This window comes from Serratia sp. CY29653 (genome assembly GCF_052169255.1).
Taxonomy (GTDB): domain Bacteria; phylum Pseudomonadota; class Gammaproteobacteria; order Enterobacterales; family Enterobacteriaceae; genus Serratia; species Serratia sarumanii.
On sequence record NZ_JBJNLC010000005.1, the window covers coordinates 1 to 56013 of the forward strand.

Annotated in this window: 53 protein-coding genes (1 of these 53 only partly in view); 13 read left to right on the top strand and 40 right to left on the bottom strand. The window is 61.0% G+C overall.

Translation table 11 applies throughout. The features are described 5' to 3' along the window. Window positions 1-30 precede the first annotated feature (30 nt). The 4 genes from hemG to pepQ are packed head-to-tail and all read right to left on the bottom strand — an operon-like array spanning window position 31 to window position 4018. Window positions 31-564, bottom strand: coding sequence for a menaquinone-dependent protoporphyrinogen IX dehydrogenase (gene hemG, locus ACJ8HN_RS19765; protein ID WP_047569749.1), 534 nt, complete (start codon window positions 562-564; stop codon window positions 31-33). Between the two features lie 21 nt (window positions 565-585). After that, a complete protein-coding gene (gene trkH / locus ACJ8HN_RS19770; protein WP_004934492.1) occupies window positions 586-2037 on the bottom strand; it encodes a Trk system potassium transporter TrkH in 1452 nt (483 codons plus the stop codon). A gap of 35 nt (window positions 2038-2072) precedes the next feature. Then, entirely contained in the window at window positions 2073-2687 is a 615-nt protein-coding gene (locus tag ACJ8HN_RS19775) for an IMPACT family protein (RefSeq protein WP_033649682.1), read from the bottom strand. Beyond that, a complete protein-coding gene (gene pepQ, locus ACJ8HN_RS19780) occupies window positions 2687-4018 on the bottom strand; it encodes a Xaa-Pro dipeptidase (protein WP_033649681.1) in 1332 nt (443 codons plus the stop codon). Before pepQ ends, ACJ8HN_RS19775 begins: the two co-directional genes overlap by 1 nt. 430 nt (window positions 4019-4448) lie before the next feature. On the opposite strand from pepQ, the gene fadB reads away from it, so the two are divergent. Both fadB and fadA read left to right on the top strand, forming a co-directional pair. Continuing rightward, window positions 4449-6638, top strand: coding sequence for a fatty acid oxidation complex subunit alpha FadB (fadB, locus tag ACJ8HN_RS19785; protein ID WP_442523849.1), 2190 nt, complete (start codon window positions 4449-4451; stop codon window positions 6636-6638). 10 nt (window positions 6639-6648) lie between these two features. After that, window positions 6649-7812: an acetyl-CoA C-acyltransferase FadA gene (fadA, locus tag ACJ8HN_RS19790; protein WP_442523850.1), complete on the top strand. Its 1164-nt coding sequence runs from the start codon at window positions 6649-6651 to the stop codon at window positions 7810-7812. A 172-nt stretch (window positions 7813-7984) separates the two neighbouring features. Here fadA and fre read toward each other — a convergent pair whose 3' ends face one another. From fre to pepE, 3 genes are all read right to left on the bottom strand, one after another. Next, window positions 7985-8686 (bottom strand): NAD(P)H-flavin reductase, encoded by a 702-nt coding sequence (gene fre / locus ACJ8HN_RS19795; protein WP_004934474.1) that lies wholly within the window; start codon window positions 8684-8686, stop codon window positions 7985-7987. Between the two features lie 50 nt (window positions 8687-8736). Then, window positions 8737-10233: a 4-hydroxy-3-polyprenylbenzoate decarboxylase gene (gene ubiD, locus ACJ8HN_RS19800; RefSeq protein WP_025304926.1), complete on the bottom strand. Its 1497-nt coding sequence runs from the start codon at window positions 10231-10233 to the stop codon at window positions 8737-8739. Between the two features lie 86 nt (window positions 10234-10319). Continuing rightward, the gene (gene pepE / locus ACJ8HN_RS19805) at window positions 10320-11045 is read right to left on the bottom strand and encodes a dipeptidase PepE (RefSeq protein WP_442523851.1); all 726 of its coding nucleotides are present in this window, start codon (window positions 11043-11045) and stop codon (window positions 10320-10322) included. 246 nt (window positions 11046-11291) lie between these two features. On the opposite strand from pepE, the gene rfaH reads away from it, so the two are divergent. Next, complete coding sequence (gene rfaH / locus ACJ8HN_RS19810) at window positions 11292-11780, top strand: transcription/translation regulatory transformer protein RfaH (protein ID WP_004934466.1); 489 nt, start codon at window positions 11292-11294, stop codon at window positions 11778-11780. Between the two features lie 45 nt (window positions 11781-11825). Here the strand turns inward: rfaH and hemB are convergent, their stop codons facing one another. The 12 genes from hemB to udp all read right to left on the bottom strand — a co-directional run bounded on the left by hemB (window position 11826) and on the right by udp (window position 22446). After that, window positions 11826-12848: a porphobilinogen synthase gene (gene hemB / locus ACJ8HN_RS19815; protein ID WP_033636707.1), complete on the bottom strand. Its 1023-nt coding sequence runs from the start codon at window positions 12846-12848 to the stop codon at window positions 11826-11828. Between the two features lie 14 nt (window positions 12849-12862). Then, window positions 12863-13645 (bottom strand): 3'-5' ssDNA/RNA exonuclease TatD, encoded by a 783-nt coding sequence (gene tatD, locus ACJ8HN_RS19820; protein ID WP_060437052.1) that lies wholly within the window; start codon window positions 13643-13645, stop codon window positions 12863-12865. Window positions 13646-13698: 53 nt separating this feature from the next. Next, window positions 13699-14469, bottom strand: a complete 771-nt coding sequence (tatC, locus tag ACJ8HN_RS19825) for a Sec-independent protein translocase subunit TatC (RefSeq protein WP_033649673.1) — start codon at window positions 14467-14469, stop codon at window positions 13699-13701. Window positions 14470-14472: 3 nt separating this feature from the next. Beyond that, window positions 14473-15042 (bottom strand): Sec-independent protein translocase protein TatB, encoded by a 570-nt coding sequence (gene tatB, locus ACJ8HN_RS19830; protein WP_039568058.1) that lies wholly within the window; start codon window positions 15040-15042, stop codon window positions 14473-14475. A 3-nt stretch (window positions 15043-15045) separates the two neighbouring features. Next, on the bottom strand, window positions 15046-15309 hold the full coding sequence (gene tatA, locus ACJ8HN_RS19835) for a Sec-independent protein translocase subunit TatA (protein ID WP_033636704.1): 264 nt from the start codon (window positions 15307-15309) through the stop codon (window positions 15046-15048). Between the two features lie 80 nt (window positions 15310-15389). Continuing rightward, the gene (gene ubiB / locus ACJ8HN_RS19840) at window positions 15390-17021 is read right to left on the bottom strand and encodes a ubiquinone biosynthesis regulatory protein kinase UbiB (protein ID WP_033655130.1); all 1632 of its coding nucleotides are present in this window, start codon (window positions 17019-17021) and stop codon (window positions 15390-15392) included. After that, the gene (ubiJ, locus tag ACJ8HN_RS19845; RefSeq protein ID WP_033636702.1) at window positions 17018-17626 is read right to left on the bottom strand and encodes a ubiquinone biosynthesis protein UbiJ; all 609 of its coding nucleotides are present in this window, start codon (window positions 17624-17626) and stop codon (window positions 17018-17020) included. Before ubiJ ends, ubiB begins: the two co-directional genes overlap by 4 nt. A 13-nt stretch (window positions 17627-17639) precedes the next feature. After that, the gene (gene ubiE / locus ACJ8HN_RS19850; RefSeq protein ID WP_025304918.1) at window positions 17640-18395 is read right to left on the bottom strand and encodes a bifunctional demethylmenaquinone methyltransferase/2-methoxy-6-polyprenyl-1,4-benzoquinol methylase UbiE; all 756 of its coding nucleotides are present in this window, start codon (window positions 18393-18395) and stop codon (window positions 17640-17642) included. A gap of 78 nt (window positions 18396-18473) precedes the next feature. Then, window positions 18474-20021, bottom strand: a complete 1548-nt coding sequence (gene rmuC / locus ACJ8HN_RS19855; protein WP_033655131.1) for a DNA recombination protein RmuC — start codon at window positions 20019-20021, stop codon at window positions 18474-18476. Between the two features lie 140 nt (window positions 20022-20161). Further along, complete coding sequence (locus ACJ8HN_RS19860) at window positions 20162-20692, bottom strand: DedA family protein (RefSeq protein WP_033649669.1); 531 nt, start codon at window positions 20690-20692, stop codon at window positions 20162-20164. A gap of 79 nt (window positions 20693-20771) precedes the next feature. Then, the gene (locus ACJ8HN_RS19865; RefSeq protein ID WP_049209368.1) at window positions 20772-21554 is read right to left on the bottom strand and encodes a tyrosine-protein phosphatase; all 783 of its coding nucleotides are present in this window, start codon (window positions 21552-21554) and stop codon (window positions 20772-20774) included. A gap of 130 nt (window positions 21555-21684) precedes the next feature. Continuing rightward, the gene (gene udp / locus ACJ8HN_RS19870; protein ID WP_442523852.1) at window positions 21685-22446 is read right to left on the bottom strand and encodes a uridine phosphorylase; all 762 of its coding nucleotides are present in this window, start codon (window positions 22444-22446) and stop codon (window positions 21685-21687) included. Between the two features lie 487 nt (window positions 22447-22933). Between udp and ACJ8HN_RS19875 the strand changes: the two genes are divergently transcribed. Next, entirely contained in the window at window positions 22934-23761 is an 828-nt protein-coding gene (locus tag ACJ8HN_RS19875; RefSeq protein WP_038874174.1) for a dienelactone hydrolase family protein, read from the top strand. Between the two features lie 84 nt (window positions 23762-23845). Here the strand turns inward: ACJ8HN_RS19875 and metE are convergent, their stop codons facing one another. Further along, window positions 23846-26134, bottom strand: a complete 2289-nt coding sequence (gene metE / locus ACJ8HN_RS19880; protein WP_442523853.1) for a 5-methyltetrahydropteroyltriglutamate--homocysteine S-methyltransferase — start codon at window positions 26132-26134, stop codon at window positions 23846-23848. 90 nt (window positions 26135-26224) lie between these two features. Here metE and metR point away from each other — a divergent pair, with 90 nt between their 5' ends. After that, a complete protein-coding gene (gene metR / locus ACJ8HN_RS19885) occupies window positions 26225-27169 on the top strand; it encodes an HTH-type transcriptional regulator MetR (RefSeq protein WP_033649667.1) in 945 nt (314 codons plus the stop codon). A 22-nt stretch (window positions 27170-27191) separates the two neighbouring features. Here the strand turns inward: metR and ACJ8HN_RS19890 are convergent, their stop codons facing one another. After that, complete coding sequence (locus ACJ8HN_RS19890; RefSeq protein WP_033649666.1) at window positions 27192-28052, bottom strand: carboxylate/amino acid/amine transporter; 861 nt, start codon at window positions 28050-28052, stop codon at window positions 27192-27194. A 151-nt stretch (window positions 28053-28203) separates the two neighbouring features. On the opposite strand from ACJ8HN_RS19890, the gene ACJ8HN_RS19895 reads away from it, so the two are divergent. Continuing rightward, window positions 28204-28533 (top strand): hypothetical protein, encoded by a 330-nt coding sequence (locus ACJ8HN_RS19895; protein WP_033649665.1) that lies wholly within the window; start codon window positions 28204-28206, stop codon window positions 28531-28533. Here ACJ8HN_RS19895 and ACJ8HN_RS19900 read toward each other — a convergent pair. The 12 genes from ACJ8HN_RS19900 to ACJ8HN_RS19955 all read right to left on the bottom strand — a co-directional run bounded on the left by ACJ8HN_RS19900 (window position 28514) and on the right by ACJ8HN_RS19955 (window position 40800). Beyond that, window positions 28514-29470, bottom strand: a complete 957-nt coding sequence (locus ACJ8HN_RS19900) for an AEC family transporter (RefSeq protein ID WP_060426717.1) — start codon at window positions 29468-29470, stop codon at window positions 28514-28516. The two genes, ACJ8HN_RS19895 and ACJ8HN_RS19900, sit on opposite strands and share 20 nt — an antisense overlap. A gap of 60 nt (window positions 29471-29530) precedes the next feature. Continuing rightward, window positions 29531-30268, bottom strand: coding sequence for a glycerophosphodiester phosphodiesterase (gene ugpQ / locus ACJ8HN_RS19905; protein WP_197860058.1), 738 nt, complete (start codon window positions 30266-30268; stop codon window positions 29531-29533). Next, window positions 30268-31338: a sn-glycerol-3-phosphate import ATP-binding protein UgpC gene (locus ACJ8HN_RS19910; RefSeq protein WP_047569772.1), complete on the bottom strand. Its 1071-nt coding sequence runs from the start codon at window positions 31336-31338 to the stop codon at window positions 30268-30270. Before ACJ8HN_RS19910 ends, ugpQ begins: the two co-directional genes overlap by 1 nt. A gap of 5 nt (window positions 31339-31343) precedes the next feature. Beyond that, window positions 31344-32189 carry a sn-glycerol-3-phosphate ABC transporter permease UgpE gene (ugpE, locus tag ACJ8HN_RS19915; protein WP_254519964.1) on the bottom strand — a complete coding sequence of 282 codons (846 nt, stop codon included), beginning with the start codon at window positions 32187-32189 and terminating at the stop codon, window positions 31344-31346. Then, window positions 32186-33073: a sn-glycerol-3-phosphate ABC transporter permease UgpA gene (gene ugpA, locus ACJ8HN_RS19920; protein ID WP_015376293.1), complete on the bottom strand. Its 888-nt coding sequence runs from the start codon at window positions 33071-33073 to the stop codon at window positions 32186-32188. The genes ugpE and ugpA overlap by 4 nt, the downstream gene beginning before the upstream one ends. 78 nt (window positions 33074-33151) lie before the next feature. Next, window positions 33152-34471, bottom strand: a complete 1320-nt coding sequence (gene ugpB, locus ACJ8HN_RS19925; RefSeq protein ID WP_033636688.1) for a sn-glycerol-3-phosphate ABC transporter substrate-binding protein UgpB — start codon at window positions 34469-34471, stop codon at window positions 33152-33154. A 187-nt stretch (window positions 34472-34658) separates the two neighbouring features. Continuing rightward, window positions 34659-35846: an aminotransferase-like domain-containing protein gene (locus ACJ8HN_RS19930; protein ID WP_033655137.1), complete on the bottom strand. Its 1188-nt coding sequence runs from the start codon at window positions 35844-35846 to the stop codon at window positions 34659-34661. A gap of 44 nt (window positions 35847-35890) precedes the next feature. Further along, complete coding sequence (livF, locus tag ACJ8HN_RS19935; RefSeq protein ID WP_033649661.1) at window positions 35891-36592, bottom strand: high-affinity branched-chain amino acid ABC transporter ATP-binding protein LivF; 702 nt, start codon at window positions 36590-36592, stop codon at window positions 35891-35893. 1 nt (window position 36593) lies between these two features. Beyond that, window positions 36594-37364 (bottom strand): high-affinity branched-chain amino acid ABC transporter ATP-binding protein LivG, encoded by a 771-nt coding sequence (gene livG, locus ACJ8HN_RS19940; protein ID WP_033636686.1) that lies wholly within the window; start codon window positions 37362-37364, stop codon window positions 36594-36596. Further along, on the bottom strand, window positions 37361-38644 hold the full coding sequence (locus ACJ8HN_RS19945; protein ID WP_033649658.1) for a high-affinity branched-chain amino acid ABC transporter permease LivM: 1284 nt from the start codon (window positions 38642-38644) through the stop codon (window positions 37361-37363). Before ACJ8HN_RS19945 ends, livG begins: the two co-directional genes overlap by 4 nt. After that, the gene (gene livH / locus ACJ8HN_RS19950) at window positions 38641-39567 is read right to left on the bottom strand and encodes a high-affinity branched-chain amino acid ABC transporter permease LivH (protein ID WP_015376290.1); all 927 of its coding nucleotides are present in this window, start codon (window positions 39565-39567) and stop codon (window positions 38641-38643) included. Before livH ends, ACJ8HN_RS19945 begins: the two co-directional genes overlap by 4 nt. A 117-nt stretch (window positions 39568-39684) precedes the next feature. Beyond that, a complete protein-coding gene (locus ACJ8HN_RS19955; protein ID WP_033636684.1) occupies window positions 39685-40800 on the bottom strand; it encodes a branched-chain amino acid ABC transporter substrate-binding protein in 1116 nt (371 codons plus the stop codon). Between the two features lie 405 nt (window positions 40801-41205). Here ACJ8HN_RS19955 and panM point away from each other — a divergent pair, with 405 nt between their 5' ends. From panM to ACJ8HN_RS19970, 3 genes are read left to right on the top strand one after another with little or no spacing between them, the layout of a single operon-like run. Next, window positions 41206-41598, top strand: a complete 393-nt coding sequence (panM, locus tag ACJ8HN_RS19960; RefSeq protein ID WP_033655138.1) for an aspartate 1-decarboxylase autocleavage activator PanM — start codon at window positions 41206-41208, stop codon at window positions 41596-41598. Next, window positions 41595-42812 (top strand): DUF3142 domain-containing protein, encoded by a 1218-nt coding sequence (locus ACJ8HN_RS19965; RefSeq protein WP_442523854.1) that lies wholly within the window; start codon window positions 41595-41597, stop codon window positions 42810-42812. The genes panM and ACJ8HN_RS19965 overlap by 4 nt, the downstream gene beginning before the upstream one ends. 43 nt (window positions 42813-42855) lie before the next feature. Continuing rightward, window positions 42856-44871, top strand: coding sequence for a hypothetical protein (locus ACJ8HN_RS19970; protein WP_442523902.1), 2016 nt, complete (start codon window positions 42856-42858; stop codon window positions 44869-44871). Between the two features lie 62 nt (window positions 44872-44933). On the opposite strand, the gene rpoH is transcribed toward ACJ8HN_RS19970, so the two are convergent. From rpoH to ftsY, 4 genes are all read right to left on the bottom strand, one after another. Continuing rightward, complete coding sequence (gene rpoH / locus ACJ8HN_RS19975) at window positions 44934-45791, bottom strand: RNA polymerase sigma factor RpoH (protein ID WP_004934345.1); 858 nt, start codon at window positions 45789-45791, stop codon at window positions 44934-44936. A gap of 317 nt (window positions 45792-46108) precedes the next feature. Beyond that, on the bottom strand, window positions 46109-47062 hold the full coding sequence (gene ftsX / locus ACJ8HN_RS19980) for a permease-like cell division protein FtsX (RefSeq protein ID WP_033636680.1): 954 nt from the start codon (window positions 47060-47062) through the stop codon (window positions 46109-46111). Beyond that, window positions 47052-47723, bottom strand: coding sequence for a cell division ATP-binding protein FtsE (gene ftsE / locus ACJ8HN_RS19985; RefSeq protein WP_004934337.1), 672 nt, complete (start codon window positions 47721-47723; stop codon window positions 47052-47054). The genes ftsX and ftsE overlap by 11 nt, the downstream gene beginning before the upstream one ends. A gap of 5 nt (window positions 47724-47728) precedes the next feature. Continuing rightward, a complete protein-coding gene (gene ftsY, locus ACJ8HN_RS19990) occupies window positions 47729-49453 on the bottom strand; it encodes a signal recognition particle-docking protein FtsY (protein WP_442523855.1) in 1725 nt (574 codons plus the stop codon). 242 nt (window positions 49454-49695) lie between these two features. Here ftsY and rsmD point away from each other — a divergent pair, with 242 nt between their 5' ends. Further along, complete coding sequence (gene rsmD, locus ACJ8HN_RS19995) at window positions 49696-50316, top strand: 16S rRNA (guanine(966)-N(2))-methyltransferase (protein WP_442523856.1); 621 nt, start codon at window positions 49696-49698, stop codon at window positions 50314-50316. After that, window positions 50306-50578: a DUF1145 family protein gene (locus ACJ8HN_RS20000; protein ID WP_004934327.1), complete on the top strand. Its 273-nt coding sequence runs from the start codon at window positions 50306-50308 to the stop codon at window positions 50576-50578. Before rsmD ends, ACJ8HN_RS20000 begins: the two co-directional genes overlap by 11 nt. A gap of 3 nt (window positions 50579-50581) precedes the next feature. Here the strand turns inward: ACJ8HN_RS20000 and ACJ8HN_RS20005 are convergent, their stop codons facing one another. Next, window positions 50582-50938, bottom strand: coding sequence for a DUF2500 domain-containing protein (locus tag ACJ8HN_RS20005; protein ID WP_033649654.1), 357 nt, complete (start codon window positions 50936-50938; stop codon window positions 50582-50584). Between the two features lie 159 nt (window positions 50939-51097). On the opposite strand from ACJ8HN_RS20005, the gene ACJ8HN_RS20010 reads away from it, so the two are divergent. After that, window positions 51098-51724, top strand: coding sequence for a lysoplasmalogenase (locus tag ACJ8HN_RS20010; protein WP_033636676.1), 627 nt, complete (start codon window positions 51098-51100; stop codon window positions 51722-51724). Window positions 51725-51766: 42 nt separating this feature from the next. Here ACJ8HN_RS20010 and ACJ8HN_RS20015 read toward each other — a convergent pair whose 3' ends face one another. Then, on the bottom strand, window positions 51767-52144 hold the full coding sequence (locus ACJ8HN_RS20015) for an AprI/Inh family metalloprotease inhibitor (RefSeq protein ID WP_038874139.1): 378 nt from the start codon (window positions 52142-52144) through the stop codon (window positions 51767-51769). A gap of 55 nt (window positions 52145-52199) precedes the next feature. Next, entirely contained in the window at window positions 52200-53663 is a 1464-nt protein-coding gene (locus ACJ8HN_RS20020) for a serralysin family metalloprotease (protein WP_033636674.1), read from the bottom strand. Between the two features lie 681 nt (window positions 53664-54344). Between ACJ8HN_RS20020 and ACJ8HN_RS20025 the strand changes: the two genes are divergently transcribed. Further along, window positions 54345-56013: the 5' portion of a zinc/cadmium/mercury/lead-transporting ATPase gene (locus tag ACJ8HN_RS20025; protein WP_048321227.1), read on the top strand. 650 nt of this gene lie beyond the right edge of the window; only the first 1669 of its 2319 coding nucleotides appear in the window; the start codon lies at window positions 54345-54347; its stop codon lies beyond the right edge, outside the window.

The window sequence follows — 56013 nt, forward strand, 5'->3', positions numbered from 1 at the left end:
GGCAAAACGCTGGCCAAACCCGCGTTTTTGTCACTTTTCGTACGGGATCTGGCTAAATTCCTGGGCGAAACGATCGACCTGCTGCCAATCGGTGTACTCCACTTCCTTACTGGTATCCGTTTCACCACCCGTCATACGCATAATAAATTGAATCATGATGCGGTCGAACCAGCGATAGCGCGGATAACGCAATGCGCCGGCAAACACCGCGCACTGTTTTGGCTGCCACGGCGAGGCCAGCAGAAACTTGCGGGTATAAGCGTTGGTTTGCGGCGAGCGCTTTTCCGGTTTGCGCGCCGTCAGGTTCACGGCAAAGAACGCGCTCGGCATTCGATTCAGCTGCTCGGCATGACGTTTGACGAATTTATCCAACACCGGGTTAAAGTGCCCGTAACGGATAGAAGCACCGATCATCACCAGCTGATACTGATTAAGGTCGACCTGTTCCGCCTGCAGCAGATCGATCACCTCACAGCGCAGCGTATCCTGCAATTTGCTTGCTATATAAGAAGCGATAGCACGTGTTTGCCCGTCACGGCTCGAATAAAGTATCAATGCCTTCATGGCGTACTCCTTATATCAGGCTCACTCACGCCAGAAGGTTGGCGTAAACAGCACCAGCAATGTAAACACTTCCAGGCGCCCGAACAGCATCGTCACCACCAGGATCCACTTGGCCGCCGCCGGCATCGTGGTGAAGTTATCCGCCACTACGCCCAGGCCGGGGCCGAGGTTATTCAGCGTTGCCGTCACTGCGGCAAACGCGGAGAAATCATCAACGCCGGTAGCAATGATCGCCAGCATGCTGACGATAAACACCAGCGCATAGGCGGAGAAAAATCCCCACACCGCCTCCAGAATGCGTTCCGGCAGCGCGCGGTTGCCCAATTTGATGGTATAGACCGCGTTAGGGTGCACCAGCCTTTTCAACTCGCGCGAGCCCTGCAGGTACAACAGCAGAATACGGATCACCTTCAGGCCGCCGCCGGTCGAGCCGGCGCAGCCGCCGATGAATGCCGAACACAACAACAGCATCGGCAGGAACAGCGGCCACTTGGCGATGCTGTCGGTCGTAAAACCGGCCGTGGTCGCCATCGATACCACCTGGAAGAACGCCTGATTGAGCGTTTCCATACCGCTCTTATAGACGCCATGTCCCCAGAGCACCAACGTGCACACCACCACCAGCGTCAGCTGGACGAAGATGAACATGCGGAATTCAGGATCGCGCCCATATACCTTCAGACTGCGGCCGCTGAGCAAAGCGAAGTGCAGGCCGTAGTTACAGCCGGAAATCAGCAGGAACACGGCGATGATGGTGTTGATGGTCGGACTGGCGTAATAACCGATACTGGCGTCGTGGGTAGAAAAGCCGCCGATGGCGATGGTCGAGAAACTGTGGCCGATGGCATCGAACACCGACATTCCTGCTCCCCAGAGCGCCAGCGCACAGGCTACGGTCAGCAACACATAGATTAGCCACAGGGTTTTGGCTGTTTCGGCGATGCGCGGGCGCATTTTGTTATCTTTCAGCGGCCCGGGCATTTCTGCCCGATACAGCTGCATGCCGCCGACGCCGAGTATCGGCAGTATCGCCACCGCCAACACGATGATCCCCATGCCGCCCATCCATTGCAGCATTTGGCGATAGAACAGAATGGCCTTCGGCAGCGAATCCAGTCCCACCAGCGTCGTCGCACCGGTGGTCGTCAGCCCCGAGAAGGATTCAAAGAAGGCGTCGGTCAGCGACAAGTTGGGCCGTTCAGAAAACAGGAACGGCAATGCCCCCACGCTGCCCAGCACGGTCCAGAACAGCACGACGATCAGGAAGCCTTCGCGGGGTTTCAGTTCGTGTTTCTGTTTGCGGTTCGGCCACCACAGCATCAGACCGATGGTCAGCGCCACGAAGAAGGTTTGGCTGAACGCGCGCCCCGCCCCATCGCGGTAAATCAATGCCACCAGGCCGGGAATAAACATCGTCCCGGAGAACAGGATGACCAGCAGACCAACGATACGGGTTATGGCGCGAAAATGCATTTCAGCACGATCCTTAGCAATTCAATTGGGAGGAATTATTGCGAAATGGGGGTTAATTGCAAATTACCGCGACTAAGATCACGCAATTTATTCCCAAACAGCTCGACCTCGGTGGCCGGCAACGCCAGATGCAGCACGACAGCGGCGCCGTATTCACCCTGCAGGATCCGACCTGCGGTTTGCTGCAGCAAGTTCTCCACCAACGCCAACTGCGCATAGTCGCACTGCAAGATATATTCGGCTTCCGGCACCTTTTGAGCCAACGCCAGCTGCTTCAACGCCTGTTGAACACCGTTGCCATAGGCTTTCACCAATCCGCCGGTGCCCAGCTTGACACCGCCGTAGTAACGAACGACCACGGCGGTCACTTCCCCGATGCCGCTGCCCATGAGCTGCGCGAGGATCGGTTTGCCGGCGGTACCCGACGGCTCTCCGTCGTCGGAGAATCCCAACTGCTGCGAGTCATCGGGGCTGCCGGCGACGAAGGCCCAACAATGGTGCCGTGCCGCCGGGTGTTCATCCCGCACCTGCTGAATAAACGTCTTTGCCGCTTCTACCCCGCTGGTCGGCGCCAGCAGGGTGATAAAACGGCTCTTCTTTATTTCTTCGGTAAAGCAGGTTGCTTCCGCCGGTATCGGATACGGCCGCATCAGGCCAGGTTCAGATCGCGCGTCATGTTCTCGATGCGCTTTTCGTGGATCACGATGTTGTCTTCGATGCGGATGCCGCCATACGGCTTCAGCGCATCGATGCGATCCCAGGCGAAGTGCTGCTTGAACTCACCGCTGCGCCACGGCGCCAACAGAGACTCGATGAAGTACAGACCCGGCTCGATGGTCAATACCATGCCCGGCTGCAACACGCGGGTACAACGCAGGAACGGATACTTGGCCGGCGCCGCCAGATGGGTGCCTTGCTCGTCCTGCATAAAGCCGGCAGCGTCGTGCACCTGCAGGCCCAGCGGGTGGCCCAGCCCGTGCGGCAGGAACGGCGTGGTGATGCCCGTTTCAACCATCGCCTCTTCGCTGAGGCCGTTCACCAGCTTGTGATTCTTGAGCAGCTTGGCGATGCGCTGGTGCATCTGCACATGGTAGTCGGTATAGCGCACGCCGGTTTTGATGGTGTCGATCAGCGCCAGCTGTTCACCGTTGAGATCTTTCACCAGATGGGCGAATTCGCTGCCGCTTTGCGCCGCGTAGGTGCGGGTCAGATCGGCGGCGTAGCCGTTGTATTCCGCGCCGGCGTCGATCAGGAAACTCAGGGATTCGGCCGGCGGCTGATGATCCAGCTTGGTGTAGTGCAGTACCGAAGCGTGTTCGTTCAGCGCCACGATGTTGTCGTAAGGCACGTCGGTATCGCGGTGGCCTGTCGCCGTGAGGTAGGCCAGATTGATGTCGAACTCGCTCATGCCGGAGAGGAAGGCTTCATGCGCCGCACGATGGCCGGTTACCGCCGTCTTCTGCGCTTCGCGCATGCAGGCCAGCTCGTAGCCGGTTTTGATCGAACGGTGGAAATCCAGGTAGTTCAACACCGCTTTCGGGTTGATATTTTCCGAAGGGATGCCGAGATCGCGGGCGCGCTGTTGCGCATAACCGATATAGCCCACGCGCTCGCGCTGCGGCGGAAGCTGCTGGGCGATAGCATCGGCGTTGGCCAGCGGCATCAATTCAAGGGATTTGGTCCAGAAACTGTCCGGCAGCGGCTCTACACTGTGCCAGTAGTCGACCGGGGAGTAGAACCACAGCTTCGGCTTGTTGACGCCATCGATCCACAACCAGCAGTTCGGCACCGACGTCACCGGCACCCAGGCTTTGAAATGCGCGTTCACTTTGAACGGATAGCTATGGTCGTCCAAAAATACCTTTTGCAGTTCACCGGAGTGAATCAGCAGCGCATCCAACTTGTTGCGCTCCAGCACTTCGCGCGCGCGTTTTTGCAGCTCTGCCAGGTGGTCGTTATACAAAGAAGCCAGCGTTTCCATCACATTACCCTTATGCCTTAGCACGAAAGAAGTCATCTTAACACAGCGCTCCGGCGCACCAACCTCATCGCGTTGGGCATGCGGAGCAGCTCGCAATTCCCGGCAAATGCCGTTACATCCGCAGTTTAACCTTAGCCAGCCGAGTGTCATCTTCAGCCCCGCATCGTCGTCGCCATGACGCCAGCCGCCTTATTCATGCCTAACCTCGCCTGAATGATAAATCGCCGCTGGCAAGTGTATGAAGGCCGACAACCGCCAGCAAATGCCGATAGCACATAAAATATAACTTCGTTTTAAATCAAAACGCTAACTTGGTGAGATGTGATCCGACCAGCAAATATGCAATCTCTCATTTGCATATTTTTAACATAAAAACCACACTCCTCATCATCTGGTCATACCAGATCATACGCTGATTCAGGAGATAGACATGCTCTACCAAGGCGAAACATTACAACTGCACTGGCTCGATAACGGCATCGCCGAGCTGGTGTTCAACGCACCGGGCTCGGTCAACAAGCTGGACACCCGCACCGTAGCCAGCCTGGGCGAAGCGCTCACCGTGCTGGAAAACCAGCCTGAGCTGAAAGGGCTGCTGCTGCGTTCCTCCAAAGCTGCGTTTATCGTCGGCGCCGATATCACCGAATTCCTTTCTCTGTTCGCCGCACCGGCTGAAAAGCTGCAAGAGTGGCTGGTGTTCGCCAACAACGTCTTTAACCGGCTGGAAGATTTGCCGGTGCCGACCATTTCGGCCATTAACGGCTATGCGCTCGGCGGCGGTTGCGAATGCATTCTGGCGACCGATTTCCGCGTCGCCTCACCGGACGCGCGCATTGGCCTGCCGGAAACCAAATTGGGCATCATGCCGGGCTTCGGCGGTTCCGTCCGCCTGCCGCGCCTGCTGGGTAACGACAGCGCGCTGGAAATCATCGCCGCCGGCAAAGACGTCAGCGCCAAAGAGGCACTGAAAGTCGGCCTGGTGGATGCGGTAGTGGCTCCGGAAAAACTGGCCGAAGCGGCGCTCAACATGCTGCAACAGGCGATCGACGGCAAGCTGGACTGGCGCGCCGCGCGTCAACCTAAGCTGGAGCCGCTGAAGCTCAGCCCGATTGAAGCGGCGATGAGCTTCACCACCGCTAAAGGCATGGTGCTGCAGACCGCCGGTAAACATTACCCGGCGCCGATGACCGCGGTGAAAACCATTGAAGCCGCCGCCAAGCTGGGCCGTGATGAAGCGCTGAAACTGGAAACCGCCAGCTTCGTGCCGTTGGCGCGTTCCAACGAAGCGCGCGCGCTGGTCGGCATCTTCCTCAACGATCAGTTCGTGAAGGGCCAGGCGAAAAAGCTGGCCAAGAATGTGGATGCGCCGAAACAGGCGGCGGTGCTGGGCGCCGGCATCATGGGCGGCGGCATCGCTTACCAATCGGCGCTGAAAGGCGTGCCGGTGATCATGAAAGACATCAGCGACAAGTCGCTGACGCTGGGCATGAGCGAAGCGGCCAAGCTACTCAATAAGCAACTGGAACGCGGCAAGCTGGATGGCCTGAAAATGGCACAGGTGCTGTCGACCATTCAGCCGACGCTGGACTACGCTGGTATCGAACGCGCGCAGGTGATCGTCGAAGCGGTCGTCGAGAACCCGAAAGTCAAAGCCGCCGTGCTGTCGGAAGTGGAAACCCTGGTCGGTGAGGACACCGTGCTGGCGTCGAACACCTCGACCATTCCGATTAATCACCTGGCAAAATCGCTGAAGCGCCCGCAAAACTTCTGCGGCATGCACTTCTTTAACCCGGTACACCGCATGCCACTGGTTGAAATCATTCGCGGCGAACAGACCAGCGATGACACCATCGCCAAGGTGGTGGCCTACGCTAGCCGCATGGGCAAAACGCCGATCGTGGTGAACGACTGCCCGGGCTTCTTCGTCAACCGCGTGCTGTTCCCGTATTTCGCCGGCTTCAGCCTGCTGCTGCGCGACGGCGCCGACTTCCGTCAGATCGATAAAGTGATGGAAAAACAGTTCGGCTGGCCGATGGGCCCGGCCTACCTGCTCGACGTCGTGGGCATCGACACCGCGCATCATGCGCAGGCGGTAATGGCCGCCGGCTTCCCGGATCGCATGAGCAAAGACTACCGCGACGCCATTGACGTGATGTTCGACAACCAGCGCTTCGGTCAGAAAAATCAGCTGGGCTTCTACCGCTACAGCCAGGACAGCAAAGGCAAACCGCGCAAGGACAACGACGAGCAGACCGATGCGCTGCTGGCCGAAGTGAGCCAACCGCGCCAGACCATCAGCGACGAAGAAATCATCGCGCGCATGATGATCCCGATGATCAACGAAGTGGTTCGCTGCCTGGAAGAGAAGATCGTCGCCAGCCCGGCGGAAGCCGATATGGCGTTGGTCTACGGCATTGGCTTCCCTCCGTTCCACGGCGGCGCGTTCCGCTATCTGGATACGCTCGGCACCGCCAACTACGTTGAGCTGGCCCAGCGTTACGCACACCTCGGCGCCCTGTATCAGGTGCCGGCCGGTCTGCGCGCCAAGGCCGAACGCAATGAAAGCTACTACCCGGTGGCGACACCGCTGTCCGACGTCGCTACCCGCCAACCGGCATGAGGTCATAAAGATGGAAAACGTAGTTATTGTTGATGCCGTACGCACGCCGATGGGCCGCTCCAAGGGCGGCGCCTTCCGCCAGGTGCGCGCCGAAGATCTCTCCGCTCACCTGATGCGTGAAGTGCTGAGCCGCAACCCGGCGCTGGACGCCGCCGAGATCGATGACATTTACTGGGGCTGCGTGCAGCAGACGCTGGAACAAGGCTTCAACATCGCCCGCAACGCCGCGCTGCTGGCCGAGATCCCGCACCGCGTGCCGGCGGTGACCGTCAATCGCCTATGCGGCTCTTCGATGCAGGCGCTGCACGACGCGGCGCGCGCCATCATGATCGGCGACGCACACGTCAGCCTGATCGGCGGCGTGGAACACATGGGCCATGTGCCGATGAACCACGGTGTGGATTTCCATCCGGGGCTGAGCCGCAGCGTGGCCAAAGCCGCCGGGATGATGGGGCTGACCGCCGAAATGCTGGCCAAGATGCACAACATCAGCCGCCAGATGCAGGATGAGTTCGCCGCCCGCTCCCACCAGCGCGCGCATGCGGCGACGCTGGCGGGTTACTTCAAAAACGAGATCATACCGACCAACGGTCACGACGCCGATGGCGTGCTGACCCGTTACGATTTCGATGAAGTCATTCGCCCGGAAACCACCGTCGAAAGCCTGTCGGCCCTGCGCCCGGCGTTCGATCCGGTCAACGGCACCGTCACCGCCGGCAGTTCTTCCGCCCTGTCGGACGGCGCTTCCGCCATGCTGCTGATGAGCGAATCGCGCGCCAAAGCGCTCGGTTTGAAGGCACGCGCCCGCATCCGCTCGATGGCGGTCGTCGGCTGCGATCCTTCCATCATGGGTTACGGCCCGGTGCCGGCCAGCAAGCTGGCGCTGAAACGCGCCGGTCTGAGCGTGCAGGACATCGATCTGTTCGAGCTGAACGAAGCGTTCGCCGCCCAGTCGCTGCCGTGCATCAAGGATCTGGGGCTGATGGACAGCATCGACGACAAGATCAACCTGAACGGCGGCGCCATCGCGCTCGGCCACCCGCTGGGGTGTTCAGGCTCCCGCATCTCGACCACCCTGTTGAACAACATGGAACGTCGCGACGCGCAGTTCGGCCTGGCGACCATGTGCATCGGCCTGGGTCAGGGCATCGCCACCGTCTTTGAACGCGTTTAGCTGTGTCTATCTTGGGATGACCGCGTCACCACTTCAAATCGCGGCATCCCGCCAAGTTTAGTTGCCGTTCTTCCCGCCTGTCAGGGGCGGGTTTTTTATGCCTGACGTTTGCCGGCGCCCAAATAAAAACGGGGCGACCCTCGGCCACCCCGTTCACTGCGCATCGCATCGGTCAGATAAACGAAAACGCGTCGCCGAACATATGCGCTTCCAGCGCGCCGCGCTCGGCGCAGAAACGCTCACGGGCGATTTTCGCCATCTCGAAACGCCCGGCGATATAGATGTCGTGCTCCGCCAGCGTGCCGAAATCCTGCAGCACCGCGCTGAGCACGGTGCCGCTGCGGCCGCGCCATTCGGCTTCCGGCTGCTCGACCACCGGGATCACCTTCAGATTCGGATGCTGCAACGACAGCGCTTCCAGCTCGCTCAGATCGTACAGGTGCTTCAGCTCACGCCCGCCCCAGTAGATAGAAATATCGCGATCGGGCTGCTGCTCCAACGCGGTCAACAGGATTGAACGCGCATAAGAGAAACCGGTGCCGCCGGCGATCAGCACCAGCGGACGGCTGCCCTCTTCCCGCAGCCAGGCGTCGCCGTGCGGCACGTCGACGGTGATCGCCTGCTCTTTCAGGATGCGATCCATCACCGCCATGGCGTACAGATTCAGCTCCGAAGCGCCGATGTGCAGCTCGATGTAATCTTGCTGCGTCGGGGTAGATGCCAGCGAGAACGGGCGCTTGTCGCGCTCGTCCATCACCACCATCAGATATTGCCCTGCCTTGAAAGAAAACGGCTGCTCGGGCACCAGACGTACCCGATAAACCGTATCGGTAATGGCCTCTACCGAGGTCACTTTACAGCTCAATATTGTCATGCGTTCCCTCTGTCGGGTCATCAATGCAAAGCTGAGAACAGGGCCTGACGCTACAGCGTCGGTTCCCTGTCACTGAAGATTGCGAGCTCATCCCAGATTTCGTCGACGCGCGCACGTACCTTTTCATCCATCTGAATCGGACGGCCCCATTCGCGATCGGTTTCACCCGGCCATTTATTGGTGGCGTCCAGCCCCATCTTCGAACCCAGGCCGGAAACCGGTGAGGCGAAGTCCAGATAGTCGATCGGCGTATTCTCCACCAGAACGGTATCCCTTGCCGGATCCATTCGTGTGGTGATCGCCCAAATTACGTCGTTCCAGTCGCGCGCATTGACGTCGTCATCGCAGACGATAACAAATTTGGTGTACATAAACTGCCGCAGGAACGACCAGACACCCATCATCACGCGTTTAGCGTGGCCGGCGTACTGTTTCTTCATGGTCACTACCGCCAGGCGGTACGAGCACCCTTCCGGCGGCAGATAGAAATCGACGATTTCCGGGAACTGCTTTTGCAGGATCGGCACGAACACTTCATTCAGCGCCACGCCCAGGATCGCCGGCTCATCCGGCGGCCGGCCGGTGTAGGTCGAGTGGTAGATCGCGTTGCGGCGCTGGGTGATGTGGGTGACGGTGAACACCGGGAACTGGTCGATTTCATTGTAGTAACCGGTGTGGTCGCCGTACGGGCCTTCCGGCGCCATTTCACCCGGCTCGATATAGCCTTCCAGCACGATTTCAGCGCTGGCGGGCACTTCCAGATCGTTGGAAAGGCACTTGACCACTTCGGTTTTATTGCCGCGCAGCAGCCCGGCAAAAGCGTATTCAGACAGGGTATCCGGCACCGGCGTCACCGCGCCGAGGATGGTGGCGGGATCGGCGCCCAGCGCCACCGCAACCGGGAAACGCTCGCCGGGGTGCGCCTGGCACCACTCCTGATAATCCAGCGCGCCGCCGCGATGCGACAGCCAGCGCATGATCACTTTATTCTTGCCCAGCACCTGCTGGCGATAGATGCCGAGATTTTGCCGTTCTTTATGCGGGCCGCGGGTCACCGTCAGCCCCCAGGTGATCAGCGGCGCGGCGTCTTCCGGCCAGCAGTGCATCACCGGAATACGGCCCAGATCGACGTCCTCGCCCTGCCATACCTGCTCCTGACAAGGCGCGGATCCCAGCACCTTGGTCGGCATGTTCAGCACCTGCTTGAACTTCGGCATTTTGTCGAACAGATCGCGGAAGCCTTTCGGCGGCTCCGGCTCTTTGAGGAACGCCAGCAGTTTGCCGACTTCGCGCAGCGCGCTGATGTCTTCCTGCCCCATACCCATCGCTACGCGATTGGCGGTGCCGAACAGGTTGCACAGCACCGGCATGTCGTAGCCTTTCGGGTTTTCAAACAGCAATGCCGGGCCGCCCGCCCGCAGGGTGCGATCGGCAATCTCCGTCATTTCCAGGTAAGGATCGATCGGCTGGCTGATGCGTTTTAGTTCCCCTCTCTTCTCCAGCAACGAGAGGAAATCGCGTAAGTCACGGTATTTCATGCTGATCATTATAACGGCCAGTGGGGAGGGCATTATAAGCCCTCTTCACGGTTGTTGCTGCAATTTTGTTAACGCCGCCCGCCATCGGGTGGCCCTCAGCCACAGTTGAACGGCACCAGCGCAGCCAGCGCACGCGCATCCTGATATTCGCGCGTCTCCTCGCCGTGGCGGAACACCTTGAAGCCCTGCCCGTTGGCGCTGAAGTAACGCAGCTCGTTGCCTTCAACGTGCAGCAGGCTGCCTTCACGCAGCGCCACCACCGATTCGCTCGGGTTGATCGCGCAGAACTCCGCCAGGCGCTCGTCACGGGTTTCGCCCATGTGGCCGCTGATATGCGCGTCGATGTAATGCGGGTTGATTTGCACCGGGAACAGCCCCAGCGCCGGCAGCACTACGCTGCAGCGCACCGGCATATCATTGGTGGTGCGAATGCTCGGCGTGGCCACGTTGCAACCGGCGCTCCAGCCGACGTAAGGCACTTCACGCTCGCGCACCGCGCGCTGGATGGGCACGATCAGGCCTTGTTCGTGCAGCATTTGGTTCAGCAACCAGGTATTGCCGCCGCTGACCAAAATGCACTCCGCCTGCGCGATCGCCGCCGCCGGCGAAGCGGCGTGGTGGATGCTGGTGACTTCGATACCCAGCGTTTGCGCCAGCTCCTGCGCACGCTGGTCGTAGTCGTAACGGATCAGCGCATAAGGGATAAAGACGGCGGATTTGATGCCGCGACGCGCAATCATCGCCAGCAGTTGGCTTTTGGCATACCCCAGCAGCTCGGCTTCGCCAGACAGCTTGCCGTTGCTCAACAGAAACAGCTCCATTTATCTTTCCCTCGGTCAAAAACGATGAATAGCGTCACAGCTGGTGGCGCAACGCCTTGCCATACTGTGACGGTAACAAATTTTTAGCCCTCTGTTATACCAGCGCCGTATCGATAAGTGTGTGACCCCTCGCTAATAGCCGCATATTCATAGAGATAGGTGATGTTACACGCTGAAACTTGCATCACTATGTATCCGGAAGCGCTTTTGATATGCTTACCGGCTGGCAGAAAGGCATGTGAAATTATGGAATCCTGGTATCTACTTTATTGCAAACGCGGTCAGCTGTTGCGGGCGCAGGAACATCTGGAACGGCAGCAGGTAAACTGCCTCAGCCCGATCATCACGCTGGAAAAGATCGTGCGCGGCAAGCGTATCGCGGTCAGCGAACCCCTGTTTCCCAACTATCTGTTTGTGGAGTTCGACCCGGAGCGCATTCACACCACCACCATCAGCGCCACCCGCGGCGTCAGCCACTTCGTGCGCTTCGGCGCGCTGCCGAGCGTCATCCCGAGCAAGGTGATCGATGAGCTGCGCACGCACGCCAGCGAAACCTATGTCGATCCGGAAACCCCGCAGCCGGGGGATACCGTCCTGATCGTCGACGGCGTGTTCGAAGGGCTGCAGGCGATCTACACCGAGCCGGACGGCGAGGCCCGCTCGATGCTGTTGCTGAACCTGATCAACAAACAGGTCAGCCAAAGCATCGACAACCGACAGTTCCAGAAGATGTAATGCAAAAGGCGCCCTCAGGCGCCTTTTTGTTGGCTCATTTCACGCCTAGCGACGCATCGCGTCGTCGTGCAGCCACTGGGCGACACGCTTGGCGAAGTAGGTCAGCACGCCGTCGGCGCCGGCGCGTTTGAAGCACATCAACGACTCCATCACCGCAGGCTGCTCCTGCAGCCAGCCGTTCTGAATCGCCGCCATATGCATGGCGTACTCGCCGGACACCTGATAAGCGAAGGTTGGCACGCCGAAGGTATCCTTCACGCGGCGCACAACGTCGAGGTACGGCATGCCCGGTTTCACCATCACCATATCCGCGCCTTCCTGCAGATCCTGTGCAATCTCCTGCAGCGCTTCATCGCTGTTGGCCGGATCCATCTGATAGGTCTTCTTGTTGCCACCCTTCAGATTGCCGCTGGAACCCAACGCATCGCGGAACGGGCCGTAGTAACAGGAAGCATACTTGGCGGAGTAGGCCATAATCTGGGTATTCACCAGACCCTGCAATTCCAGACGATCGCGGATCGCCCCGATGCGGCCGTCCATCATGTCACTCGGCGCCACGATTTCCGCGCCCGCTTCGGCATGGGAAAGCGCCTGACGCACCAGGATGTCTTTGGTCACATCGTTAATCACATAACCCTGCTCATCGATTACCCCATCCTGCCCGTGCGTGGTGTAGGGATCGAGCGCTACGTCAGTCAGAATGCCCAGCTCAGGCACCGCGTCTTTCAGCGCGCGCACCGTGCGCTGCACCAGTCCTTCCGGATTATAGGCTTCTTCCGCATGCAGCGATTTCAGACCTGGCTCAATCACCGGGAACAGGGAGATCACCGGCACGCCGAGTTTGGCGATGGTTTCCGCTTCCTTGACCAGCAGATCGATCGTCATGCGCGATACGCCCGGCATCGAGGCCACTTCTTCCTGACGGTTGCTACCTTCCATGACAAACACCGGATAAATCAGGTCGTTGACCGTCAGTTGGTTCTCGGCCACCAGGCGGCGGCTGAAGTCATGACGGCGCACGCGGCGCATACGGCGACCAGGGAAGGTGCCCGGAAATGCATAGCTCATAGTTTTCTCCTAGCTCAAACCAGCCGGAATAGCCGGCGGGCGTTCTCATCGGTTTTTTGCCCCAGCCATTGCGGCTCTTCCTGTCGCCAGACGGCGACCTGATGCACGATATGGGGCAGGAAACAGGGTTCGTTGCGGCGAGATGCGGGTTTAGGCTGTAAATCCCGGGGCAACAGATAAGGGGCGTCCGTTTCCAGCAGCAGACGCTCGGCCGGGATCTGCGGCAACAGGGCGCGCAATTCCAGGCCGCGCCGCTCGTCGCAGACCCAACCGGTAATCCCGATCGACAGGCCCAGCGACAGGCAGCTAGTTAATTCTTCGGCGGTGCCGGTGAAGCAGTGCACCACGGCCGCGGGCAGTTTATCCAACCACGGCGTCAGTAGCTCGGCAAAACGTGCGTGTGCGTCGCGGCAATGAAGAAACACCGGCAGCGCCAACTCCGCCGCCAGCGCCAGCTGCGCGGTGAACGCCGCTTCCTGCTGCGCGGGCGTCGAGAAATTGCGGTTGAAATCCAGGCCGCATTCGCCGATCGCCGCCACTTCAGGGCGCGCGGCCAACGCATAAATCTGCTCGGCGGTGTGTTCATCCCAGCCGCTGGCGTAGTGCGGATGCACGCCGGCGGTAGACCAACAGTAGCCCGCATGTTGCCGCGCCAGTTCGGCGGCCTCGCGGCTCTCCGCCAGATCGGTGCCGGTAATCAACATCCCCGTCACGCCCGCGGCGCGGGCGCGTTCCACCACCGCATGGCGATCTTTGGCGAATTGGCTGCTGGTGAGATTAACGCCGATATCAAACATGGTTTTTTCCAAAGCAAAAGCCGCCCAGTGGGCGGCTTAGCAATCAATGTGGATCATGAGGCTGGGGGTTCGTCACCCTCGTCTTCTTCTTCCGCTTGCGGACGACGCTTGCCGGTATAGAAGCGAGCGAAGAATACCCCCACTTCAAACAGCAGATACATCGGTATTGCCAACAGGGTTTGCGAGAACACGTCCGGCGGCGTCAACAGCATGCCGACCACAAACGCGCCGACCAATACATACGGCCGTTTCTTCTTCAGATCTTCCGGCGAGGTGACACCACTCCAGCACAGCAGAATGATGGCGACCGGCACTTCGAAGGCGACGCCGAACGCCATAAACAGCGCCATGACGAAATCGAGGTAGTTTTTAATGTCGGTCGCAATGGTCACCCCCATCGGCGCGGTCTTGGCAAAGAAGCCAAAGGCCAGCGGGAACACGATGAAGTAGGCGAAGGCCATGCCGAGGTAGAACAACAGGCTGCTGGATACCAGCAGCGGCATCATCAGGCGGCGTTCATGCTTGTACAGCGCCGGCGCGATGAATGCCCACACCTGATACAGAATCATCGGCGCGGAGACAAACACCGAGACGATCATGGTCAGCTTGATCGGCGTAAAGAACGGTGACGCCACGTCGGTGGCGATCATGCTCGCCCCGGCCGGCAACTGCTTGAGCAGCGGTGCAGAAACCAGCTGGTAGATGTCGTTGGCGAAAAACACCAGCACTACGAACACCGCCAGCACGCAAATAATCGAGTTCAACAGCCGCTTGCGCAGCTCTATCAGATGACTGATAAGGGGTTGGGTATCTTCAACAGCCATGTATTAACGATCGCCACTAGGTTGGTGAGACGCTGGGATTTTATCCGCAACAGGTTCGACAGGTGCCGGCGCGGTTTCCACCGGTGCTTTGGCCGGTTGCGCCGCCACGGGCGCAGCCGGGGATGCAGCCGCAACGGCCTCAGGCTCCGCTGCCGGTTTTGGCACGGCGGCGGGCGCGCTGGCGCGGGTTGCCGCTTCCGCCGGCGTCACGCCGTCGTGCAAAGCTTCCGGATCGATGGCCTGCGGGTTATGAATGGTGTTCGCCAGCTCTTCTGTCTCGCCCCGGTAGGTGCGTTTCAATGATTCCGCCGCGTCTTTCAGCTCATCCATCGATGCCTTCAGTTCCGGCGTCAGGTTCTGCAGGCCGGCCTGTTCGGCTTTTTTCAGGCTGTCCTGCAGCTCCTGCAGCTTCAGTTCCTGAGACAGTTCGTGCTGCACCGAGGCCGCCAGCGAGCGCAGCGCGCGGATCCAGCCCGACACCGTTCTGACCGCGACCGGCAACCGTTCCGGCCCCAGAACAATCAGGCCGATCACCAGCACCAGCAGCAGCTCACTAAACCCAATGTCAAACACGGTTTATACCTGCTCTTTGTTCTTCGACTCTTCCGGTTTCACTTCCGGCTGCTTATCGGTAATAGGCTTGGCCGCGAAGTCAGCGTCATCCAGGCTGCTTTTTTCAGCCGTGTTGGGGTTCGACGGCGTATCGTCGCCGATCGCCTTTTTGAAGCCCTTGATCGAGGCGCCGAGATCGGAGCCCAGCGTGCGCAGTTTTTTGGTGCCGAACAGCAGCACCACGATCACTGCGATGATCAACAATTGCGTAATACTAATACCGCCCATTTCAATTACCTCTAATTTTAAAAGGTCTTTTAAAGCCAGCCCGCATTATAGGCCTGGCCTTACCAGAGTAACGAATTAAATCAGGTGGTTCGCTTCCAGCCAATCACCCAGCATACGATGCCGGCGGCCATCATCCAGGCGGGAAACACCTCGATTTGCCCCAGCAGCAACAGCGTACCGCTTACTAACAGTGTAGCGCCAACGCCGAACAAATAACGTGACTGCCCCTGACGAACCCGCTGAGCCTGCATTTGGTTGGTCAGCTTATCAACGCTTTGTTGCAACAGTTTATGCTGCTGCAGGCTGTCGTAAAACAGCTCGGGCAGTTCGGGCAGCTTCTCCGCCCAGAACGGCGCTTTCTCTTTCAGCGCGCGCACCACGGCAGGAATGCCGACCTGATCGCGCAGCCAGCTCTCGAGGAACGGCTTGGCGGTAGTCCACAGATCCAGCTGCGGGTAGAGCTGGCGCCCCAGCCCTTCAACATACAGTAAGGTCTTCTGCAATAACACCAGCTGCGGCTGCACTTCCATATTGAAGCGGCGCGCAGTGTTGAACAGGTTCAGCAGCACGTTGCCAAAGGAAATCTCCGCCAGCGGTTTCTCGAAAATCGGCTCGCACACGGTGCGGATGGCGAATTCGAAGTCTTCCACGTTGGTGTCGCGCGGCACCCAACCGGAGTCGACGTGCAGTTCCGCCACCTTGCGGTAATCGCGGTTGAAGAAGGCGATGAAGTTTTCCGCCAAGTAGCGTTTATCATCCTTGTTCAGCGAGCCGACGATGCCGCAGTCGATGCCGATATAGCAAGGATCTTCCGGATGTTCGTAGCTGACGAAAATATTACCGGGATGCATGTCCGCATGGAAGAAGCTGTCGCGGAATACCTGGGTAAAGAACACCTGGACGCCGCGTTCCGCCAACAGTTTCATGTTGGTGCCCTGCCGTTCAAGCGTGGCGATGTCCGAGACCGGAATGCCGTAGATGCGTTCCATCACCAATACGCTTTCACGGCAGTAGTCGGAATAAACTTCCGGTACGTACAGCATCGGGCTACCGTCGAAATTGCGGCGCAGCTGAATGGCGTTGGCCGCTTCGCGCAGCAGGTTCAATTCGTCCAGCAGGGTTTTCTCGTACTCGCGCACCACTTCACGCGGGCGCAGACGGCGGCCGTCCGGCAACAGCTTCGGCACCCAGCCGGCCAACCGGTACATCAGCCGCACGTCGGCCTTGATGATCGGCCCGATATCCGGCCGGATCACCTTCAGCACCACTTCCTGGCCGGTGGTTTTCAACCGCGCGGTATGCACCTGCGCGATCGAGGCAGAGGCCAACGGCTGCTGATCGAAATCGTCGAACCAGGTTTCCAGTGGGCCACCCATCGCCAGCTCGATATGTTTACGCGCCAGCGCGCCATCGAAAGGCGCCACCCGATCCTGCAGCAACGTCAGCTGATCGGCAATGTGCGGCGGAAACAGATCGCGGCGGGTCGACATCATCTGGCCGAACTTGATCCATACCGGCCCCAGCTCCTGTAGCGCCAGCCGCAGCCGTTCACCCAGCGGCTTGTCCTTGTGCCGATTCGGCATCCAGAACAGCAGACGGCGGCCAAAGCGCAGCGGCAGCGTCAAACGCATTTTAGGGATCAGTTCGTCCAGCCCATAGCTGAGAAAAACGCGGACGATAAAATACAAACGGCGCAGTTCGCCTGGGGTCATCGCTTGCCCTCCAACTTGTCCATGCGGGCAAACAGCGCTTCCGCGCTGCGGGCGAGAGCATCAACTTCTTCGTTGAACCACACCACTTCCAGTGGCCCCGGCGCCAGGCGCCACTCTTCCGTCAACGTCTCCGCCATGTCCTGCTGCCGGCGCATAAAGCCGGCTTTCAGCAGCGAGGCGCCTTTTCCCAGCGCCTGCGTAATGCCCTGGGCGGCGATATCGCCGATGTAAGGCGCCAGCCACTCCGCCGGATCCCACTCCGCAAGATCGAGCAGGCCAACCAGCTGTTGCACCACCTGAATATCGCCTTCCACCGTCAATTCGCCGCTGCGCATCAGCACCGGCAACTGCTGGCGATCGCGCAGCTTCAGTAAGACGGGAATGCGGCTGCGCACCGTGCAATCGGCGCTGTCTTCGGACTGCCCAAGCACGTCTACGCGCAGTTCGCTGAACACCAGCACCAGCGGTGAAGCCAGCTCTTCCAGTTCGATGCGCAGCACCTTGCCCGCCAGGCGTTGGCGAGCGGCTTTCATGCTGCGATCGCGAAACAGCAGGTTATTCAGCGAGGTTTCCAGCGCAGCGGTCAGCAGAGGGGTAAACAGCATCGGCATCTCCCTCTCAGAACTTGAAGCCGCGATGCAGGGCGACAATCCCACCGGTCAGGTTGAAATAGGTGACGTTTTCAAAACCGGCGTTGCCCATCATGCCCTTCAGGGTTTCCTGATCGGGGTGCATGCGGATCGATTCCGCCAGGTAGCGGTAGCTGTCCGGATCTTTCACCACCAGCTCGCCGATCTTCGGCAGCACGTGGAAGGAGTAGGCATCGTAAGCCTTGCTCAGCGGCGCCAGCAGCGGCTTGGAGAACTCCAGCACCAGCAGGCGGCCGCCCGGCTTGAGCACGCGGAACATCGAGCGCAGCGCTTTGTCTTTGTCGGTGACATTGCGCAGGCCGAAGGAGATGGTGATGCAATCGAAGTAGTTGTCCGGGAACGGCAGCGCTTCGGCGTTGGCCTGCACGTAATTGATGTTGCCGACGATGCCGCGATCGCGCAGTTTCTCGCGCCCCATCTTCAGCATCGAATCGTTGATGTCCGCCAGCACCACCTGCCCCTGCTCGCCGACCATGCGGGAGAACTTGGCGGCCAGGTCGCCGGTACCGCCGGCCAGATCCAGCACGCGCTGCCCACGGCGCACGCCGCTGCAGTCAATGGTGAAACGCTTCCAGATACGGTGGATGCCGAACGACATCAGGTCGTTCATCACGTCATACTTTGCCGCTACCGAATGAAAAACGTCCGCCACCATGGCCTGTTTTTCGTCTCTAGCGACGGTGCGAAAACCGAAATCGGTGGTTTCCTGCGGTTGATCTGCCATTGTCCTGCCTGCTATTCAGTCAATTTTGTGTGGATGAGTGTACCAGAAGCTCGGAGAATACCCCACCTCGCCACGGCCTCAGCCGTGCGAAACGAAGCCCGGTTCCCCGGCGGTATCGTCATCGTCTTTCGTCTGCGGCAGCGCGGCGACATCGTCGTCGTTCGCCTCTTCCGCTTCATCGTGTTGCGCGCCGGCTTGCTGCGCCAGCAGCGGGTTTATCGGCCGTTTGACCTCAACCCCCAGCGCGCGGAAACCTTCAATTTGGCCGATAAGATTACCACGGCCTTCGCTCAGTTTGTTCATCGCCTGACGATAACTGCCCTGCGCCTTGTCCAGGCTCTGCCCCAGCGCGGACATATCGTCCACGAACAGCCGCATCTTGTCATACAGTTTCGCCGCGCGATCGGCGATGCGCTGCGCGTTCTGGCTTTGATGCTCATAGCGCCACAGGTTGGTGATGGTGCGCAGCGCCACCAGCAACGTGGTCGGGCTGACCAGCATGATGTTGTGCTTGAGCGCTTCGCTGATCAGCTCCGGTTCGCGATCGATAGCCAGCAGGAAGGCGGGCTCGACCGGAATGAACATCAGCACATAGTCCAACGAGCGCAGCCCCGGCAACTGCTGATAGTCCTTGCGGCCCAGCATGCGAATGTGGCCGCGCAGCGAGGCGATATGTTCGCTCAGCGCCGCTTCGCGCTCCACCTCGTCTTCACCGTTGAAATAGCGCTCGTAGGCGATCAGCGACATCTTGGCGTCGATCACCACGTCCTTGCCCTGCGGCAGGCGCACGATCACATCGGGCTGCATGCGGCTCTGGTGATCCACCCGCACGTTGACCTGCGTTTCATACTCGTGCCCTTCGCGCAGGCCGGAAGCCTCCAACACCCGGCTCAGCACCACCTCGCCCCAGTTGCCCTGCGTCTTGTTGTCGCCTTTGAGCGCCTTGGTGAGGTTGATGGCTTCGCGCGCCATCTGCGCGTTCAACTGCTGCAGATTGCGTATCTCGTGCGTCAGCGTGTGGCGCTCCCGCGCTTCCTGACCAAAACTGTCCTGCACCTGCCGGCGGAAACCGTCCAGCTGTTCACGCAGCGGCAGCAGCAACCGATCCAAGCTTTGCTTATTTTGCTCGTCCACCTTGCGGCCGCTGTGTTCAAAAATGCGGTTGGCGAGGTTTTCAAACTGGGTGGTGAGGCGCTGTTCGCTGTTGATAAGCAGGCGCTGCTTCTCTTCCGCCGCCATGCGCGTCTCTTCCAGACGGATGGTGACTTCGCGCAGCTCGGCCTCCTGCGCGCTGTTGACCTCGCGCTGGGCGCGCAGCTCCTGATTAAGCAGTTCACATTCGTTGCGCCAATGGTTGAGCTGTTGCAGCTTTTCATGCCCGGCCGCCAACTGGCTGTGCAGGTTGCGTAGCTCCAGCTCGCTCTGCCGCAGCTGCTGCTCGTGGCGCTGCAGAGCCTCTTGCCGCGCCGCCGTTTCCTGCTGCGCCTGCTGCAACGCTTGCTCCAGCAACCGCAGTTCGGTTTCATGTTGCGCATTCGCCTGCTGCACCCGCAGACTGGCGATCAGCCACCCCAACAGCATGCCGATCGCGACACCGCCAATCCCATAAATCAGACTGGTATCCACCCTGCCTCCTGTTGCACCTTGCCGTTCCGGCGTTTCGCACGCCCATTGCCCGTCACGTTAAGGGGAGGCTGTATGGATGTCCAGCCTGATTTTGCCCGCCGAGCACAATATTGCGCGGCGCTGCGCAATTTAGCGAGAAATCAGCCCAGCCACTGGCTGAGCCACTTGATGCCGAATGCCCCCGGCGCCAGAATGCCGAACGCCCAGATCATCGCCGACGTGACGTTGGCTAACTGGAAATAACGCTGCGGCATGCCGCAAATGCCGCCCACCAGCGGCACCACGGCGCGCAGCGGGCCGAAGAAGCGGCCGATGAAAATGCCCAGCACGCCCCAGCGTTCAAAGAACGCGTGGCCGCGCACCAGCAACTGCGGATTGCGCGACAGCGGCCACATATGGGCCACGCGATCCTGATAGTGATAGCCGATCCAGTAAGAGAGCCAGTCGCCGAAAAACGCCCCGACGGCGGCGGCGGCCCAAATCGGCCAAAAGGCGATGCCGCTTTCGCCGATCAGCGCGCCCAGCGCCAGCAGGATCACCGTGGCCGGCAGCAGCAGCGACAAAAACGCCAGCGACTCGCCGAACGCCAGGAAGAAGATGATGGGAATGGCCCAACCTTCGTGCTGACGCACGACGTCGCTGACCCAGTTGATAACGTCATTGAGGCTCAATGCGGGGCTCCTGATACGCGATAATTCGCCGCCTAGGATAGGCCGGGGCGAGTTAAACCCCGGCTAAACGCGCGGCGATTTACTCGAGGTAGAACGCCTGCAGCGCTTCGCGCTGGGCTGCGCCCAGGCCGTATTCCGCTTCCAGCCAGCGATCGGTGGAACCGTATTGCTGACGGATGCAGCCCAGCGCCGTCATCAGGAACTCCTCGCGCGCGCTGAGCACGTAGGCGAATTGCTCCAGCGCCGCCGCATTCAGCTTGATAGACAGCTGATCCAGCATCTGCTCGCGGAAAGTGGCCAGCGTGGTTTCGGTCAGCAGATAGTCTTCCAGCACCGTCGCTTCGTCGGCCCCCAGCGCGAACAGCACCAGTGCCGAACCGACCCCGGTGCGATCCTTGCCGACCGCGCAGTGCTGCACGATGGCGCCGCCGCCAGGATTGCTCAACAGCTGCGCCAGCCGCTGATAGGCCGCATTGCCGAACGGCAGGCGGCGATACAGCTCCAGCATGAACGCCCGGGCGTCGAAGGCGGCCAGCGTCTCGTTGGTGAGCTTCTCCAGGTTGGCGTTGACTTCGCTGCTCAGCGGGTTGGCCGGCACGTGGTGATAATCGGCGCCATTCCACAGAATATCCGGCTTGGCCTGCACCTCGTCGGCATCGCGGTAGTCCAGCACCGAGCGCACCGGCACGCCGGCGAGAAAGGTGCAGTCGTTTTCCGTCAGCCGCTCGAGGGAACCGGAGCGGAACAGCAGGCCGCGCTTGATGCGGCGCCCGTCGGCCACGCCGTTGCCGCCGAAGTCGCGGAAATTGATGCCGCCGTCGAGCGGCGCGAGCGAAGGATGAAGCAGGATCTGGGCGGTCATAAACGTCCTCGTTGTTTTTGTTATGACAACGCGCGGCAGCCATCGGTGCAGCGCTGAGGAGTATCACCGTAACAGATTCGCCGCGAATGGAAAAACGGGCCGCGTCGGCGGCCCGTTGGGGGAAAGGCGATTACAGCAGGCGGCGGGCGGCGTCCACCACGATCTGCACCGCTTTGCTTTCGGTGTTTTTCATGGTCTCGGCGTTCGGGATCTCTTGCTGGGTGCGGTTGACGATCACCCCAGCCACCATGCCGGCACGCAGGCCCTGGCTGGCGCACATGGTCAACAGCGTGGCGGATTCCATTTCATAGTTCATCACGCCCATCGCCTGCCACTCTTCCATCGAGCTTTTGAAGCGGCTGACCACGCGGCCGGAGTAAGTGTCGTAACGCTCCTGGCCCGGATAGAAGGTATCGGAGGAGGCGGTCACGCCAATGTGCGTGGTAGCGCCGCTGGCCTTGGCCGCTTCCACCAGCGCGGTGGTGCAGGCGAAGTCAGCGACTGCCGGGAACTCCATCGGCGCAAAGTGCAGGCTGGCGCCGTCGAGGCGTACCGCCGCCGTGGTGACCAGCACGTCACCGACGTTGATGTTCGCCTGAATGGCGCCGGTGGTGCCGATGCGCAGGAAGGTGCGAATGCCCAGCTGCGCCAGCTCTTCCACCGCAATAGAGGTAGACGGGCCGCCGATACCGGTAGAGCAGACGATCACCGCCTTGCCGTCCAGCTCCGCGCGCCAGGTAGTGAATTCACGATGGGAGGCCAGATGCACCGGATTTTCCATCAGCTTGGCAATCTTCTCTACGCGCTGCGGATCGCCCGGCACGATGGCAAGCTGGGCCCCTTGTAAATCGTTCTTGGTGAGGCCGAGATGAAAAACGTCAGACTGAGACATACGAGACTCCTCATGGATCATGTTTATTGGGAGGAACAAAAAAGCACTCTACTGAAAATCGCCGCTTAATTTCGTGACGATAGTCACTATGAAAAGAGAAACAAATTACATGCTACATATTTTTTGTGATTTTTATCACAAAAAAGCACTATAACGCCCCCAGAGCGCACCGCTATACCTCAGTCTAGCCGACAAATCTTGCCGCCCTCTGCCCGTCGGTTGCCGGCTGAAACTATTTAGCTGATCAATCCCAAATAACCCCATCTTATCGGTTGCTTAGGGACAAAAAAGCCCTCTAACGCACCTTATGGCACTTACGCGGGGCAAAACGCGTAATAACATGATAAAAAGCGCTTAAAAATGCCGCAAAGCCAGATAATTAGCCGTTTTTTATCAACTTGTCCGAAAGTGCGCCACGCAGCGCCAATAATGGATAATCTTTCCTATAGTTAATCTCAGCGCTTTTTTCTATTGCACGGAGACCGCAATGAAAACCGAACATGTGATGACATTAGAACAGGCTCAGGGGGGATTCGCCCCGGCCGCCGCGCCGTTGGCCGCCTCCGCGATTATCACCGACGAACAGGGCATTCACGCCGGGCAAACGACCATTCCTTCTCAGGGCGACGCGCTGCCGGCCTACGTCGCCAAACCCGCCGACCAGAGCGGCCCTTTCCCCATCGTGCTGGTGGTGCAGGAAATCTTCGGCGTCCATGAACATATTCAGGATCTGTGCCGCCGCCTGGCCAAGCAGGGCTATCTGGCGATCGCGCCCGAGCTCTATTTCCGCCAGGGCGACGCCAACGACTACACCGATATCGGCGAGCTGTTCCAGCAGTTGGTCACCAAGGTGCCGGATCGTCAGGTGCTGTCGGATCTGGATCACGCCGCGCACTGGGCTATCCGCCACGGCGGCGACGCCGGCAAGCTGGCGATCACCGGTTTTTGCTGGGGTGGCCGCATCACCTGGCTGTACGCGGCGCATAACCCGCAGTTGAAGGCGGCGGTCGCCTGGTACGGCAAACTGGTCGGCGAGAAAACGCTGAATTCACCGAAGCAGCCGGTCGACGTCGCCACCCACCTGTCGGCGCCGGTGCTGGGGCTGTATGGCGGGCAGGACAGCGGCATCCCGCTGGAGACGGTGGAAACCATGCGTCAGGCGATCCGCGCCGCCAACGCCGAGGCCGAAATCGTGGTGTATCCCGAAGTCGGGCATGCGTTCAACGCCGACTATCGCCCCAGCTACAACGCCGAAGCGGCGCAAGACGGCTGGCAGCGCATGCTGGCATGGTTCGCCCAGCACGGCGTCAAATAATTTCCCGCGCATAAAAAAGGGCGCCGAAGCGCCCAATCATCACACCAGTAAATCTATAAGCGGCGGTTTATCCGCCGCACGGCATCACGCGTGCTCGCGCAGGCGCTGTGCCGCCAATACCATGTTGGCCAGCGACTGCCGGGTTTCCGGCCAGCCGCGGGTTTTCAGGCCGCAATCCGGGTTAACCCACAGGCGTTCCGCCGGGATATTCTGCGCCGCTTTACGCAGCAGCGCTTCAATCCATTCCACGCTCGGCACGTTCGGCGAGTGGATATCGTAGACGCCCGGCCCGATTTCGTTCGGGTATTCGAACTCTTTGAAAGCTTCCAGCAGATCCATATCGGAACGCGAGGTCTCGATGGTGATCACGTCGGCGTCCAGCGCGGCGATGGAGTCCATGATGTCGTTGAACTCGCAGTAACACATGTGGGTGTGGATTTGGGTGTCGTCCCGCGCCACGGCGGCGTTCAATTTGAAGGCGTCCACCGCCCAGTTCAGGTACGCGGCCCAGTCGGATTGACGCAGCGGCAGCCCCTCACGCAGTGCAGGTTCGTCGATCTGGATGATGCCGATACCGGCTTTTTCCAGATCTTCCACCTCGTCGCGCAGCGCCAGCGCAATCTGCTTGGCAATCACTTCGCGGGTCACGTCTTCACGCGGGAACGACCAGCACAGGATGGTCACCGGCCCGGTCAGCATGCCTTTCACCGGCTTGTCGGTCAGCGACTGGGCGAATTTGGCCCATTCGACGGTGATGGCTTCCGGGCGGCTGACGTCGCCGATGATCACCGGTGGCTTCACGCAGCGGGAGCCGTAGCTCTGCACCCAGCCGTTTTGGGTAAACACGAAGCCGTCCAGGTTCTCGCCGAAATACTCCACCATGTCGTTACGCTCGGCTTCACCGTGCACCAGCACGTCCAGCCCGAGGCGCTCCTGCTCGACGATCGCCTGTTTGATGTGCTCACCGATGCTGGTGCGGTAGTTGTTGCCGTCCAAACGGCCCTGTTTGAAGTCCAGACGCAGGCCGCGGATCTCGGTGGTCTGCGGGAACGAACCGATGGTGGTGGTCGGCCAGGCCGGCAGGTTGAAACGTTCGCGCTGCGCCCTGGCGCGCTCGGCGTAAGCGCTGTGGCGTTCGCTGTCCTGCGCGGTGATCGCGGCCAGGCGACGCTCAACCTGTGGGTTGTGCACGCGGCTCGACTGACGGCGGGCGCGGATCGGTGCGCTGTAGGCATCCAGTTCAGCCTGCTTGGCCGCGTCAGGCGCGTTCAGCGCCGAGCTCAACAGCGCCAGCTCGGCGCATTTTTGCAGCGCGAAGGCGAACCAGCTTTTCACTTCTTCGTCCAGACGGCTTTCCACGCTCAGGTCGATCGGGCTGTGCAGCAGTGAACAGGAGCTGCCGATCCACAGTGGGCGGGTGCCCACCAGCGGCTGAAGACGTTCGAACCAGCGGCTCAGATCGGCGCGCCAGACGTTGCGGCCGTTGATGACCCCCAGCGACAGCAGCCAGTCGTTCGGCAGTGCGGCGCTCAGCGCGGCAATATCGTCATGGCCGGCGACCAGATCGACGTGCAGCCCCTGCACCGACAGCGTGCGGACGGTATCGAGGTTGTGGCCGACGCTGTCGAAATACGTGGTCAGCAGCAGCTTCACCTGCCCCTGCAGCGCGTCGTAAGCCGGTTTGAACGCATCCAGCCAGGCTTGCGGCAGCTCCAGCACCAGCGCAGGTTCATCAATTTGCACCCACTCGACGCCGCGTTTCGCCAGCTCGGCCAGCACCTGTTGGTAAACCGGCAGGATGTCTTTCAGCAGCGACAGGCGGTCGAACGGCTCGCCCTTCACCTTACCCAGCCACAGATAGGTCACCGGGCCCAGCAGCACCGGCTTGATGCGATGGCCGAGCGCCAGCGCTTCGTCCACTTCGTCCAGCAGCTGAGTCCAGCCCAGCTTGAACTGCTGGCCTTGCTGGAATTCGGGCACCATGTAGTGATAGTTGGTGTTGAACCATTTGGTCATTTCCGCCGCGGCCGCCGGCTCGCCGGTCGGTGCGCGGCCACGGCCGATGCGAAACAGCGTGTCCAGATCGATCGTGCCATCCGCATTCTGATGGCGCGCCGGCACGTTGCCCAGCAGCAGGCTGGTGGTCAACACATGATCGTACCAGGCGAAATCGCCGACCGGCACCAAATCCACCCCGGCCTGCTGTTGCTGTTGCCAATGACGAGCGCGCAGCTCGCGGCCAACCGCCAACAGCTCTTCCTGCGTTGAGTTGCCGGCCCAGTAGCTTTCCTGAGCTTTTTTCAGCTCACGTCGTAGCCCAACGCGAGGAAAACCCAGTGTGTGATTCAAAATTGCCATCGTCATATTCCCCATTTAGCCGTCCAGATGTTTACACATCCATAATCAGCAGGTACTGTATTAACCACAAGCGCAATTTATTCACTGTCAATGTGAAGGACTCTCATGATCGAACTGAAACATTTACGGACGCTGCAGGCCCTGCGCAACAGCGGTTCGTTGGCGGGGGCGGCGGCCCAACTTCATCAGACGCAGTCTGCCCTGTCGCACCAGTTCAGCGATCTTGAGCAACGTCTGGGCTTCAAGCTGTTCGTACGCAAGAGCCAGCCGCTGCGCTTCACCGCCCAGGGCGAGATCCTGCTGCAGCTGGCGGAACAGGTGCTGCCGCAGATCCAACAGGCGCTGCAGGCCTGCCACGAGCCGCATCAGACCACGCTGCGCATCGCCATCGAATGCCACAGCTGCATTCAGTGGCTGACGCCGGCGCTGGACAACTTCCGCCGGCGTTTCCCGCAGGTGGTGATGGACTTTACTTCCGGCGTGACTTTCGATCCGCAGCCGGCCTTGCAACAGGGCGAGCTGGATCTGGTCATGACGTCGGATATTCTGCCGCGCAGCGGCCTGCACTATTCACCGATGTTCGATTTCGAGGTACGCCTGGTGCTGGCGCCGGATCATCCGCTGGCCGGCAAGCCGCACATCGAGCCGGAAGACTTGAGTGACGAAACGCTGTTGATTTACCCGGTGCAGCGCCAGCGGCTGGATATCTGGCGGCATTTTCTGCAGCCAGCGGGCGTTAGCCCGGCGTTGAAGAACGTCGATAACACGCTGCTGCTGATCCAGATGGTATCGGCGCGGATGGGGATTGCGGCGCTGCCGCACTGGGTGGTGGAAAGTTTCGAACAGCAGGGGCTGATAGTGACCAAAACCCTGGGTGACGGCCTGTGGAGCCGCCTGTATGCCGCCGTGCGCGACGGCGAACAGCGCCAGGCGGTAACCGAAGCCTTTATCCGCTCGGCCCGCCAGCACGCCTGCGATCATCTGCCGTTTGTGCGCGACGCGGCACGCCCTGGCGCTGCCGGTGCCAAAGCGTTGACGGCCGACGTATAAACGTGCCGGGTGGCCCGCCCGCTTAGCCGAGCCGTTTCGGCGCCACCCAGCGCCGGTGCACCCACAGCGAAGCGACGATCACCGCCCCGCCGATGATAAAGCTCGGCCAATGCGGCTGCTGTTGCCAGATGGCCAGGTTGACCAACAAACCGGCCGGCACATGCATGTTGTTCATGATGCCGAGCGTGCCGGCATCAACCTGCGTCGCACCATAGTTCCACATAAAGTAGCCCAGCCCCGACGCCACCACGCCCAGCCAGATCAACACGCCCCACTGCAGATTGGTGGTCGGCAGCTGCTGCGGATTGCCCCACAGGAACCAGGCCACCACCGCCACCACCGCCGCCCCCAGGTAGAACCAGGAAAATGCGGTGTGCTGCGGCAAGGGGTGCACTTCCATCAGGCGCTTATAGCCGACCATGCCGATGGCGAAGCTGATATTCGCCGCCTGCACCAACAGCAGCCCCCACCAAAAGTGTTCGCTCAGCTGGTGATAGCGGATGATCGCCGCGCCCAGCACCGCCAGCAGCGCGCTGAATACGTAGCCCCACCGCAGACGCCGGCCGCTCAGCAAATCGTAGATCAAGGTGATGTACAGCGGCGTCAGCACGGTGAACAGCAGGAATTCGGGCACCGTCAGGTAGAGATAGGCGCGGAAGCTGAACAGGTACATGATGCCCAGTTGGAAGGCGCCCACCAGCATATACAGCAGGATCACCCTGGGCTTGATATTGCGCCAGCGCAGAAACGGCAGGAACACCAACGCCGCCAGCCCAATGCGCACCAGCGCCGAGAACCCGCTGTCGACCTGGCCCGCCAGGTACTCGCCAATCAGGCTGAAAGAAAACGCCCACAGGATGGTGGTTATAACCAAAAGCAGCACGATGGGTTCACCCTAAAAAGACCGAAAGGGCGATTGTAACGGAAGATGCGCGCCGCGTTGGCGAAAAGGCGGTTTACATCTGAACAAAATACAAACTACCGGCAAAATTTCACCGTTGGGTTAGGCTTAATAAAAAGGCGAGGTAACCATTATGAAAACTTCTCACATCCTGTTTGTTCTGCTGTGGCTGCCCGGCCTGGCTGCGGCGGCCAACGGCGTAACCGACCTGCGCTCACAGCAACAGTTGCTCAACCAAAACAGCCAACAGGCTCAGCAACAGCGCCTGTTGAACAATCGGCAGATGGATCAACGCCGCCTGCAGCAGCAACGGCAGTTCGACAATCAACGGCAGCAGCTGTTGCAAACCACGCCGAACGGCGGGCAGCTGCTGCCCAACGGCAACCAGCCGCGCGATCCGTTCAATCGCACCGCGCCGGCGGTGCCGCAGGCGCCGATGCCGGCTACGCCCGCACGCCCATAACGGTGAGGATCAGCGGCGTAGTGATCGCCGCCAGCACGGTGGACATCACCAGGCTGGTGGCGGCCGGGCCGGTGAGCGTATTGAACTGGCGCGACATCAGGTAGACGTTCACCCCCACCGCCATCGAGCCCAGCAGCACCACAACCCGGGTCTCCATCGGCGGCAGATCCATCATCCAGGCCAGCAGCCAAATCACTAATGGCTGCACCAGCAGTTTCAGCACGCAGATGGCGCTGCTCAGCCGCCAGCCTTCGCCGATGCGGTACTCGGCAAGCCCCATGCCCAGCACCACCAGCGACAGCGGCGCTGCCACCTGGCCGAGCATGCTGATCGGCCGATCGACGAAGGCCGGCAGCGGCAGGCCGGTCAGGCTGAACAGGGTGCCGGACAGAATGCCGACGATCAGCGGATTGGTCAGCACGCTGCGCGCGGTTTTGGCGAAGCCGCTCAGCGTCGGCGAGCCGTTGCGCGCCCATTCGATCGACACCGTCACCAGCGTCCACAGGATCAGGCCGTTGAACACCAGTACCAGCGCCACCGACGGGATCGCCGCCTCCCCCAGCATCACGCTGGCGATCGGCAAGCCGAGCATCACGTTATTGGAGAAAATGCCGCCCAGCGCAAACACCGATCCGGCGACGCCATCCAGCCGAAAGAGGTGCCGGGCGACGAGACGGCCGAGCACGAACACGATCAGGCAACTGCCGAAAAACGCGATCAGCAGCCGGGCGTCAACCGCCGGGCGCTGCGAGAAGTCGCACATCATGCGAAACAGCATGGCGGGCAAGGCGAGGGAAAACACGAAGCGCGTCAGGCCATCGGTGATGCCGGCAGGCCATTTCCCCCAGCGAATCAGCCCATAACCCAACGCGATCAGCACAAACAGCGGTAAAGACAGCACGATCTGGTGCCACAGTGACATCATAAAGCCAGGCATCGCATTCCTTCCGGTGGTGCGGCGGCAAGGCTTGTCGTCGCGGGATTCATCGGCGCCGGATTAAAAATCCGGGCCGATCAAATCTATCCGGTCGGTGCAAATGCAGTCAACGCCCCAGTCGAGCAGCAGGCGCGCGCGTTCCGGTTGGTTGACGGTATACACCAGAATGCGCAGCCCGGCGTCTTTCAACGCTTTTACCCGCTCGGCGGACAGCGCTTTGTGATCGATATGCAGCGAGACGCAATCCAGGCGTTCGGTCAGCTCGCGCCAGTTGTCGTCCCAGGCCTCGAGCAGCAGGCCGCGCGGCAAATCCGGCACGGTGCGCTGCGCCGCCGCCAGCGCGTCCACCGAGAAGGAAGAAAGCAGCGGATCGGTCTGCCCTTGCCACAGCAGCCGCGCCGCCAGCGCCACCACCCGGCCGGTTTCATCGTCGCTGCCGGTGGTCGGTTTGATCTCGATATTGGCCATCAGGCCGTGTTCCTGGCAGCGTTCCGCCACCTCCGACAGCAGCGGCAGCCGCTCGCCCTTGAAGGCCGAGCTGTACCAGTTGCCGGCGTCCAGCTGCACCAGTTTGTCCCACGGCAGCTCGCCCGCCACGCCCCAGCCGTTGCTGGTGCGATCCAGCGTGTCGTCGTGCAGCAGGAAAATTTGCCCGTCCTGCGCCAGCTTGGCGTCGAACTCGATCATCTTGTGGCCGTGGCGCGCGCCGACGTCGATCGCCGCCAGGGTGTTTTCCGGCGCCAGAGAACCGCCGCCGCGGTGGGCGACAATATGAGGGTAAGGCCAGTGTCTGGTCATCAATCCATCCGTAATCCGCTGTCGGTGTCAAAGAAGTGCAGCGCCTGAGCAGGCAGCTGCAAATATAGCGTACTGCCCGCCGCCGGCAAGGTTTCATGCGACAGCCGCGCGATCACCCCGTGTCCGCCCCACTGGCCGTGCGCCAGATTATCGGCCCCCAGCAGCTCCAGCGTCTGCAGCTGCAGCGGCACGCCCTGGCCTTGCGCCACCAACTGAATATGCTCCGGCCGAATGCCCAACGTCAACGGCCGCCCCGCCCACTGCGGTTTGGCCGCCGGCAACGGCAGCGCCATGCCGTCCGCCAGCAGCAGCTGGCCGCCGTCGGCGCTCAGGGTGCCTGGCAGCAGGTTCATCGCCGGCGATCCGATAAAGCCGGCGACGAACAGCGAAGCCGGCCGTTGGTACACTTCGCTCGGGGTGCCGATCTGCTCCGCCACGCCCTTGTTCATCACGATCACCCGCTGCGCCAACGTCATCGCCTCCACCTGATCGTGGGTCACGTACAGGCTGGTGGTTTTCAGACGACGATGCAGCTGTTGCAGCTCCAGGCGCATCTGCACCCGTAGCTTGGCGTCCAGGTTGGACAGCGGCTCATCGAACAGGAATACCGCCGGTTCGCGCACGATGGCGCGCCCCATCGCCACGCGCTGGCGCTGGCCGCCGGAAAGCTCGCGCGGTTTGCGTTTGAGCAGCGGCTCCAGCTCCAGGATGCGTGCCGCTTCTTCCACCCGCTGGCGGATATGATCCTTGCCGAAACCGCGGATCTTGAGGCCGTAGGCCATGTTGTCGTATACGCTCATGTGCGGATAAAGCGCGTAGTTCTGGAACACCATCGCGATGCCGCGATCCTTGGGCTCCAGATCGGTCACGCGCCGGGTATCGATATAGATATCACCACTGGTGGTGCGTTCCAGCCCGGCCACCATCCGCAGCAGCGTGGATTTGCCGCAGCCGGACGGGCCGACCATCACGATGAATTCGCCGTCCGCCACGTCGAGGTCGATCTGTTTGATCACCGGCGTTTTACCGTCGTAAGACTTGGTGACCGCCTGTAGTTTTAATCCTGCCATCGTCGTTATTTCTCGCTATCAACCAGACCGCGCACAAACCAGCGCTGCATCAGAAGCACCACCGCCAGCGGTGGCAATAAAGTCAGAATCATCGCCGCCATCACCTGGTTCCACTGGGTCGGCGCGCCGGAGGTGGAGATCATGCTCTTGATGCCCGCCACCGCGGTGCCCATCGAGGCGTCGCTGGTGATCAGGATCGGCCACAGGTATTGGTTCCAGCCGTAGATAAAAGTGATGACGAACAGCGCCGCCAGATTGGTTTTCGACAGCGGCAGCACGATGTCCCAGAAGAAACGCATCGGCCCGGCGCCGTCGATACGCGCCGCCTCCAGCAGCTCATCCGGCAGCGTCATGAAGAACTGGCGCAGCAGGAAGGTCGCGGTGGCCGAGGCCATCAGCGGCAGCGTCAGGCCGGTGTAGCTGTCCAGCAGGTTGAGGTTGGAGATCACCTCCACCGTCGGGAAGATACGCACCTCCACCGGCAGCATCAGGGTGAGGAAAATCAGCCAGAAGAACAGGCTGCGCAGCGGGAAGCGGAAGTACACGATGGCGTAAGCCGACAGCACCGACACCGCGATCTTGCCGAAGGTGATCGCCAGCGCCATGATCACGCTGTTCAGCAGCAGCAGCGAGAGCGGCACCTTGAGGTTGCCCACGCCGCCCTGCCAGATATTGCGGATGTTCTCCCACAGGTGGCCGCCGGGCACCAGCGTCATCGGCACCTGAAACACCTGCTTGTCGTCCAGCGTGGCGGCGACAAAGGCCACGTACAGCGGGAACAGCACCACCAGCACGCCGATAATCAGCATCACATGGCTGAAGATATCCAGCCCGCGTCGATTCTCAATCATTGATAGCGCACCTTACGTTCAACGAAGCGGAACTGGATCACCGTCAGGCCGATCACCAGCAGCATCAGGATCACCGACTGCGCGGCGGAGCTGGAGAGATCCAATCCGGCGAAGCCTTCGCGGTAGATCTTGTAGATCAACGTGGTGGTGGACTGCACCGGCCCGCCGCCGGTGGCGGCGTCGATCACCGGGAAGGTATCGAAGAAGGCGTACACCAGATTGACCACCAGCAGGAAGAAGCTCACCGGCGCGATCAGCGGCAGCACCAGATGGAAGAAACGCCGCACCGGGCCGGCGCCGTCGATGGCCGCCGCCTCCACCAGCGAGCGCGGGATCGACTGCAGCGCCGCGAGGAAAAACAGGAAGTTATAGCTTATCTGCTGCCATACCGAGGCCAGCACCACCAGGAACATCGCCTGGCCGCTGTTTTGCGCATGGTTCCAGTTATAGCCCAGCCCGTTGAGGAAATGGGTGATCAACCCCAGGCCGGGGTTGAACAGAAAGATCCACAATACCGCCGCCACCGCCGGCGCCACCGCATAGGGCAGGATCATCAGCGTGCGATAGAGGCGGCTGCCGCGCAGCACGTAGTCCACCAGCGCGGCGAAGAACAGCGAAACCGCCAGCCCGATGCCCGCCACCAGGAAGCTGAAGATCAGCGTGGTGTAGAACGAGTCGAGGTAGTAAGGATCCTGAAACAGCTGCTTAAAGTTATCCAGCCCGACAAACTGGCTGGACAGGCCGAACGGATCGAGGCTCTGCACCGAATACCACAGCGCCTCGCCGGCGGGCCATAAAAAGAAGACGGCGGTAATCAGCAACTGCGGCAGCACCAACGCATAGGGCAACCAGCTGCAGCCGAAACCGGGACGGGAAGATGACATAGCAGTTAAACCATTAATCGGGTACGGAAGGATCGGCGTGAAGACGCGAGCCCGGTCTGCCGGGCCCGCGACGCAGGGTTACTTGGTTGATGCTTCGAAACGGCGCAGCAATACATCACCGCGCTGCACGGCGGCGTCCAACGCCTGCTGAGGCGTTTTCTTGCCGGTCCATACGCCTTCCAGCTCCTCATCCACCACGCTGCGGATCTGCGGCATGTTGCCGAGGCGCAGGCCCTTGGTGAACGGCAACGGCGGCTTGTTCAGCATCTGGCGAGTGGCGACGTCGGCCCCCGGGTTCTTGTCGTAGAAGCCCTGCTGCTTGGTCAGATCGTAAGCCGCGGTGGTGATCGGCAGATAGCCGGTCTTCTGGTGCCATTCGGCGGCGATTTCCGGCTGCGCCAGGTACTGCAGGAACTCGGCCACGCCCTTGTAGGTGGCGGCGTCTTTACCGTTCATCACCCACAGGCTGGCCCCGCCGATGATGGCGTTCTGCGGCGCGTTTTTCGCGTCGGCGTCGTACGGCATCATGCCGACGCCGTAGTTGAATTTGGCGTAGTGCTTGATGTCCGCCAGCGAACCGGATGACGCGGTGGTGATGGCGCAGTCGCCGTTATAAAACTTCTCGGTGGATTCGTCTTTGCGGCCGAAGTAGGTGAAATCACCCTTCTTGTTCATCGCTTCGAGCAGCGCGATATGCTTGACCTGCAGCGGCTTGTTGAACTCCAGCTTGGCGTTGGTGCCGCCGAAACCGTTGTTTTCGCTGGCGAACGGCACGCCGTGCCAGGCGCTGAAGTTCTCCAGCTGGATCCAGCCCTGCCAGCCGCTGGCGTAGCCGCACTTCATGCCGGCCTCACGCAGTTTGGCGGTATCCGCCGCCAGCTCTTGCCAGGTTTTCGGCGGCTGATCCGGGTTCAGGCCGGCCTTCTTGAAGGCGTCTTTATTGTAGTACAGCACCGGCGTGGAGCTGTTGAACGGCTGCGACAGCAGATGGCCGCTCTTGTTGTCGGTGTAATAGCCGGCTACCGTCGGCACGAACACCGACTCGTCGAAGTTGATGCCGGCCTCTTTAAACACTTCGTAGACCGGTTTGATGGCCTTGCTGGCCATCATGGTGGCGGTGCCCACCTCGTAAACCTGCAGGATCGCCGGCGCCTTGCCGGAGCGGTAAGCGGCGATGCCCGCCGCCAGGCTCTGTTCGTAGTTGCCTTTGTAAACCGGCACAATCTTGACGTCGCTGTGCGACTGGTTGAAGCGATCCGCCAGGGAGTCCACTTCCTTACCCAGTTCGCCTTCCATCGAATGCCAGAACGGGATCTCGGTCGCCGCCAGCGCCTGAGTGCTGACCGCCAGGGTCAATGCGACGCACAGCGTGGTTTTGCGAATAGCGTAGGTGAGCATGCCTAACTCCTGAAAAAGCTGGTGTAAAAGCGCGTGAGCGAAAAGAATCAGTTTTTTGTTCGGAAGCTAACATGCCATGCGCGGATGACAGAAAAATAACTAAAAAGTGACAGCCATGTGACAGGAGAGTGAAGTGAAGATGGCAGTTTGATGTCGGCGGCGGGCATGGGCTCCGCCGCCGCGGGGATTACAGCGAACGGCGCAGGCGCGCCACCGCTTCCTGCATTTGTTGCTCGGTGGCGGTGGCGAACGACAGGCGGAAGGTCGAACGATCCGGGTTGTCGGAGAAGAAGTATTCCCCCGGCACGAACACCACGCCCTGCTGCAGCGTGGTATTCAGCCATTCGGTGGCGTTGAACGGCTGGCGGAAACGCGCCCACAGGAACATGCCGCCCTTCGGCTTATCGAAGGTGATGTAGTCGCCCAGCTCCTGCTCCACCAATCCGGCCAGGATCTCGCCCTTCTGTTTGTAGGCGGCGCGGATCTTGTCGATCTGCGCCGGCAGGCGATCCAGGCCGAGGTAGCATTCGACGATGCTCTGCGACAGCGCGCTGGCGTGCAGATCCGCCGCCTGCTTGATGATCGCCACTTTATGCAGCAGGAACGGCGGCAGGATCGCCCAGCCCAACCGCAGACCCGGCGCCAGGATCTTGGAGAAGGTCGAGGTATAAATGATGTGGTCGGTGTTGCCCAGCACCCGCTGCGACACCTGATGCAGCGTCGGGTGGCGCTCTTCGGTGAAACGCAGCTCGCCGTACGGATCGTCTTCGATGATCAGGAAATTATGTTCGGCGGCCAGCTTCACCAGCAGTTCGCGGCGCGCGGCGCTCAGGGTGATGCCGCTGGGGTTGCCGAAGTTCGGCACCACGTACACGCCCTTGATGCGCTGGGTTTTCAGCAGCTCGGCCAGCTCTTCCACCACCATACCGTCGCAGTCTGACGAGACCGACATGATGTTGGCTTCCGCCAGCTCCAGCGTTTGCAGCGCCGCCAGGTAGGTCGGGCGCTCCACCACGAACACGTCGCCGGGGTTGACGATGGCGCGCATCACCAAATCCAATGCCTGCTGCGAGCCGGCGGTGACCATCACCTCTTCCGCGCGCGCGGTGACGCCGCGCTCGGCGCACAGCGCGCAAATGCGCTCACGCAGCAGCGGGCTGCCCTCGGTCAGGCCATACTGGAACGCGCTTTTCGGCTGTTCGGTGATCGCCTGCTGGGTGGCGATGCTCAATCCTTCGAAATCGAACAGCGCATCAGAGGGGATGCCGCCCGCCAGCGAAATGACGTGTTCCATCTTGCTGTGTTTAAGCAATTCACGGATGGCCGAACTTTTTACGTTAACGATGCGCTGCGCGAGTAACCCTTCTGTCTTCATTTCTTCTTCTCGTACCTGATTATTTTAATTCGTAGGGGGGCGGATTAACCGCCCAGATACGCCGACCTCACTGCTTCGTTGGCTAACAATGCAGCCCCCGTATCTTCCAACACCACGCGGCCGTTTTCCAGCACATAACCGCGGTCCGCCAATTTCAGCGCCTGATTGGCGTTTTGCTCCACCAGGAAGATGGTCATGCCCTCTTCCCGCAGTTGCTGAATGATGTCGAAGATCTGCTGGATGATGATCGGTGCCAGCCCGAGCGAGGGCTCGTCGAGCAGCAGCAGCTTCGGCTGGCTCATCAGCGCGCGGCCGATGGCCAACATCTGCTGTTCGCCGCCGGACATGGTGCCGGCGCGCTGGCTTCGGCGCTCCAGCAGGCGCGGGAACAGAGTGAACACCCGTTCGATGCGCTGTTGATACTGCCGGCGATCGGCGAAGAAGCCGCCCATCGCCAGGTTTTCTTCCACCGTCATGCGCGAGAAGACGCGCCGCCCTTCCGGCACGATCGCCACCGCTTCGCGCATGATGCGCGAGGTTTGCCACTGGGTGATGTCCTGATCCTGAAAGACGATGCTGCCTTCGCTGGCGCGCGGCTCACCGCACAGAGTGCCGAGCAGCGTGGTTTTACCGGCGCCGTTGGCGCCGATTAACGTCACGATTTCGCCCTGGCTTATCGTGAGACTGACCTGATGCAGCGCCTGAATTTTGCCGTAATGGGCGGATACCTGATTGAATGACAACATATTATTCTTCGCCCAAATAAGCCCGGATCACGTCCGGGTTGTTGCGGATCTCCGCCGGTGTGCCCTGCGCCAGCGGCGTGCCCTGATTCACCACATAAATGCGGTCGGAGATGCCCATCACCAGCTTCATGTCGTGCTCGATCAGCAGCACCGATACCTTATGCCGATCGCGCAGCTCGACGATCAGGTGATCCAGTTCGTCGGTCTCTTTCGGGTTGAGGCCGGCGGCCGGTTCGTCCAGCATCAGCAGCTCCGGCCGGGTCACCATGCAGCGGGCGATCTCCAGCCGCCGCTGCTGCCCGTAGGCCAGGTTGCCCGCCGAACGGTTGGCCATCTCCAGCAGGCCGACGCGCTCCAGCCACTCCGCCGCGTGCGTCAGCGCCTCGGCTTCGGCGCGGCGGAAGGCCGGGGTTTTCAGCAACCCGGCAAACACGCCGCTTTTCAGGTGCTGATGCTGCGCCACCAGCAGGTTCTCGATCACCGTCATTTCACGGAACAGCCGCACGTGCTGGAAGGTGCGCACCACGCCCATGCGGGCGATGGCCTGCCCCGCCAGCCCTTCCAGGTGGCGATCGCGCAATTTGATGGTGCCGCCGGTCGGGCGGTAAAAACCGGTCAGGCAGTTGAACACCGTGGTCTTACCGGCGCCGTTGGGGCCGATCAGCGACACGATTTCGCCTTCGTTCAGCGTCAACGCCACGTTGTTGACCGCCAGCAGCCCGCCGAAACGCATCGACAGGCCTTCCACCTGCAGTAAAGGTTGAACGCTCATGCCTGCTCCCCCTTGCCCGCCTGAATGTCCGCCGCCTGCAGCTTCAGCTGCGGCCGTTTCATCGGCAGCAGCCCCTGCGGCCGCCAAATCATCATCAACACCATCAGCGCACCCAGCAGCAACATGCTGTATTCATTCAGATCGCGCATCAGTTCGCGCGACACCACCAGCAGGATCGCCGCCAGAATGACCGCGAACTGCGAGCCCATGCCCCCCAGTACGACGATCGCCAACACGAAGGCCGATTCGACGAAGGTGAAAGATTCCGGGCTGACGAAGCCCTGGCGCGCGGCGAACAGCGTGCCGGCAAACCCGGCGAAAGCGGCGCTGATGGTAAAGGCGGTCAGCTTGATGCGCGTCGGGCTGAGGCCCAGCGAGCGGCAGGCGATCTCGTCTTCGCGCAGCGCTTCCCAGGCGCGCCCCAGCGGCATGCGCAGCAGGCGGTTGATGACGAACAGCGTCAGCACCACCAGCAGCAGCGCCACCAGATACAGGAATATGATGCGATCGCTCGGATCGTATTTCAGGCCGAAGAAGTTATGGAAGGTATCCCAACCGCCGTCGCGCACGCTGCGGTTGAACTCCAGGCCGAAAAAGGTCGGTTTCGGGATCTGGCTGATGCCGTTCGGCCCGCCGGTGATCTCGGTATTGTTCAGTAGCAGGATGCGCACGATCTCACCGAAGCCGAGCGTCACGATCGCCAGATAGTCGCCGCGCAGCCGCAGCACCGGGAAACCGAGCAGGAAGCCGAAGGCGGCGGTGACGATGCCCGCCAGCGGCAGGCTCTCCCAGAAGCCGAGGCCGTAATAGTGATTCAGCAGCGCGTAGGTGTAAGCGCCGATGGCGTAGAAACCACCGTAGCCGAGCACCAGCAAGCCGGACAAGCCCACCACCACGTTGAGGCCGAGGCCCAGCATCACGTAGATCAGCGTCAGGGTGGCGATATCCACCGTGCCGCGCGATACCAGGAACGGCCAGGCGACCGCCGCGACGATGAGCAGAGCCGCCAGCAGCTTTTGCCGCGGCGTGGTGCCGTCGAAGCTCGGCAGCACGAACGCCGGGCCGGAGACTTTTTTCAATCCCTGCTGCAGCAGCGGGCGCAACAGCTGGAAGAAAAAGACGATGACGCAGCCGATGCCGATCCACATCCAGCGCACTTCCGCCGCGCCGTGCACCACCAGCTTGGTGCCGTCCAGGCTAAGCTGCATGCCCATCAGGAACGACGCCATCACGAACAGCACCGCCGTGGCGATCAGCGCATTGAGCAGATTGAGTTTCATACTTTCTCAACCTCCGGACGCCCGAGGATGCCGGTCGGCATGATCAGCAGCACCACGATCAGCAACGCGAACGACACCACGTCTTTGTATTCGGTGCTGAGATAGGCGGAGGTCAGCGCTTCCGCCACGCCCAGCACCAGGCCGCCGATCATCGCGCCGGGAATGCTGCCGATTCCGCCCAGGACCGCGGCGGTGAAGGCTTTCATGCCGGCCATAAAGCCGATGTAAGGGTTGATGACGCCGTAGAACTGGCCGAGCAACACCCCGGCCACCGCCGCCATCACCGCCCCGATGACGAAGGTCAGCGAGATCACCCGGTCAGTGTTGATGCCCAGCAGGCTGGCCATCTTCAGGTCTTCCGCACAGGCGCGGCAGGCGCGGCCCATGCGCGAATAGCGGATAAACAGCGTCAGCGCCAGCATCGCCAGGAAGGTCACGAGCCAGATGGTCAGCTGCATGGTGCTGATGGTGGCGGCGAAGCCGTTGCTTTCCCCCAGCACCCACTGGCCGGTCACCAGGCTGGGCAGCGCCAGATCGCGTGAGCCCTGCGTCAGGCTGACGTAGTTTTGCAGGAATATCGACATGCCGATGGCCGAGATCAGCGCAATCAGGCGCTTGGAGTTGCGCACCGGCTTGTAGGCCACCCGCTCGATGCTCCAGCCGTAGGCGCTGGCGATGACGATCGAGACCAGAAACGCGGCGCCGATCAGCAACCAGCCGACGTCGATGCCGAGCATCATCAGGGCGGCGATAACGATAAAGGAGACATAGCTGCCGATCATGTACACCTCGCCGTGGGCGAAGTTGATCATGCCGATGATGCCGTAAACCATGGTGTAACCGATGGCGATCAATGCATAGGTGCTGCCCAACGTTAAGCCGTTGAACATCTGCTGCAGAAAATAGAGGAGCTGCTCTGACATACTCTGAACCCTTGGCTGCGAAACCCGCCGGCGGAGAACCGGCGGGTAAAGGGAGACGGGGCCGGCAAGCCGACCCGCCGGGCGCAGCGAGCCGCGCCCCACCCTAATCATTATGGCTTATTTGATCGGTGTGGACGTGCCGTTGGCATGCCATTCGAACACGCCGAACTCGAAGCCTTTCAGATCGCCCTTGTCATCCCAGCTCAGCGGCCCCATCACGGTCTCCACCGGCTTGCCGGTTTTCAGATCCTTGACGATGTCCGCCGGCTCCTGGCTGCCGCTGCGCTCCATGCCGGTGGTCAGCGACTGCAGCGCGGCATAGGTGGTCCAGACGAACGGGCCGGTCGGATCCAGCTTCTTGGCTTTCAACGCATCGACGATCGGCTGGTTGGCAGGCACCTGATCGTAGCGCTTCGGCAGCGTCACCAGCATGCCTTCCGAAGCGGCCCCGGCGATGTTGGACAGCGAGGAGTTGCCCACGCCTTCCGGCCCCATGAAGCGGGTGGTCAACCCGGCCTGCTTGGCCTGGCGCAGGATCTGGCCCATTTCCGGGTAGTAACCGCCGAAATACACGAAGTCGATATTCTCTTTCTTCAGGCGCGCCACCAGGGTGGAGAAGTCTTTGTCGCCGGCGGTGATGCCTTCGAACATCGCCACTTCGGTGCCCTGTTTTTTCAGGCTGTCGCGCACCGAGCGCGCCAGGCCTTCGCCATATTGCTGCTTGTCGTGCACCACGGCGATGCGCTTCGGCTTGATGTCGCTGAGGATGTATTTGGCGGCGGTCGGGCCCTGATCCGAGTCCAGGCCGGTGGTGCGCATGATCATCTTGTAGCCGCGGGTGGTCAGATCGGCGTTGGTGGCCGCCGGGGTAATCATGATCACGCCTTCGTCTTCATAAATATCGGACGCCGGCTGGGTGGACGAGGAGCACAGGTGGCCGATCACGTAGCGAATGCCGTCGTTGATCACCTTATTGGCGACCGCAACCGCCTGTTTCGGGTCGCAGGCGTCGTCGTATTCCACGCCGACCAGCTTGTCGCCCTTGATGCCGCCCTTGGCGTTGATGTCGGCAATCGCCTGGCGCGCGCCGGTAAACTCCATGTCGCCATACTGCGCGACCGGGCCGGACATCGCCCCGACGATCGCCACCTTGATGTCTTTCGCCATGGCCGCCTGGCTCATGGCCATCGCAATACAACCCGCCAGCAGTGCCTTACCTGTTGTTAATTTCATCCGCAAATCCCCATCTGTCGTTGTGAACGTACCTGTTGTGTTTGCCTGCACCGGATCGTTATTGACCGCTTTTGTTATAAGTAATAATGATTTAGGCGCTTTGTCGGCATTATTTTCTAATAAGACTTTATTTTTCATGCCATTAAACAGGTATTTTCTTCTGCAAATCAACTTCATCAGGCAGAAACAAGCGGTGTAAACAGGATAAAATTCGAATTAAATCTGCGCTCTTTACCTTGAGGCGTAGTGCGTTGTGCTGGTTAACAATCCGTTTACTAACTATTTACTCGGAAAATGCCCCGTGCAAAAAACATATTGCACAGTAATCGTACAGAAAAACTTACACAACGCTCTGCACAAGATCTATTACACTGTCGGCATCATTTAGCTGCGCGGAAATTCTGCATGAAACTGACCATCGAGCGCCTGACCGCGCTGTCCCCGCAAGACCTTATCGACCTCGGTAAAATTTGGCCGCACCAGCAGCCGGAACAGTGGCAGAGCTGGCTGAGCGACGGCAAGGCGCTGTTCGCCGCCCGCTTCAACGAGCGGCTGCTGGGGGCGGTGAAAATCGCGCTGCAGGACGACCGCGCCGAGCTGCAGGACCTGCTGGTACGCGAAGTGACGCGCCGCCGCGGCGTCGGTCTTTACCTGGTACAGGATGCGCAGCGTCAGCTGCCGCAGATCGCCCACTGGCAGCTGTCGACCGCCGGCCTGGCGCCGCGCGAACGCGGGGAAGTCGATAACTTCATGCGCGCCTGCGGCTTCGCACCGCAGGGCGATCTCTGGCAAAAATGAAACGCCGGCTGGCGGCGCTGATCTTGATTGCGCTGGGGCTGGCGGCCGCGCTCCTCGGGCGCCAGCAGGCGCTGCGCCTGGCCTCAGGCTGGGATCAGCAGGTTTATATCTGGCAGCGGGTCTGGACGCCGCAGCACGCCGATGCGCTGGCGCACAGCCGCGATCTGTTCAGTGGGCTGCGCGTGCTGGCGCTGCAGGTACATCCGCGCGAGGGCTGGCGGGAGATCCCGGCCGATCTCAACCTGCTGCGGCAGGACGGCCGCCCGCTCTGGCTGGTGGCGCGCCTCGACGGCCAGCTGCCGCAGCTGGACCAAGAGGCCATTATCCAGCGCCTGCAGGCGCTCACCCAGCGCTGGCAGGCGGCCGGGCTGCCCGTCACCGGCGTCGAGATCGATCATGACGCCGCCACCGCCCGCCTGCCGGACTACCAACGCTTTCTGCAGCAACTGCGCCAACGGCTGCCCGCCGCTTTGCAGCTCGGCATCACCGCCCTGCCGGCCTGGATCGGCTCGCCCGACCTGTCCGGCGTATTGCAACAGGCCGACAGCTCCGTCCTGCAGGTACATGCGGTGCTCTCGCCGCAGCAGGGGCTGTTTGACGGCTCCTTGGCGCTGCGCTGGGTGCGGCAGTACGCCGCCGTCACACCGAAGCCGTTTCGCGTCGCGCTGCCGGCCTACGGCATGGCGCTGTTGGGGTTTGATGCGCAGGGCGCGCAGGTGGAGAGCGAGTCCTCGCTGCGCGTGGCGGGCAACGGCCGCGAGCTGACGGTCGCGCCGCAGCAGATCGCCGATTTTCTGCAGACGCTGGCGCAGCAAACGCCGCCCCGGCTGCGCGGCATTATCTGGTTCCGCTTGCCGCTGGCGGACGATCGGCGCGCCTGGTCGCTCACCACGCTGCGGGCGGTGATCGAACGGCAGCCGCTGAACGTCGACTGGCAGGTAAAATTTAGGCCTCAGCCACAGCAAAACGGGCTGTATGATCTGATAATTCATAACAACGGGCCGGTGGACGCCCCGCTGCCGCAAGAGGTGGCCATCCGCGCCGACGACTGCCTGGCGGCGGACGCGGTCGGCAACTACCGGCTGGAATCCGCACCGCAGCGGCAACGCTTTATTCGCATCAGCGGCGATCAGCTGCGCGCCGGGCAATCCCGGCCGCTGGGCTGGCTACGCTGCCAACAACTGACGCCAGGAGGCACCCTTGTCACACCTTGATACGCGCGCGGCACGGAACACCCGCCGCCTTCTTCCGCTGGCCATGCTGATCGGCGCCGCGCTGCCGCTGAGCGGCTATGCCTGCGGCCCGGATTTCCCTAACCGGCTGCTGATCGACCGCAACGGCACCCTGCTGTATATGCCGGAGGGCAATTTCGCCTTCGAAGCCGGCCGACTGGTGCCGGCGGATAAACAGCTACCGCGCTGGCAAGCCCCGCCGCCGCCGATGCCGCCGAAACCGATGCCGCAGTCGCCGGAAACGGTGGCGATCGGCAAAATGCGCGCCGCCAAAACGGTGGAAGAGGCTGACGCCGTCAATACTCAGGGATTGTCCAACGCCGCACGCCTTTATCAACTGGGCGCCGTCGCTTTCGCCAGCCACGATCCGCGCGCCACAGACTATTTCCAGCAGGTGCTGAAGCTCCCGGCCGCCGAACAGGGCGACTGGGGGCTGCGGGCGCAGTATTCACTTGGGCGGGTGTTGATGGCTGACCACGGTACGCCGGTGAATGAATCGGGTGAAGCGGCCCCCGCCGCCGAGCATCCACCTAAAGCCGAACTTGAACAGGCGCTGGCGGCGTTCCAGCAGGTGATCGATCGGGTGAAAAGCGGCGCCGCCGATCCCGACCAGCTGGCGCTAAGCAGCCTCGGGCAGCAGGCGCGCATCCACCTGTGGCTGGGTGACGTCGCCCCCGCTGCCCACCTGTACGCACAGCAGGCGGCGCAGGGCGATCCGAGCGGCGGGCAGTCGCTGCAGTACGTCTCCAGCTACCTGGTCAATCCCGACCATCTGGAAACGCTGAAGCAGGTGATCGGCGATCCGTTGATCCAGCAGCTGGTGACCATTGAGCTGTTCGCCCGCAGCGGCAATCTGCAAATGGCGGATACCGACGGCAACGGCCGCTCTGCCCAGATCATCAGCCAGATACTGACGCTGCTGGACGGCACGGTGAAAAGCGGCTTCGCCGGCAGCGATCGGCTGGCGGCATTGGCCTACCGTTCCGGGCAGTACTCGATGGCGGCGAGCCTGCTGAAAAACGCCGGCGACGGCGGCCTGGCGTGGTGGCTGCGCGCCAAAATGGCGCTGCGTGACGGTGACGTGAAAGCCGCCACCGCCGCCTATGCCAAGGCGGCAAGCGCGTTCCCCGCCGACGAAAGCTGGGGCGAACAGCGTAACGCCGACTTTGTCGCGGAAACCATCGTGCCCGAGTGCCGGGTGGCCGGTGAACAGGCCATCCTGGCGCTGAACCGCGGCGACTATCTGCAGGCGATGGACCTGCTGTATCGCGGCAAAGCGATCTACTGGGCCGACGTGGCCGATGTGGCAGAGCGCGTGCTGACCGTCGATGAGTTGAAAGGCTTTGTCGATAAGCACGCTCCGGCGCCGACGCCGCCGCTCAAGCCGGTTAACCCGGACGACTACGGTGGCGGCCAGCAAATCACGCCGGAAGTGCAGCTGCGCGAACTGCTGGCGCGGCGCTTGATGCGCGCCGGGCGGGCCGCGGAAGCGCAGGCCTATTTCGATATCCCCAACTACCGGCAAGCGGCGCAGCAGTACGCCGATGAGCTGAAGGCCGCCAAGGACAAATCCGCCGCGCCGCTGGCGCGCGCGCAAGCTTACTATCGTGCGGCCAACCTGCTGCGCGCCCAGGGGCTGGAGTTTACCGGTTATGAGATGACGCCGGACTACGCCATCTATGGCGCCGGCTATTCCTATCTGGGGGATGCGTTCGATACTCGCGAGCTGAAGCATAAAAGCTGGATCGACAGCGCAGAAGCGGCGCGCGCCAAGGCGGCGCTGCCGGCGCAGGACAACCGTTTCCTGCACTATCGCTGGCAGGCGGTGGGGCTGGCGCAACAGGCGGCCGATCTGCTGCCGCCGAAGAGCCAGGCCTATGCCGCCGTGCTGTGTAACGCCGCCAGCTGGGTTATCAAGCGCGACGCCAAGACCGGCCGGGCGCTTTATCAACGCTACATCAACACCGGCACTCGCTACCCGTGGGCGGCGAAATTCGGCTACGACTGCCCGGCGCCGGACTTTACCGCCGTGGCGCCATAACGCCGAATTTCAGGCATGAAAAAGCCCGGCTTGCCGGGCTTTTTTTCGAATATCGCGTCGACTCAGGCTTCGATCGCCATTTTCAATTTCTTCATGGCGTTCTTTTCCAGCTGGCGCACGCGTTCGGCGGAAACGCCGTACTGATCGGCCAGCTCCTGCAGCGTCGACTTGTTGTCGTCGTCGAGCCAGCGGGCGCGGATGATATGCTGGCTGCGCTCGTCCAGACCTTCCAGCGCATAGGCCAGTTTGTCTGCGGCGTTGCTTTCCCAGTTATCTTCCTCAATGCCTTCAGCGAAGTCGGAGCTCTTGTCCTGCAGGTACAGCACCGGCGCCATCGACTGGCCATCGCGGGCCTCGTCGTCCGGAGTCGGATCGAACGTCATGTCCTGCGCCGCCATGCGAGATTCCATCTCGCGCACGTCTTTGCTGGTTACGCCCAGCTCGCGGGCCACCAGTTCCACTTCGTCCTGGTTGAACCAGCCCAAACGCTGTTTGGTTTTGCGCAGGTTAAAGAACAGCTTGCGCTGCGCTTTGGTGGTCGCCACTTTCACGATGCGCCAGTTGCGCAATACGTACTCGTGGATTTCCGCCTTAATCCAATGCACCGCAAAGGAAACCAGACGCACGCCGACTTCAGGGTTGAAGCGGCGAACGGCTTTCATCAGGCCGATATTGCCTTCCTGAATCAGATCCGCCTGTGGCAGACCATAGCCTGAATAGTTGCGGGCAATATGAGCGACAAAGCGCAGGTGAGACAGGATGAGCTGCTTAGCGGCATCCAGATCGCCCTGATAATGCAGCCGTTCAGCCAGCTCCCGCTCTTCCTCTGCCGTCAGCATCGGATAGGCGTTGGCTGCCCGGATATAGGCTTCCAAGCTACCTTGGGGTACTAAGGCTAAAGTTTGCATTTCTTTGGTCATTCAAACCCTCTCTATGAGAATACAAAATCATGCAGGTGATTATTACAGCGGGGAAATGATTGATTCTACGGCAGTTGCTGAAGCAAAAGCGGTTCCACACGCCGGGCACCTTAACATTTGCTGCAATTTTTGACCGTACTCCGCCCTAAAAGTTCACCCTTTTTTGCAAGCATTGTTGCTGACAATACGTGACGAGAGTGCAGGCCGATAGGGAATTTGTGCGCTAAGAAGAGAGGTGTTGTGCTGACTTCGCTTGAGGTCACTCTTCTCCCGCAACGCGATCAAAAGCAGCAGGAGAAGAGTATACCAAAAAAATCTTACTGTGGTGTAAATCGGCGTAAATGTTGCACCGTCGCCAGCCAGGCGGCGATCCAACCGATCATCGCGGAGATGATCAGCAGCAACAGCGCCTCGTCCCAGCCCAGCCCGTGCAGGGTGAAGGTAGTGCCGAACACCTTGGCCACCCCGGCGACCACTGACTCCAGCTGCCACACCAGCGCGCCGGACAGCACCAGCGACAGCAGCGCGCCGGCAAAGCCGAGCATCGCCCCGCCGTTAAGGAACGGCCGCAGGATAAAACCGTCGGTGGCGCCGATCAGCTTCATCACGTTGATGGTGTCGCGGCGGCTGAAGATGCTCAGACGCACGCTGTTACCGATCACCAGGAACACCGCCACGATCATCAGCACGCCGATGATCGCCGCGATCTGGCCCGCCAACCCGGTCAACGCCGCCAGGCGGGCAAACCAGCTGTCATCCATGCGCACTTCTTCCACACCCTGCACCGCCGCCACGCGATCGCGCAGGGTGTTGAGGGTATCCGAACTCTGGAAGCTCATCTTCGGCGTAACGATCGCCACCGCCGGCAACGGGTTCTCTTCCAGCATGTCCAACGCGCCGCCAAAGCCCGACCAGTTGCGGAACTCGCCGCGCGCTTCTTCACGCGACAGGTAATTCACCTTCTCCACGCCGGCTTCCGCCTTGATGGCGTCGAGCACTTTCAGCGCCGCGTCGTCGTCGAGCGATTTATCCAGGTAGACCGTCAGCTGCGGCGTCGGGTACCACTGGCTGGCCGCGGTGCTGACGTTTTTCCACACGATGTAGCACACGCTCGGCAGCGTCAGGGAGATGGCGATCACCATCACCGTCAACAGCGTCGCCAACGGCTGGCGCAGCATGTCTTTGATGGCGTTCATCCAGGCGTAACGCCACTGTTCGCGCCAGCCGCCGCGCAGCGCCTTGCTCTTGGCGGTTTTTGCGTTATTGGCCATGGTGAGCGCCCCCTTGCATGCGGCCCTGGCTCAGCGTCAGGATGCGGTAATTGCGGCGGGCGATAAGCCCGGTGTCGTGCGTCGCCATTAATACGGTGACGCCGACGCGGTTGAATTCTTCAAACAGGCGCAGAATGCCTTCCGACAGCGCGTCGTCCAGGTTGCCGGTCGGTTCATCCGCCAGCAACACCGCCGGCTTGTTCACCACCGCACGGGCGATGCCCACGCGCTGCTGCTCACCGCCGGACAGTTGAATCGGGAAGTTCTTCGCTTTATCCAGCAAACCGACCTTGTCCAGCGCGGCGGAGACGCGGCGGCGGATGTCTTCGGTACTGGCGCCGGCGATGATCAGCGGCATCGCCACATTGTCATACACCGTGCGATCCAGCAGCAGGTGGTGATCCTGGAAGATCATGCCGATCTGCCGACGCAGGAACGGCACCTCGCGGTTTTTCAAACGACTGATGTCGTGGCCGCCAAACCAGATGTGGCCGGCGCTGGGCCGCTCGATACCGCAAATCAGTTTCAGCAGGGTACTTTTCCCCGCGCCGGAATGGCCGGTCAGAAACGCCATTTCCGCCGGGCGCAGATGGAAATCGACCCCCTGCAGCGCTTGCCGTCCGCCCAGATAAGCTTTACTGACCTGTTCAAAGCGAATCATCCGTATTAATCCTCTCGGGCAAAAAGTGCCTCAATAAAATCGTCAGCCTTAAACGGCCGCAAATCTTCGATGCCTTCCCCGACGCCGATATAGCGAATCGGGATACCGAACTGATCGGCGATGGCGAAGATCACCCCGCCCTTGGCGGTACCGTCCAGTTTAGTCAGCGTGATGCCGGTTAAGCCCACGGCCTCATTAAATAATTTCGCCTGGCTGACCGCATTCTGGCCGGTGCTGGCATCGAGCGTCAGCATAACCTCATGGGGGGCCTGGTCGTCCAGTTTTTTCATGACGCGGACGATCTTCTTCAGCTCTTCCATCAGGTGCGATTTGTTCTGCAGACGGCCGGCGGTATCGGCGATCAAGACATCGATGCCGCGCGCCTTGGCGGCCTGCACCGCATCGAAGATCACCGAAGCGGAATCCGCCCCGGTATGCTGCGCCACCACCGGAATGCGGTTGCGTTCGCCCCACACCTGCAGCTGCTCCACCGCCGCGGCGCGGAAAGTATCCCCCGCCGCCAGCATCACCGACTTGCCTTCCGCCTGGAATTGGCGCGCCAGCTTGCCGATGGTGGTGGTTTTACCCACGCCGTTCACGCCGACCATCAGAATGACATACGGGGTTTTCCCGCTGACATCCAGCGGCTGATCGACCTTGGCCAGAATTTCGGACATTTCCTCCTTAAGCTTGCCATACAGCGCTTCGGCGTCTTTCAGCTGCTTGCGGCTGGCGTGCTGGGTCAGGGAGGTGATGATCTTGCGCGTGGTCTCCACGCCGACATCGGCGATCAGCAGCTGTTCTTCCAACTCGTCGAACAGGTCGTCGTCGATCTTTTTACCGCGGAACAGCCCCATAAAGCCGGAGCCGAGGTTTTGCTTGGTTTTCAGCAGGCTGCGCTTCAGGCGAGCGAAGAAACCCTCTTTGGTCGGCCGCTCCTGCTCTTGCGCAGCGGCCAGCACCACAGGTTCAAGCGGCGCTTCTTCTTCCGGCTCCGATTCTGGTTCGACGACCGGCTCGGGCTCAGCGGCTGGCTCGGGCTCAACAACCGGCTCGGGCTCGACAACCGGCTCGGGTTCAACGACCGGCTCAGGCTCGACAACCGGCTCAGGCTCAACAACTGGCTCAGGTTCAACGACCGGCTCGGGCTCGACGACCGGCTCGGGTTCAACGACCGGCTCAGGCTCAACGACCGGCTCAGGCTCAACGACCGGCTCAGGCTCGACAACCGGCTCGGGCTCGACAACCGGCTCTGGCTCGACGACCGGCTCAGGCTCAACGACCGGCTCAGGCTCAACGACCGGCTCAGGTTCGACAACCGGCTCGGGCTCGACAACCGGCTCAGGCTCAACAACTGGCTCTGGCTCAACCACCGGCTCGGGCTCGACGACCGGCTGCTGCTGCGCCACTACCTGCTCGGTCACGCTGACAATCTCTTCGGCCAACGCTTGCGCCGTCGGGTGTTCGGCCGCCGCCGGCAGGTTTTCCGCGATGGGTTCGCCGGCCTGGCCGCTATCCCACTCTCCCGGGGTGTCGACGGAGGCGGCAGGTTCAGATTCCTGGGCGGGGAGCTTGTCATCCAGCTTGGCGGTGGCCGGTTCAGCCGGCGTCTCCGCGGCCTGAGGCTCCGCCTGCTCTACCGGCTGCTCAGGTTGCTGTTGCTCTTCTTCCTTTTCCTTCTGGCCAAACCCCAGCCAGGAGAAAAACCCACGTTTCTTATCTTTTGCCATGTTATGACTCTACTCCGTACCGAAGGCTCGCTTACCCTACATACCTGAAGGATATATGCTGACAATAATCCGCCGAGTCTATCACTTTCCCTCGCGCAGCAACACGCATCCGGCATGCTTTCCGGTGTGAAATCAGACAACAAAGTTTTACCGTTCCCCCCGAAGCCCGTCACCGGTAGAATAGGGGCAACTTTTCGTTAACCTCTACGGCTCCGCGCCGCAAAAGAAATCAAACAACGCTTATGACAAGACTCTCGCCACGGGCGGCGGCCAAAAAACCGCCCCAGGCCACAGCCGGACAGATCCGCATCATCGGCGGCCAATGGCGCGGTCGCAAGCTTCCGGTGCCGAACAGCCCGGGGCTGCGCCCCACCACCGATCGGGTGCGCGAAACCCTGTTCAACTGGCTGGCGCCGGTGATTCAGGGCGCGCGCTGCCTGGACTGTTTCGCCGGCAGCGGCGCATTAGGGCTGGAAGCGCTGTCGCGCTACGCCGGCAGCGCCACGCTGTTGGAATTCGAACGGCCGGTGGCGCAGCAGCTGGAAAAAAATCTGGCGCTGCTGCAGGGCAAAGGGGTGGTTATCAACACCAACGCGCTGAGCTGGCTGGCTGGCGAGGGCCAACCGTTCGACGTGGTGTTCCTCGATCCGCCGTTTCGCAAAAGCCTGCTGGCGGAGACCGCCTTGCTGCTGGAGCAGCGTGGCTGGCTGGCCGACGAGGCCTGGATCTATGTAGAAGCCGAGGCGGAAAGCGCCGCGGCGGACGTGCCTGCCAGCTGGCAGCTGCACCGGGAGAAGGTCGCCGGCCAGGTGGCCTATCGCCTTTATATTCGTTCGCAAGAGAAAACCGACCATGCTGATTAATCTGGGCCGCCTGCTGATGCTGTGCGTGTGGGGCTTCCTGCTCTCTAACCTGTTCCATCCTTTTCCCAAGCCGCTGAAGTATTTCATCGACGTGGCGCTGTTCTTTATGGTGGTGATGCACGGCCTGCAGCTGGTGCTGTTGAAATCCACCCAGCCGAAGGATCAGCCAATCAGCTACTGGCAAGAAGCCAAGATCTTTATCTTTGGCGTGTTCGAGCTGCTGGCCTGGCAAAAGAAACAGCCGCCCATCAAGAAGAAATGACCGCTACGGCTGAACGCTGAAAGAGACGAAGCGCGTGCCCTGCATGTTCAACGTGCCCTGCGCGCCTTTTTCTATCGGGTTGTATTGCCACTGTTTCAGCCGAAGCGTGATGTCTTCACCGCCCTGGTTCGGGCTGAACACCACCTCGTAATACATCGGCTCATTGACCAGCGGTTCGCGCTGCGGCGCGCGGGTCCTGGCGACCGGGAAGCTGCGCTTGTCGCTCACCGTCACCTGCAGGCTGCGCATCGGCGCGCGATCGTTTTCCGCCTCCCGCTGGCGCTGTTTGAAGTAGCGTTGCGTGGCCAGCACGGCGATCAGCGCAATCACGGCGACAAAAAATAACGGTGGTTTGCTCATCGGTTTCCCATTTCCTTCACGGCCAAATCGGCGTAAACATAGCATTCTCAAGAAAGCATTGTCGATCGTCGGCAGGCTACCTACACTGAAATAAGAAGTGACATTGGTGACAGTTTGGAGCCGGTTGTTGCGGCTCCCTCATGCATAAGGAAGACATAAATGAGTTGGCCGTTCCTTGCCGTATTCTTTTCCGGTTGGCTGTTCGTCGACGCCTCATACCGTGGCCCGCGCTGGCAGCGCTGGGTGTTCAAACCCGTCACGCTGCTGCTGCTGTTGCTGTTGGCCTGGCAGGCGCCGGTGCTCGGCGCCGCGGGTTATCTGATCGTGCTCGGCCTGCTGGCGACGCTGATCGGCGACGCGCTGCTCCTGTTGCCGCGCGAGCGGGTGCTGTACGCCATCGGCGCCTTTTTCCTGTCCCATCTGCTGTATACCCTGAGCTTCGCCAGCCAGATGACGTTCAGCCTGTTCTGGCCGCTGCCGCTGGCGCTGCTGGCGATCGGCGCGTTGCTGCTGGCCACCCTTTGGACCCGGCTGGAAGAGATGCGCTGGCCGATCGTCACCTACGTGGCGATGACGCTGCTGATGGTCTGGCTGGCGGGCGAGCAATATTTCCTGCGTAGCACCGATTTCGGCTTCTCGCTGCTGACCGGCACCTCGCTGCTGCTGCTGGCCAACGTGGTTTGGCTGCTCAACCGCTACCGTTTCACCTTCCGTGCGGCGGACGCCATCGTGGCTTTCTGTTACTTCTCCGGCCACTTCCTGATCGTGCGTTCGCTCTACCTGTAACTATCTGCCGCGGGTTCGGTGCGCCGAACCCGTTTTTCATTATCAAGCCAGCGCTTTCAACGTCAGGGCATCATCGGCGCCCAGCTGATTGCGATACAGATCGCCGTCGCGCGAGAAGAACGCCAGCGTGCTGCCATCCGCCCGCAGCAGAGCGATGCCGTCCGGCGCCGGGCGCCAGCCCACGACTTCCGCCGCAAACACGCTTTGCAAACACCGTTGCCGATCCACCAGCTGATAGCCGTTGGTCTCGCTTTGTTCATTCGCCAGAAACTCGATTTGGCATTGCCGCTCGCTGTCGGCCACCTGCCATTGCCCCGCCAGCGACTGCGCGGTCGGCAGCGCCAGGCTGCCGGCCATGACCGCACTTGTCACCATCATGCCGCCCGCCGCCAAAGCGGTGCGCGTTAAAGTACCTTTCATACCGGGCTCCCGCATCACGCCCGGCCGAGACTGCGCCGGGCGTTCCGTTGCTGTGTTACACGATAAAGTCAGTGGCGACGTCAACCTGGCCGACGATTTTCACCAGGAAGTCCGGCGCCTGATGGCCACCGATATTCACCGACAAATCGGTCACGTTGTTGGAAGCGTTGTAGCTGAGCAGCGCTTCGCCGGCCGTGCCGCTGAAGTGATCGACGAAGTGAATGAAATCGCTGCTCTGCGCCTCTTTGTTGAAGAACGACAGGTCAATTTTGTCGATCCCTTTCTGGAAGTCGCGGATCCAGTCTGAAGCGCCCGGTGCGGAATCGCCGGCGGCAGAGAACACGAAGATGTCTTTGCCGGCACCGCCCCACAGCTCATCCGCCCCGCCGCCGCCGAACAGCACGTCGTTACCCGCGCCGCCTTTCAGCACGTTGTTGGCCGCGTTGCCGACGATCACGTCGTTGCCGGAACCGCCAATGGCGTTCTCGATGGTCACACCGGCAGCGATCGAGACGTTGCCCTTCAGGCCACCCACATCGGAGAACGATTTCTCGTTCAGGTTGATGCGCTGGTTAGCGGTGTAACCGGAGAAATCGAAGGTATCGTTACCGCCCGCATCCCAGGCCGCAAAGATCACTTTCTGCGAGTTGCTGGTGGTGCTGAGGAAGTCGCGACCGGTGTTGGAGTTAAAGCCGTACACGGTGTCGCCGGTGCGGGTCGACAGGTTGGCGCCATACAGATGCTGAATGGCGGCAATGTCATCCAGCAGCGGAGCCGCGGCATAGTGGCCGCCGTTGTCGCCACCGGTGTTGGTTTCACTCCAGTAGCTCATCAGGCTGAACTGGCGGGTATCCTCCGCATAGGTGACGTCGCGATAGGTCGGGTTACCCTCACCGGCGTTGTAGTCGCCCGGGTGGCTCAGGCCCAGCGCATGGCCAATCTCATGGGTGAACGTCTGACGGCCGTAGTCTTCGGTCGCCGGATGCTTCACGTTGGATTGGTTGACGTTGTACCAGGTCTGGCCACCCAGATCCTGGCCCTGCCAAATGGTGTTCGGCAGGAAGGCGTAGGCCTGGGTGCCGTAATCATAGTGGCCGGGACGATCCTGGCTGTAGTTGCCGAAGGTGATGTTGGCCTTTTGTCCGGCCGCCACTTCGGTGAAGGTGATATTGGCGACGTCGGCCCAGGACTGCAGCGACAGCTTAGCCTGCTGCTGCTGTTCCGCGCTGAACTTGCTCAGCCCGGTGTCGCCGGCGACGTTGGTGGAAGAGAACTTATAGTCCGGGAAGGAGAAGGTTAATTTGACCGGCTGGCCAAATACCTTGTAACCGTTCCAGGTTTGGTTCTCACGGGTAATAAACAGCCCAGCTTGCTCGTTAGAAAATGAATCCTTGCCATTAATCTGAATCCCGTTGCCCCGCTCATGATAATGCAGCAGGTCGTCTACAGCATCGTAGCCGGTTGTCGCGGCCGCAAGGCTGGATTCAGTAATTTCAATTGCCTTTTTAGTAGATTGCATTGGTTCGATTCCACTCATTACCTGATTGATATCAATCAGACAGATAGACATAACCTCCCCGTAAGCCACGGTTAATGAACCTCAGGCTTGCTGGAAGGGGCTTATGCGCCGTTGCCGGCAGTGTGTTAGGTAGAATTAATGCATATATATCAGCAAATAAGATCACCATTAAAAATGGTAATCGATTCCAATTATAGGCAGGGTCGCAAAACTGCACATAAAATAATCAACCATTTATTATCGCAACGAAAGTTTGTTATGCTGCTTTTTTGGCTTCTTTACAAAACAAATGAAACTTGATGAGGAGAAGTTGGCACCAAACTTCAATAGCAATGCGGCCTGCAGACTCAAGCGAATCATGCTGGCTTTCCCTAGGGTAAAAGGTAAATTTTGCTAAAGCGTTATAGATTAATAACTCTTTATTATTAGGTCGGGCGATTTTTTAGTTTCTATAGGAATATTATTTTCTTATTTAAACTATCGGCGGCGAGCCTGTTTCCCCAAATAGGGGATAAGAAAAGCCGATAGATTAAAATTCGCATTATTCATTATTGAATGAATCCCCCTTTCTACGCTTGAACGCCGTTAGCAATAATTCTCATCCGGCGCTTGACTCTGGAGTGGACTCCAGGGTGTAGAGTCAGTTGAGCAAACCCGTTTAACAGCCCGAAGGGGGACGTTATGCACAATCAGCAAAACCATAATCATCAGGAACATCACCACGCCGAAGGCGGATGCGGCTGCAACCACAGCCACAGCAAAACGCAGCATGGCTGCAGCAGCGAACCGAAAAACGCCGCCGCGCAGGCCGAACAGGCCCACCATCATCACGATCATGGCGATAGCGGCTGCTGCGCCGCCACGCCCGACGATCCGGACGAGGAAAGCGACAGGCTGGCCGCCGCTCCCCCTTCCGGCAGCCAACGTTTCAGCTGGAAAGTCACCGGCATGGACTGCCCCAGCTGCGCCAAGAAAATCGAAAATGCCGTCACCGCACTCCCCGGCGTCGACAGCGCGCGGGTGCTGTTTGCGACCGAGAAACTGGTAGTCGACGCACAGTCCGACATCAGCCTGCGGATCCAGGACGCGGTCGCCCAGGCCGGCTTTACCCTGCTCGGCACTCAGAACGCCAAAGCCGCCGCGCCGAAAACCTCACGCTTCGGCGAATTCGCACCGCTGCTGCTGTTAACTACCTTGATGGTCGTCAGCTGGGTGCTGGATCGGGTTAACCCAGAGCTGGGGCGCATCGCCTTTATCGCCACCACGCTGGTCGGATTGGCGCCGGTCGCCGCCAAGGCGCTGCGTTTGATCCGCTCCGGCACGCCATTCGCCATCGAAACGCTGATGAGCGTGGCGGCCATCGGCGCGCTGTTCATCGGCGCCACCGCCGAAGCGGCGATGGTGCTGCTGTTGTTTATGGTCGGCGAACTGCTGGAATCCTACGCCGCCAACCGCGCGCGACGCGGCGTGACGGCGCTGATGGAGCTGGTGCCGGAAGACGCGCTGCTGCTGCAAGGCACGGAACGCAAACGCGTGCCGGTCGCCAGCCTGCGCCCTGGCGACGTGATTGAAATCGCGCCCGGCGGGCGCCTGCCGGCCGACGCCGAGCTGCTCAATCCGTTCGCCAGCTTCGACGAAAGCGCCCTGACCGGCGAATCGGTGCCGGTCGAGCGCCAGCAGGGCGAGAAAGTGGCCGCCGGCAGCCTGTCCGTCGATCAGGCGGCGCAGATGAAGGTGATCTCCGAGCCCGGCAAAAACGCCATCGACCGCATTCTGCAGCTGATTGAAGAGGCCGAAGAGCGCCGCGCGCCGATCGAACGCTTCCTCGACCGGTTCAGCCGTTATTACACCCCGGCCATTATGCTGCTGGCCGTCGCGGTGATCCTGCTGCCGCCGCTGCTGTTCTCGCAGCCGTGGGATACCTGGATCTATCGCGGCCTGACGCTGCTGCTGATCGGCTGCCCATGCGCATTGGTGATCTCGACCCCGGCGGCCATTACATCCGGGCTGGCGGCCGCCACGCGGCGCGGCGCGCTGATTAAAGGCGGCGCGGCGCTGGAGCAACTGGGCCAGATACAAACCATCGCCTTCGATAAAACCGGCACCCTGACCGAAGGCAAGCCGACGGTGACCGACGTGCTGCCGATCGGCACACTCACCGAACAGCGGCTGCTGCAGCTTGCCGCCGCGGTGGAGGCCGGCTCACATCACCCGCTGGCGCAGGCGATCATCAACCGCGCCGCCGCAAGCGGGGCCGAGTTGCCGCTGGCGCAGGCGCGCCGCGCGCTGGCCGGCGTCGGCGTTGAAGGGATCGTGGACGGCAAGAGCGTTCTGATCAGCGCGCCGGGCA

Coding starts and splice junctions, on each gene's coding strand:
- ACJ8HN_RS19775 (WP_033649682.1), bottom strand. CDS start 2,687: ATGCGGCCGTATCCGATACCGGCGGAAGCAACCTGCTTTACCGAAGAA.
- rpoH (WP_004934345.1), bottom strand. CDS start 45,791: ATGACCAAAGAAATGCAAACTTTAGCCTTAGTACCCCAAGGTAGCTTG.
- trkH (WP_004934492.1), bottom strand. CDS start 2,037: ATGCATTTTCGCGCCATAACCCGTATCGTTGGTCTGCTGGTCATCCTG.
- ftsX (WP_033636680.1), bottom strand. CDS start 47,062: ATGGCCAATAACGCAAAAACCGCCAAGAGCAAGGCGCTGCGCGGCGGC.
- hemB (WP_033636707.1), bottom strand. CDS start 12,848: ATGAGCTATGCATTTCCGGGCACCTTCCCTGGTCGCCGTATGCGCCGC.
- metE (WP_442523853.1), bottom strand. CDS start 26,134: ATGGGGAATATGACGATGGCAATTTTGAATCACACACTGGGTTTTCCT.
- ugpE (WP_254519964.1), bottom strand. CDS start 32,189: ATGATTGAGAATCGACGCGGGCTGGATATCTTCAGCCATGTGATGCTG.
- ACJ8HN_RS20005 (WP_033649654.1), bottom strand. CDS start 50,938: ATGAGCAAACCACCGTTATTTTTTGTCGCCGTGATTGCGCTGATCGCC.
- ACJ8HN_RS20000 (WP_004934327.1), top strand. CDS start 50,306: ATGCTGATTAATCTGGGCCGCCTGCTGATGCTGTGCGTGTGGGGCTTC.
- ACJ8HN_RS19955 (WP_033636684.1), bottom strand. CDS start 40,800: ATGAAATTAACAACAGGTAAGGCACTGCTGGCGGGTTGTATTGCGATG.
- pepE (WP_442523851.1), bottom strand. CDS start 11,045: ATGGAGCTGTTTCTGTTGAGCAACGGCAAGCTGTCTGGCGAAGCCGAG.
- metR (WP_033649667.1), top strand. CDS start 26,225: ATGATCGAACTGAAACATTTACGGACGCTGCAGGCCCTGCGCAACAGC.
- ACJ8HN_RS19970 (WP_442523902.1), top strand. CDS start 42,856: ATGCTGATCGGCGCCGCGCTGCCGCTGAGCGGCTATGCCTGCGGCCCG.
- tatC (WP_033649673.1), bottom strand. CDS start 14,469: ATGGCTGTTGAAGATACCCAACCCCTTATCAGTCATCTGATAGAGCTG.
- ACJ8HN_RS19965 (WP_442523854.1), top strand. CDS start 41,595: ATGAAACGCCGGCTGGCGGCGCTGATCTTGATTGCGCTGGGGCTGGCG.
- ACJ8HN_RS19945 (WP_033649658.1), bottom strand. CDS start 38,644: ATGAAACTCAATCTGCTCAATGCGCTGATCGCCACGGCGGTGCTGTTC.
- ugpQ (WP_197860058.1), bottom strand. CDS start 30,268: ATGACCAGACACTGGCCTTACCCTCATATTGTCGCCCACCGCGGCGGC.
- livH (WP_015376290.1), bottom strand. CDS start 39,567: ATGTCAGAGCAGCTCCTCTATTTTCTGCAGCAGATGTTCAACGGCTTA.
- ubiJ (WP_033636702.1), bottom strand. CDS start 17,626: ATGCTGTTTACCCCTCTGCTGACCGCTGCGCTGGAAACCTCGCTGAAT.
- ugpB (WP_033636688.1), bottom strand. CDS start 34,471: ATGCTCACCTACGCTATTCGCAAAACCACGCTGTGCGTCGCATTGACC.
- ubiD (WP_025304926.1), bottom strand. CDS start 10,233: ATGATCAGCATGAAATACCGTGACTTACGCGATTTCCTCTCGTTGCTG.
- ACJ8HN_RS19900 (WP_060426717.1), bottom strand. CDS start 29,470: ATGCCTGGCTTTATGATGTCACTGTGGCACCAGATCGTGCTGTCTTTA.
- udp (WP_442523852.1), bottom strand. CDS start 22,446: ATGTCTCAGTCTGACGTTTTTCATCTCGGCCTCACCAAGAACGATTTA.
- tatD (WP_060437052.1), bottom strand. CDS start 13,645: ATGTTTGATATCGGCGTTAATCTCACCAGCAGCCAATTCGCCAAAGAT.
- panM (WP_033655138.1), top strand. CDS start 41,206: ATGAAACTGACCATCGAGCGCCTGACCGCGCTGTCCCCGCAAGACCTT.
- ACJ8HN_RS19930 (WP_033655137.1), bottom strand. CDS start 35,846: ATGAAGACAGAAGGGTTACTCGCGCAGCGCATCGTTAACGTAAAAAGT.
- ACJ8HN_RS19910 (WP_047569772.1), bottom strand. CDS start 31,338: ATGGCAGGATTAAAACTACAGGCGGTCACCAAGTCTTACGACGGTAAA.
- ubiB (WP_033655130.1), bottom strand. CDS start 17,021: ATGACCCCAGGCGAACTGCGCCGTTTGTATTTTATCGTCCGCGTTTTT.
- ugpA (WP_015376293.1), bottom strand. CDS start 33,073: ATGTCATCTTCCCGTCCCGGTTTCGGCTGCAGCTGGTTGCCCTATGCG.
- ftsY (WP_442523855.1), bottom strand. CDS start 49,453: ATGGCAAAAGATAAGAAACGTGGGTTTTTCTCCTGGCTGGGGTTTGGC.
- ftsE (WP_004934337.1), bottom strand. CDS start 47,723: ATGATTCGCTTTGAACAGGTCAGTAAAGCTTATCTGGGCGGACGGCAA.
- tatA (WP_033636704.1), bottom strand. CDS start 15,309: ATGGGCGGTATTAGTATTACGCAATTGTTGATCATCGCAGTGATCGTG.
- ACJ8HN_RS19875 (WP_038874174.1), top strand. CDS start 22,934: ATGAAAACCGAACATGTGATGACATTAGAACAGGCTCAGGGGGGATTC.
- livG (WP_033636686.1), bottom strand. CDS start 37,364: ATGAGCGTTCAACCTTTACTGCAGGTGGAAGGCCTGTCGATGCGTTTC.
- livF (WP_033649661.1), bottom strand. CDS start 36,592: ATGTTGTCATTCAATCAGGTATCCGCCCATTACGGCAAAATTCAGGCG.
- fadB (WP_442523849.1), top strand. CDS start 4,449: ATGCTCTACCAAGGCGAAACATTACAACTGCACTGGCTCGATAACGGC.
- hemG (WP_047569749.1), bottom strand. CDS start 564: ATGAAGGCATTGATACTTTATTCGAGCCGTGACGGGCAAACACGTGCT.
- rsmD (WP_442523856.1), top strand. CDS start 49,696: ATGACAAGACTCTCGCCACGGGCGGCGGCCAAAAAACCGCCCCAGGCC.
- ACJ8HN_RS19865 (WP_049209368.1), bottom strand. CDS start 21,554: ATGACCGCCCAGATCCTGCTTCATCCTTCGCTCGCGCCGCTCGACGGC.
- ACJ8HN_RS20020 (WP_033636674.1), bottom strand. CDS start 53,663: ATGCAATCTACTAAAAAGGCAATTGAAATTACTGAATCCAGCCTTGCG.
- rfaH (WP_004934466.1), top strand. CDS start 11,292: ATGGAATCCTGGTATCTACTTTATTGCAAACGCGGTCAGCTGTTGCGG.
- ACJ8HN_RS20015 (WP_038874139.1), bottom strand. CDS start 52,144: ATGAAAGGTACTTTAACGCGCACCGCTTTGGCGGCGGGCGGCATGATG.
- ACJ8HN_RS20010 (WP_033636676.1), top strand. CDS start 51,098: ATGAGTTGGCCGTTCCTTGCCGTATTCTTTTCCGGTTGGCTGTTCGTC.
- fre (WP_004934474.1), bottom strand. CDS start 8,686: ATGACAATATTGAGCTGTAAAGTGACCTCGGTAGAGGCCATTACCGAT.
- fadA (WP_442523850.1), top strand. CDS start 6,649: ATGGAAAACGTAGTTATTGTTGATGCCGTACGCACGCCGATGGGCCGC.
- ubiE (WP_025304918.1), bottom strand. CDS start 18,395: ATGGCAGATCAACCGCAGGAAACCACCGATTTCGGTTTTCGCACCGTC.
- pepQ (WP_033649681.1), bottom strand. CDS start 4,018: ATGGAAACGCTGGCTTCTTTGTATAACGACCACCTGGCAGAGCTGCAA.
- ACJ8HN_RS19895 (WP_033649665.1), top strand. CDS start 28,204: ATGAAAACTTCTCACATCCTGTTTGTTCTGCTGTGGCTGCCCGGCCTG.